The sequence below is a fragment of the Variovorax flavidus genome (assembly GCF_030317145.1).
Lineage (GTDB): Bacteria > Pseudomonadota > Gammaproteobacteria > Burkholderiales > Burkholderiaceae_C > Variovorax > Variovorax flavidus.
In genome coordinates, this window is record NZ_JASZYE010000007.1 from 168,480 (window position 1) to 226,150 (window position 57,671).

The following is a 57,671-nucleotide window of genomic DNA, read 5'->3' on the forward strand; positions in this document are numbered from 1 at the left end:
CGCAGGCCCGAGCGCGAAGTCGCGGAAGCGGTGGTGAGCTTGGCCCTGGAAGCGGCCGGCGACCCGCATTCGCAGGAAAACGAAGAGACGCGATGGTCCCTGGCCGAGCGAACTGCCGGCTACTACCTCTTCGGCGAAGGCCGCCCGGCATTGATCGCCGCGCTGGCGGATGCGGGTGGCGACCGGACCGTTCCGTTTTCGCTGCGGCGGATTTCCCATCGCAACTGGCGTCTGCCCCTTTACGTGCTGACGATCGTCGTCGGCACCGCGCTGATGCTGGCCGCTTCCGTGCACGGCCTGAACCGGGTCGGATGGCCCGATCCGGCCTGGACCGCAGTGGTCGCGCTGGTGCTGTTGGTGTGGCCGGTCTCGGAGTCGGTGATAGCGCTGGTGCATCGCATCGTCGCCGAATCGACCCGTGTGCGTGCGTTGCCGCGCCTGGATTTCGCGGCGGGCATCCCGGAAGCCCATCGCGTCCTGGTGGTCGTCCCGTCGATGCTGAGTTCGCTGCAGGCCAACGCCCAGCTCGCTCACCGCCTCGAACTGCATTGGCTCGCCAACCGCGAGGACCATGCGCAGTTCGCGCTGTTGTCCGACTGGCCGGACGCCCCGCAGGCCTCGATGCCGGACGACGCGGCCCTGCTCGAAGACGCGATGCAGCGCATCGCCGCGCTCAACGAGACGTACCCAGCCCCGGCAGGCGCCCCGCCTCGATTCACCCTGCTGCACCGACCGCGGACCTGGTCCGATACCGAGCAGCGCTGGATGGGCTGGGAACGCAAGCGCGGCAAGCTCGAGATGCTGCTGCGCCTGCTGGCCGTCGGCGACGCGAGCGGCTTCGTGCCCACGGCGCAAGGACTGCAACTCGCCCCGCGCATTCCCTACGTGATGACGCTCGACAGCGACACTGGCCTGCCACCGGGCACCCTGCGCGACCTGGTCGCGGTCGCGGCGCATCCGCTGAACACACCGCAGATCGCCGAAGCTGGCCGGCGCGTGGTCGGGGGCTTCGGCATCTTCCAGCCGCGCATCGTCACGCCCTTTCCGGAGCGCGAGGAACGCTCCCTGTTCCACTGGATGTTCGCGGGCCAGTGCGGGCTCGACCCCTACAGCAACAGTGCCTCCGACCTCTATCAGGACGTCTTCGGCACCGGCTCGTTCACCGGCAAGGGACTGCTCAACGTGCACGCCGTGCATGCCACGCTCGATCGGCGCATGCCCGATGGCGCGGTGCTCAGCCACGATCTGCTCGAAGGCTCGGTGGCACGCTGCGCCGTGGTGAGCGACCTCGTCCTCATCGAGGACCATCCGCACCATGCCGGCGTCGCCGCCTCGCGCTGGCATCGCTGGACGCGCGGCGACTGGCAGTTGCTGCCGCTCATGCTGCGCGCGCGCCGCTTCGGCATCGACGCGCTGGGCCTCTGGAAGATGAGCGACAACCTGCGCCGCGCCATGGTGGTGCCGGCATCCACCGCGCTGCTCGCCTGGGTTGTCTTCACGGATTCGCTTCCATTGAACTGGGCGCTGGCCGCGGTCGTCTCGGCGCTCGTGCTCGGCCCTCTGCTGGGCGCCCTCGCCGGACTGGTGCCGACGCGGCGCTCGATCGAACTCCCCCATTTCTTCGATGTCGGCGCGACCGAACTGCTGCGCGCGCTGGCCAGCGCGGCATGGCAATTCGTGCAGTTGGCGGCGCAGACGCGCCTGCTCCTCGATGCATCGCTTCGTGCCGCATGGCGCCTGGCGGTGAGCCGTCGCCATCTGCTCGAATGGACGACCGCCGCGCAGGCGCAGGCGCAGGCTCGCTATGAGCTGGCGGCATTCGTGCGCGGCGGCGCATTCACCAGTGCCGTGTGCATTGCCCTCGGCGTGGCGTCGTTGTGGGGCCCGCATCCCTGGATGGGACCTTTTCTCTTCGGCTTGTGGGCGCTCGCTCCCTTGGCTGCGTGGTGGAGCAGCCGCACTCCGGCGGAAACCGAAGGCGAACTCACCGCCGAACGGCGCAGCTACCTTGAAGGCCTGGCGCGCGAGACCTGGCACTTCTTCGAGCATGTGGTCGGCCCCGAGGACAACCATCTTCCGCCCGACAACCTCCAGCTCGAACCCGAGCCCACCATCGCGCACCGCACGTCGCCGACCAACATCGGCATGTACCTCCTGGCGTGCTGCTGCGCACGGGAGTTCGGCTGGATCGACACCAGGGCGCTCGCCGCGCGGCTCGCCGCGACGCTCGACACGATCGATCGTCTCGACAAGCACGAGGGCCATCTCTACAACTGGTACGACACGCAATCGCTGCGGATGCTGCCGCCGGCCTATGTGTCCAGTGTCGACAGCGGCAACCTCGCGGGCCATCTGATCGCGGTCGCACAGGCTTGCCGCGCCTTCGCAGCGGAGAACACCGACGCGGCGGATCTGGAATCGCTCGCGCAGCGCTGCGACGCCTTGTGCGCCGGCATGGATTTCCGCGGGCTCTACGACACCAAGCGCCACCTCTTCCACATCGGCCTGCGGGTGGAGGACAACGTGCTCGATGCGAGCTACTACGACCTGCTCGCCTCCGAGTCGCGGCTCCTGAGCTTCCTCGCCATTGCCAAGGGCGACGTTCCCCGGCGTCACTGGCTGGCGCTTGGCCGCCCCTTTCTATCCGTCGGCGTGAAGCCGGGCCTCAAGTCCTGGTCGGGCTCGATGTTCGAGTACCTGATGCCGACGCTCGTCATGACCGAGCCGGTCGGCGGCCTGCTGCAAGTGGCAAACCTCGCCGCCATCGGGGAACAGCAGACCTTCGGTTCGACACAGAACCTGCCGTGGGGCGTCTCCGAGTCGGCCTATTTCGCGCAGGACCATTCGCTCGCCTACCAGTACTCGCCCTTCGGTGTGCCGCGGCTGGCCCTGCGCCGCACGCCGCCCACCGACCGCGTGGTTGCGCCGTACGCCACGGCGATGGCAGCGCTGCTCCGCCCGGCCGATGCCGTGGTCAACCTGCGCCTGCTGGAATCGCTCGGCGCGCGCGGCGAGTTCGGCTTCTTCGACGCGATCGATTTCACCGTCTCGCGCCAGTCGACCGGACAGGCCTACACCGTCGTGCGCAACGTCATGGCGCATCACCACGGCATGTCGCTCGTGGCCCTGTGCAACGCCGTGCGCAACAATGCGCCGCGGCGCTGGTTCGGCAGCGCCGCGCTGGTGGAGGCGCACGCGTCGCTGCTGCACGAGCGCACGCCGCGCCAGATCATCGGCAGCGCCGACCCGCGCACGCCGCCCGAGCCGGCGACAGGAGAGGCGGCGCCGATCTTCCAGCCCCGCATCGTCGACCCGATGGAGCCGGGCTTTCAGCCCACGCACCTGCTCTCGAACGGCCGCTACACCGTGGCGCTGCGCGCCAACGGCGCGGGCGTGAGCCGGTGGCGATCGTTCAACGTGAGCCGGTGGCGGGACGACCCGCTGCGCGACAGCTATGGCACCTTCTTCTACGTACGCGACACGAACAGCCGCACCCTGACCTCGCTGACCGCCCTGCCCGCGCCCGGCGAACACTGGCGCTACAGGGCACGCTTTCTTGCCGACCAGGTGCAGTTCGATGCGACCGGGCCAGGCCTGCAGGCGCGCATCACCGTGCTCATCAGCCCCGAGGACGACACCGAGCTGCGTACCGTCGCGCTGCACAACACCGGCAACGAGACGCGCACGCTGGAACTCATCTCGTACTTCGAGCCCGTGCTGTCCAACCCCAAGGCCGACGAGGCGCATCCGGCCTTCGCGAACCTGTTCGTCGAAAGCCGTTGGGTGCCGGGCTGGCGTGCGCTGCTGATGTCGCGCAAGCCGCGCCTGCACGGCGACCCGGTCGTGGCTGCAGCGCACTTCGTCGCATCGGTGGATGCGCAGGTGCTATCCATCGACTGCATGACGGATCGGCGCGCGTTCATCGGACGCAACCGCACGCTCGCCACGCCGGCGCTCGAGCCGCAGCCGCTGGGCGCAGACGGCACGCCGATCAACGGGCTCGACCCGATCGCCTGCCTGCGCGTGCGGCTGTCGATCGCGCCGGGCGCCACCGCACGCGTGACCTTCGCGACGGCGGCCGATGACGACATCGAAGCCCTGATGCCCGGCATCGACCGCTACCTGCAGCCCATGCACGTGGAGCGTGCGACGCGCATGGCCGCGACGCTGGCGCAAGTGCGCCTGCGCGACCTGAGCATCGACCCCGCCAAGAACCTCGCCTTGCAGGACCTCACCACCATCCTGACCTACACCACGCCCCGCGTGATGCGCGACCGGGGCCTGATCGACCTGCGGCAGATCTGGCGCTTCGGCATCTCCGGCGACAAGCCGATCGTGCTGGTGTACATCCACTCCATGGCGGGCAAGGGACTGGTCGACACGCTGCTGCGCGCACAGCCCTGGTGGGGCTTCGGCGGCGTGGCGTGCGACCTCGTGGTGCTCAACAGCGAACCGCACTCCTACCTGATGCCGCTGCAGAGAGACATCGAGGCGCTGCGCAACCGCGTCGCGCAGCAGACGCAGAACAGCTTTCCGCGCAACGATGCCGCGGGCTTCTACCTGTTGCGCGATGCCGATGTGGCGCCTTCGGAGAAGGCCGCGCTGTCGAGCCTGGCCCGGGTGGTCTTCACCGCCGATGGGCGCGCGCTCGAATCGCAGGTCGCGGCGCTGCGCGATGCCATCGGGCCGGCCGAAGTCGACGCGAGGCCCCGCGTCCCGCTCTCGACGCTTCCGCCCACCGCGCACATCGACGACACCCTGATCGCGCCGCAAGGCGGCTTCGATGCCGGGAGCGGCGAATTCCGCTTCGAGGTCGACGTGAACCGCCGCACCGCGCGGCCCTGGGTCAACGTCATCGCCAACGCCTCGTTCGGCTTCCAGATCTCCGAATCGGGCACGGGCTACACCTGGGCGACCAACAGCCGGCTGCACCAGGTGACGCCGTGGTCCAACGATCCGGTCCAGGACCCTGCCTTCGAACACTACCTGCTGCAGGACCTCGATTCCCGCGAACTGTTCCCGCTCACGCCGGCCGGCCGCGGCGTGGTCGCCGCCAGGCACCGCGTGCGCCATGGCCAGGGCTACACGGTGTTCGAGTGCCTGCACCGGAACGTGGTGCTCGAAACCACCTTCTTCGCCGACCGCGACGAACGGATGAAGCTCGTGCACGTGAGCGTCCGCAACGAGGGCATCGGCGCCCGCCGCCTGCGCGCCGTCGCGATGGTCGAATGGCAACTCGGCGCGGCCCGCGGAGAGCGACGGACTGTGCACACGTGGAAGCCCGAAGACCTGGCCGCGGTGTTCGGCGAACAGCGCGAATCGAGCGCCGGATTCGGCGGCAGCACCGGCTTCCTTCAGCTTGCAGGCCTCAACGGCGCGACGCAATGGACCTGCGAGCGGAGCGAGTTCTTTGCCGGTCGCGGCATGATCGAATTGCCCGAGACCCTCGGCGGTCACGGCGGCAGCGGCCTCGATGCGTGTGCAGCGATCGCCGGCGAGTTCAGCCTTGCGCCCGGCGAAGGCGCCAGCTTCACCTTCATGCTGGGGCACGCGGACGATCCGGAAGCGGCCATGCAACTGGCGCGACGCTGGCAACAGCGCGACGTGCCCGAGGCGCTGGCGCAAGCGCGAGGATTCTGGGACGAGCTGCTGGGCCGGCTGCAGGTCAGGACGCCCGACCCGCTTTTCGATGCGATGGTGAACCGCTGGCTGGTCTATCAGACGCTGGTGTGCCGGCTCTGGTCCAAGGCCGGCTTCTACCAGGCCGGGGGTGCCTTCGGCTTCCGCGACCAGTTGCAGGACGCCATGGCCTTTGCGCTGACCGATCCGGCACGCCTGCGCGAACAGATACTCGTCAATGCGGCGCGGCAGTTCCCCGAAGGCGACGTGCAGCACTGGTGGCACATGCCCGGTGGGGCTGGCGTGCGCACGCATTTCTCCGACGACCTGTTGTGGCTGCCGTACGCGGCATCGCACTATGTCGACGTCACGGCCGACCGATCGGTGCTCGACGAGATCGTGCCTTTCGTGGAGGGCCCGGACATCCCGGCCGGCGCCGAAGACGCCTACTACGCGCCCCAGGTGAGCAGCCGGACGGCCAGCATCTACGAACACAGCGCACGCACCATTGATCGCAGCCTCGCGACCGGCGCACATGGGCTTCCGCTGATGGGTACGGGCGACTGGAACGACGGCATGAACCGCGTGGGCCACGAAGGCCGGGGCGAATCCGTCTGGCTCGCCTGGTTCCTGTGCAGCGTGGTCGAGCGTTTCGCCCCTTTCGCCCATGCGCGTGGCGAACACCAACGCGCCGAACGCTGGCTCGCGGCCCGGAAAGGCTGGATCGCTGCCCTGCACGCCGCCGGCTGGGACGGCGCCTGGTTCCGCCGCGCCTTCTTCGACAACGGCGCCCCGCTGGGCTCGTCGATCAACGATGAATGTCGCATCGACCTGATCGCGCAAGCCTGGTCATTGCTTTCGAATGCTTCGGACGCGCAGCACACCACACCGGCACTCGCATCGATGAAGCAGTATCTGCACGACCAGCCGCATGGCCTGATGCGCTTGCTGCATCCACCGCTGGCCCGATCGACCAACAACCCCGGCTACATCCAGGCGTATCCGCCCGGCGTGCGCGAGAACGGCGGCCAGTATTCGCACGCCGCCGTGTGGGCCATGATGGCGCAGGCGCTGCAGGGCGACACCGAAGCCGCGTGGCAGAGCTTCGAGGGCCTGAGCCCGGCGCATCGCGCGCGCCACGCGCAGCGCGGACCGTTGTATGAACTCGAGCCCTACGTGATGGCCGGCGATGTGTACGGCTCGGCGCCCTATGCGGGTCGCGGCGGCTGGAGCTGGTACACGGGCTCGGCGGCATGGATGCACCGGGCCGCGGTCGAGACCTTGCTGGGCCTGTCCGTGCGCGGGGATCAGCTTTCGCTCACGCCCAGAGTGCCCGGGGATTGGCCGGGATTCGAGATCGCGCTGCGTCTGGCAGGAAAGAAGTTCACGCTGCAGAGTGGCAATCCACCGGAGGGAGCGAAGCCGACGCACCACATTGCGGTCGGCGAATGGATCATCTGGCGAGTGCTGCCGGAAGAGGCTGTGGTGCAGGTGGGTTAGTGTTCAGCGGCATTTGCTGAAAGGTCATTCGCCCAGCAATTCTCCGATCGGCTGCAGATCCTCCACGTGATCGCAAATGGCCTTCGCGACCATCATGATCGGAATGCCCAGGAGCAGCCCCCAGATTCCCCAGAGCCATCCCCAGAAGATCACGCCGACGAACACCGCGACCGGATTCATGCGGCTCGTCCGGCTCGTGAGGAATGGCAGCAGCAGATTGCCCACGAGCGTGTGAATCACCAGTGAGGTGCCTCCGACCAATAGCGCCATCTGGATGCCATTGAACTGCAGGAAGGCGACCAGCCCCGCCGCTGCCATCACGATGACGGACCCGATGTAGGGAATCAGGTTGGTGACCGCCGCCAGAATGCCCCACACCGCCGCGTTATCCAGCCCGATGGCCCAGAACGCGAGCCCGGTCGCAACGCCCACCAGCGCACTGGTGAGGATCTGCACGAGCAGGTAGCGTTCGATGTGCTTGGTGATGTCGTCGAGCACGTGCACGGTGATCTTCTTCTTCTGCAGGCTGGGGCCGGTGATCTTGACCAGCTTGCGGCGGAAGGTGTCGCCCGACCCCAGTGCGAAGAAGGTGAGGAAGGCCACCAGCGTGAGTTGTCCGATGGCGCCGATCAGTCCGATGGTGCCGCTCCACATGTAGTCGCGCACGTTGAAGGAGGGGCGCTCGATGATCACGCGCGCAACGCCCTTGCGCGCAGCGACCTTGGCCGAGTTCTCCTCGGCCGCCTGTTCGAGTTGCGCCGCGGCCTTTTGCACGGTGTCGAGCGCGTTCGCATCGGTGGTTCGGCTGTTCGATCGCATGGCCACGCGCAGTTTCTGCGCCGCGACCGGCAATGCATCGAGCAGTTCGGAGGCGCTGCCGGACAGCGAATAGCCCGTCCACCCGAATGCGCCGCCGATACCGAGCAGGATGACGGCGGCGCCGACCCAGCGCGAGATCTTCCAGCGTTCGAGCTTGTCGACCAACGGCGCCAACGCATAGGTCAGGAGGAGGCTCACCATCAGCGGAATGAACACCGCCGCAGCCCAGTGCAGCGCGAACACGGTGGCCAGCACCGCCAGCACGACCAGCGACGCACTGCGCACGTCCACCGGCATGTGCAACAGCACGCGATCGGGTTGCGGGGCCTCGACAGGCTCCTCGGCCTTCGGGTCGAGCCGTTCGTCCGCTTTCTGGTCGGGCTGGGCGCTCATCGTGGCTCCTTGAGCACTTCGCGCACCGAGGACAACTGCCGGCGCGACACCACGACGGGCTCCGGAATGCCGTCGAGCCGCAGCGCCCACCCTTCGGCATCCTCGCCGTCGTCGTATTTCTCGAGCGCACGAATGGCCGAACGCGCGACCAGCGCATTGCGATGCACGCGCACGAAGCGTGTCGGAAAGCGCTCTTCCAGTTCGGAGAGGGAGCCATCGAAGATGTGGCTGCGCGACGCAGTACGCACCGTGAGGTACTTGAACTCGGACTTGAGATACAGCACCTCGGACACCGGCACCCGCTCGGTGCGGCCGCGGTCCTGGATGATGAGGACGTCCTGGGGCGCCTCCGGCGCCGCTGCGGGCCTCCGGTCCTTCAGGTGGCGCTCGACCTTCTGCAGGGCCTGCTGCAGGCGCTCGGCCCGCACGGGTTTTGTCAGGTAGTCCACGGCCTCCAGTTCGAAGGCCGTGACCGCGTGCGCGGCGAAGGCCGTGACGAACACGACCGCCGGCGCGCCCGGCCGGCTGCGCAGGTTGCGCGCCAGTTCGATGCCGTCGATGCCGGGCATGTGGACGTCCAGCAACACGAGGTCGAAACGCGTGCTCGCCAGATGGTGGAGTGCTCCCTCGCCATGCGCCGCCTCGGCGACGACCTCGGCCGCGGGTGCCCGGCAATCGGCCAGGAGAGCGCGCAGACGCGAACGTGCCAGCGCTTCGTCATCGACGATCAAGGTGCGAAGTGGGGTCATGTTTCTGCAGGAATGGCGATCCGGACGCGATAGCTCTTCTGGTCCATGCCGGCGCTGAACTGCGCCTGCATGTCGTGCAGCAGCCGGAGCCGGTCGCGCACGTTGTCCAGGGCAATGCCGTGTCCGCGCGGCAGGGGCTGGTCGGCCCACCGCAACGGCGGCAGGCTGTTGAGTACTTCGATCAACACCATGCTGCCCCGGCGTTCCGTGCGGATGCGCAGCTTGGCGCCCTCGGGGCTCGGCTCCACGCCGTGCTTGACGGCGTTCTCCACCAGTGGCTGCAGCAGCAGGGGCGGCAGGCGGGCTGCATTGGCCTCGGGATCGATGTCCCAGCGGATGCGCAGCCGCTCGCCGAAGCGCACCTGCTCGATGGCGAGGTAGCGCTGGGCCAGGGCAATCTCGTCCGCCAGGGTGACCGACTCGCCGGGGTCCGCCAGCGCCTGGCGGAACAGTTCGCTCAGGTCTTCCAGCATCGCCTCGGCCTTGGCCGGCTCCTCGCGCACCAGTGCAATCGCACTGTTGAGGGTGTTGAAGAGAAAGTGCGGCCGGATGCGCGACTGCAGTTCCTCGAGCCGTGCCGTGGTGGCGGCCGGCGTCTGCCCGCGCGCCCGCAGTACCAACGCCGCCATCATCAGCCCCGCGAACAGGGCGCCGGCCAGCGCGCTGGCCACCCAGGGCGCACCGCCGACCACGCCGGTCAGGCGAAGCAAGGCACAGCCGTAGAGCCCGGCCACCGCGCCGAGCACCGCGCCCGTCCCGTACTGGACCTGGAGCGGCAGGCGGGCCAGAAGCTTCTTCAGCGCACATGCAACGAGCAGCCAGAGCAAGGTGCCCGGCAAGGCACCGCCCGTCACGGTGGCGGCCAGCAGCAGCCATTCGGACAAGGTGGGCGCCAGGAACAGGGTGGTGACCGCCACCACGACCTCCACGAACAGCACCGCGCGCAGAACGACACCGATCTGGCAAGCATCGAACAGCACCACGCCGCCGCGCGAAGGCACCCGCGTCTTGGCCTGCAAAGGCGCCGACGGGGTCTTCGCGGACGACGACGAAGGGGTGGCCGATAAAATCGACGGGTTGCGCATCACAGAAACAATGGGTGACAAACCCATTATTGCCTCCCGAACGGTTCCCATGACTCAAAACCAACTCGACAAGAAATCCGAAGCCTGGTCCGCCCTGTTCTCCGAACCGATGAGCGACCTGGTCAAGCGCTATACCGCGAGCGTCTTCTTCGACAAGCGTCTGTGGCAGGCTGACATCGAGGGTTCGCTCGCGCATGCCGGTATGTTGGCGGCCCAGGGGATCATCGGCGCGCAGGACCACGCCGATATTCAACGCGGGATGAAGCAGATTCGCGAGGAAATCGAGACCGGCGCCTTCGAATGGAAGCTCGACCTCGAGGACGTGCACCTGAACATCGAGGCCCGGCTCACCCAGCTGGTCGGCGATGCCGGCAAGCGCCTGCACACCGGCCGCAGCCGCAACGACCAGGTCGCCACCGACGTGCGCCTCTGGCTGCGCGGCGAGATCGACCTGATCGGCGGCCTGCTGGTGGACCTGCAGCGGTCGCTGATCGAGATCGCCGACAGGAACGTCGAGGTGATCCTGCCCGGCTTCACCCACCTGCAGGTGGCACAGCCCGTCAGCTTCGGGCATCACATGCTGGCCTACGTCGAGATGTTCGCGCGCGATGCCGAACGCATGGCCGACGTGCGCAAGCGCGTGAACCGCCTGCCCCTCGGCGCCGCTGCGCTGGCCGGCACCAGCTACCCGCTGGACCGCGAAGCAGTGGCCCGCGCGCTCGGCATGGACGAGGTCTGCCAGAACAGCCTGGACGCCGTCAGCGACCGCGACTTCGCCATCGAATTCACGGCAGCCGCATCGCTCGCCATGGTGCACATCAGCCGCCTGAGCGAGGAGCTGGTGCTGTGGATGAGCCAGTCCTTCGGCTTCATCGACATCGCGGACCGCTTCTGCACCGGCAGTTCGATCATGCCGCAGAAGAAGAACCCGGACGTCCCCGAACTCGCCCGCGGCAAGACCGGCCGCGTGGTCGGCCACCTGATGGCGCTGATCACGCTGATGAAGGGCCAGCCGCTGGCCTACAACAAGGACAACCAGGAAGACAAGGAGCCGCTGTTCGACACCGTCGACACGCTCAAGGACACCCTGCGCATCTTCTCGGAGATGGTCGGCGGCATCACCGTGAAGCCGGAGGCCATGGAAAACGCCGCCCTGCGCGGCTACGCGACCGCCACCGACCTGGCCGACTACCTGGTCAAGAAGGGCCTGCCCTTCCGCGACGCGCACGAAACCGTGGCGCACGCGGTCAAGGCGGCGATCTCGCACAAGGTGGATCTGTCGGAGTTGCCGCTGTCGGTGCTGCAGACCTTCAATCCGAAGATCGAGAAGGACGTCTACGGCGTCCTGAGCCTCCGCGGCTCGCTGACGGCCCGGAACATCCTTGGGGGCACGGCGCCGGCGCAGGTGCGCCAGCAGATCGCACGGCACCGCCAGCGGCTGGCCTGAGGCCGCCGCTCGGGTTTACCCGAAACCCATCCAATGCCGCGTCGGCATTGGATTTTCCGCTATCAGAACAGGAGCACCCTGAGGTCATAGGCCGTTGGGAGGAGTACTGCCGGCCATCGGATGTGTTCCAAAACGTAAGAATGTAGTGCTAAAGTTTGGCACGCTTCGCGCTTGGGAAGGTGGTACACCCCACCGGCCGAACCGCATAACGAGCGCCAAACCACATGGAACTGCCCCGCTGCGTTGTTGTCATCCTGACCTTCAATTCCGCTTCGATCATTCGGGAAACCGTGTCGCAGGCAAAGAAGGTGAGCCCCCACATCTACGTGGTCGACTCCCACTCGTCCGACAGTACGCCCGCCATTCTTGAAGAGCTGGGATGCACCGTTGTGCAGCGCCCCTTCTCCAACTACAGCGACCAACGCAACTGGGCGATCGCACAGATCGAGGGCGCCTACGCCTGGCAGCTCCATCTGGACGCCGACGAGGTGCTGGACGACCGGTCGGTCGGCGAAATCAATGCCCTGTTTTCGGGCACGCCCGAATTCGACGCCTATCTCCTACGTCGCCGCGACTACTTCATGGGCAAGATGCTGCGCTTCAGCGGCGTCAATCCGTGGCACTTGAGGCTCTTTCGCTCAGGGTCGGGGCGCTGCGAGTCGCGACTCTACGACCAGCACTTCATCAGCCCCGCGAAGCCGGGGCGACTCAACGGTTTCATGCACGACAAGAACTCGGCCCGACTCAGCGACTGGATCGCAAGCCACAACCGCTGGAGCGATGCCGAGGCCAAGGAGAAGCTCGGCCCGAGCGTCGCCGGCGACAACGTGCTGAAGCCGCGCCTCACGGGCGATGCCCGCGAGCGCACCCGCTACATCAAGGAGATTTACTACAAGCTGCCGACGGGCATTCGCTCGCTCAGCTACTTCGTCTACCGCTACGTCTTCCGGCTCGGCTTCCTGGATGGACGCACGGGCTTCTACTTCGCCTTCTTCCAGGCCTTGTGGTTCCGGATGCTGGTCGACGCGAAGATGTACGAACAGCGGTCCCAGCAACCCTGATCCGATGGATCTTTTTACGGAGTGATCACGCGCATGCGGCAATACAACGCTTCCAAGCGAATGCTCGTCACCGGCGGCGCCGGTTTCCTCGGCAGTCATCTCTGCGACCGGCTCATCGAACAGGGGCACGACGTGCTGTGCGTCGACAACTTCTTCACCGGCACCAAGCGCAACGTCGAGCACCTGCTCGACCACCCGCGCTTCGAGCTCATGCGGCACGACGTGACCTTCCCGCTCTACGTCGAGGTGGACGAGATCTTCAACCTGGCCTGCCCGGCATCGCCCATCCACTACCAGCACGATCCGGTACAGACCACCAAGACCAGCGTGCACGGCGCCATCAACATGCTCGGGCTGGCCAAGCGGGTGCGCGCCAAGATCCTGCAGGCCTCCACCAGCGAGGTCTACGGCGACCCCGAGATCCATCCGCAGGTCGAGGCCTACTGGGGCCGCGTGAACCCCATCGGCATCCGAAGCTGCTACGACGAGGGCAAGCGCTGCGCCGAGACGCTCTTCTTCGACTACCACCGCCAGCACAAGCTGCGCATCAAGGTCGTGCGCATCTTCAACACCTACGGGCCGCGCATGCACCTGAACGACGGCCGGGTGGTGTCGAACTTCATCGTGCAGGCGCTCAAGGGCGAGGACATCACCATCTACGGCGATGGCCAGCAGACCCGCAGCTTCTGCTACGTGGACGACCTGGTCGAGGCGATGCTCCGCATGATGGGCACCGGCGACGAGGTGCCGGGCCCCATCAACATCGGCAACCCGGGCGAGTTCTCGATGCTGGAGCTGGCCAACAAGGTCATCGAACTGACAGGCTCCAAGAGCAAACTCGTGCGCATGCCCCTGCCCGCCGACGACCCCAAGCAGCGCCGCCCCGACATCTCGCTCGCACAGAAGGAACTCGACGGCTGGGCGCCGCGCACCCAGCTCGAGGAAGGGCTGACGAAGACCATCGCGTATTTCGACCAGATCCTCTCGGAACCCAAGGCGGCCTGACTTCATGAACATCTCGATCATCGGCACCGGCTACGTCGGCCTCGTCACCGGGGCCTGCCTGGCGGACATCGGCAACCACGTGTTCTGCCTCGACGTCGATCCGCGCAAGATCGCGACACTCAACGAGGGCGGCATCCCGATCTACGAGCCCGGCCTCGGCGATCTGGTCGAGTCGAACGTCGCGGCAAAGCGACTCTCGTTCTCGACCGACATCGAGGCTTCGGTCGCGCACGGCGACGTGCAGTTCATCGCAGTGGGCACGCCGCCCGACGAGGACGGCAGCGCCGACCTGCAGTACGTGCTGGCAGCGGCCCGCAACATCGGGCGGTACATGGAGGGCTTCAAGGTCGTGGTCGACAAATCGACGGTGCCCGTGGGCACGGCCGACCGCGTCACCGCCGCGATCCAGGAAGAGCTCGACAAGCGCGGGCGTTCCGACCTGCGCTTCTCGGTCGTCAGCAATCCCGAGTTCCTGAAGGAAGGCGCGGCGGTCGAGGACTTCATGCGGCCCGACCGCATCGTCATCGGCTACACCGACGACGAAACGGGCCGCGAGGCGCTCGGCTGGATGCGCCGGCTCTACGCCCCTTTCAACCGCAACCACGAGCGCACGCGCGTGATGGATGTGCGCTCCGCAGAGTTCGCCAAGTACGCGGCCAACGCGATGCTCGCCACCCGCATCAGCTTCATGAACGAGTTGGCCAACCTGGCCGACCGCGTGGGCGCCGACATCGAGGCCGTGCGCCAGGGCATCGGATCCGATCCGCGCATCGGCTATAGCTTCCTGTACGCCGGGACGGGCTACGGCGGCAGCTGCTTTCCCAAGGACATCCAGGCGCTGACGCGCATTGCACGCGACAACGGCCAGGCGCTGCGCGTGCTCGAATCGGTCGAGGCGGTCAACGACGAACAGAAGCGCGTGCTGACCAACAAGGTGCTGGAGCGCTTCGGCCCCGACCTGAGCGACCGCACCTTCGCGCTCTGGGGGCTCGCCTTCAAGCCGAACACCGACGACATGCGCGAGGCGCCCAGCCGCGTGGTGCTCGGGGTGCTGCTGCGCGCGGGCGCACGCGTGGTGGCGCATGACCCCATCGCCGTCGACGAGACGCGGCGCGTGCTGCAGCTCGACTTCGCGGATGCCCCCTCGCTGCTCGAACGCATCAGCTTCACTTCGGCCAAGGACCCGATGGCAGCGCTCGACGGCGCCGACGCATTGATCATCGTGACCGAGTGGAAGGCCTATCGCAGCCCCAACCTCGAACGGCTCAAGACGCTGATGAAATCGCCCGTCATCTTCGACGGCCGCAATCTCTACGAGCCGGCCAACATGAAGGAAGCCGGCGTCATCTACCAGGGCATCGGCCGCAACAGCCTCTGAGCGCGGACCTGAAGCGACTTGTTCTACGCGATCCCGCTCGAAAGCCGGCCGACATGGCGCAATCCGCCATGGATGACCGTGCTGCTCATCCTCGTGAACATGCTGGTGTTCTGGGGACCCCAGCGCGCAGAGCAGAAAGCCGAGCAGCGCGCGGCCGGTTTCTATGTGCAAAGCGAGCTGCCCCGGCTCGAATTGCCGGCCTTCGTCGAATGGCTCGCTGAAACCGGCTCGCCGCGCGCGGCCGCGGCCAAGCGGCTGCTGGCACACGGCGATGTCGTGAACCTGCTCGAAGGCCTGCAGCGCGAGAAGGCCTTTCTCCACAAGCTGCACGTCGATGGGGTCGTGACACCTGCCAACCCGCGCTACGCCGAATGGAAGAACGAACGCCGGGAGTACGAGTCGATGCTGCCCCCGCCCTTCACCGAACGCTGGGCACAGGACCACAACGAGGGCGCCGGGTTCAAGCCCTGGACCTGGGTCACCTCCGCATTCCTGCATGCGAGCACCGGCCACCTGCTGGGCAACATGCTCTTCCTGTTTCTCTTCGGCTTTTCGGTTGAACTGGCGCTGGGGCGCGGCCTCTACCTGGGCTTCTACCTGCTTGGCGCAGTCGGCGCCTCGGCGCTGGCTGCGTGGGCCTATGGAGGCAATGGCGGCTACGGGCTGGGAGCCTCTGGCGCGGTCTCGGCGCTGATGGGCATGTATGCGGTGATGTACCGGCTGCGACGCATCCGCTTCTTCTACCAACTGTTCTTCTATTTCAACTACGTCACCGCGCCGGCGCTGATCCTGTTGCCGGCGTGGATCGCCAACGAGTTGCTGCAGCACTTCGTCGGCGGCCAGGGCATTGCCTACATGGCGCACCTGGGCGGGCTGCTGACCGGCGCGCTGCTCATGGCCGGCACGATGCGGTGGCGGCAGCTTCAGCTGCCTTCGGCTGCAGCCGAAGCGGCGCCAGACCCGTTCGCGCAACACGTCGCGTCGGCGCGTCGTCTCGCGGCCGAGATGAAGTTCGAGCCGGCATGCGCCGAATGGCGAGCGGCGGCGAAGCTGCGGCCCGATGACGCCGACACGCTGCGCGCATGGTTCAACACCGCACGGCTCTGGCCGGCGGGCGAGGACTTCCATCGTGCAGCGCACCGCATCTTCAGGCTCGCGCCGCACGATCCGGTCACGCTCGAACTGCAGTACACGAGCTACAAGACCTACCTCGATCACGCCAAGCCCGGCGCGCGCCTGAAGCCGGACGACATGGCACGGCTCGCCCGGCGATTCACGCGGGCGCGGCAGTTCGCCGATGCCGAGCGGCTGTGCCAGGCGTTGCTGAAAACCGCTCCCGCTCACCCCGAGCTGGCCGACACCCTCTCGCTGTGCGCCAACGGCCTGCTGCAGGCCGGCCGCCGCGACCAGGCCATGGGCTGGCTGCCCGACCTGCTGCGCCTCGCACCGCAGGACATGGTCACGCGCACGCTGCAGAAGGGTTGAACCGAAACCGGGGCTTCAGCCCTGCGGAACCTCGCGCAGCAGCCAGCGGACTTCCGAGGTCTGCTCGCTGTCGGGGTAGCGTGATTCGAGCGTCGTGAGGATCGGCTGCGCCATGTCGCGCCGGTTCAGCCCCTGCACCAGCACGCGCGCCGCCAACTCGTAGGCCTGCGGAATCATCGCGTGCCCGCGGAAGCGCTTGTCGAAGCCGGACAGCAAGGCAAGCGCAGCGCGTGCGTCGCCGTTTCGCCACTCGACGCGGCTGAGCGCCAGCGTGACGGCGGGATCGTCAATGGCGAAAGTTGCGTCCTTCTCGCGGCAATCCTTGTAGACCTTGAGCGCTTCGGAGCCGAGATCGCGGCGCACCAGCATGTCGATCAGCCGGCGCGCATGGTCGAGCAGCGTGGCGGCCTTGTCGGGCGCCAGGAGCAGCACGCGGTGGTAGCGGCGCTGGGCCGCCAGGTCGTCCGGCTGGGTGCGCTGCGCCTCGTAGGCAAGCGCGAGTGCGCCGGCAATGTCGCCATCGGTCACCATCTGCGCAACCAGCGCATCGGTCTGCTGCTGGGCGATCTGCGCCGGCGTGCGGGTGTCGATCTGGCGATCGTCGGCACCGGCCCCCGGCAGCAACTCGATGCCCAGCTCGGCATGGTTCTGGTACATCACGTAGCCCAGCAGGCTGGCCATGACCCACCCGAAATAGATCATCACGAAGTTGATGGCCGGCAGCATGAGCCAGCCGCTCATCAACGGCAACAGCATGACCATCGCGATCTGCGCGCCCGTGTTCAGCAGGAAGAGAAACACGCACAGCAGCGCATAGGGCCAGCCCACCGCACGCATCGTCTCCCACACGAGCGCCGGGTTCAGCGCCTGGAAGAAGCTGCCCGACTGCACCAGCACCATCGTGGTGGCCGGCAAGGTGAACGAGACGACGAAGAGCGCGATCTGCGCCAGCACCGGATTCAGCGCACCCAGCAAACCGGCGGCAAAGCCCTGCACGAGCACCAGCGCGAACAGCTTCCAGGGCAGGTTCGTCCACTCGTCGTCCAGCGTGCGCGGGAAGTCGCTGGCGCGCACGATGCCGCGCGAGCCGAGCGCCATGACCTTGAAGCCATAGCGGGTCGCCGCGAGCACGATGCCGAGCTCGACCAGCAGAACGGCCAGCGCACGCGGCAGGAAGATCAACACATGGGCGAGCAAGGCGCACAGCGCCAGCACCACCGCATAGGCCAGCGGCTCCCATTGGAACGGGAACGCGAAGAAGGTGTTCAGGCGATGCCAGAACGGTCGAGGTGCAGGGCCGCTTTGCTCGTGCATGGACGCTCCAGGGAGGGGGCTCCAGTATATGTTTCCATTTGTTTCCAATTCCTCGCCAAGCCGCCGCGACACCCGTGATCCGGGGTCCGGACAGGTGAGCCGTTACCATTTGGCGACACGTTGGCAGGGAACTTGCCAACGCATTCAGGTCGAAGAACGTTTGGATTTCCATGGTGTCGATGAAAGCTGTTCGCCTTGCCGCTCTATCGCTCGCGTTGCTCACAACGCTGGCATCGCAGGCCCAATCCGTCGCGGGTGCCGACGCCGGACAGTCCCCTTCCAACACCTCCCCCGCCTACCTCGCCGCCCAGAGCCGCTGGCAAGGCGAACTCAACGCCTTCGCGAATGCCGACCGCGCCGGCCTGCCCGCCACTGACGGCGTGTTGTTCGTCGGCAGCTCCACCATCCGGATGTGGCCCAACATCGCGCAGGATTTCCGGCAGCAGCCGGTGGTCATCAATCGCGGGTTCGGCGGTTCGACCATGGCCGACTGCAGCCTCTTCGTGCACGAACTGGTGGTGCGCTACAAGCCGCGGCTGGTGCTCGTCTATGCCGGCGACAACGACCTGGCCGAAGGCCGCACACCGCTGCAGATCCTGGAGAGCTTCGCGCACTTCACCAACACCTTGCGGGCTGAACTGCCGAACACGCGCATCGCCTACATCTCGGTCAAGCCCAGCCCCTCGCGCGAAAAGCTCATGCCGCAGGTCCGTGAGACCAACAACGTGATCGCGGCCTACCTTCGCCGCCTGCCCAACAGCGAATACATCGACGTGTTCACGCCGATGCTGGGCGCCGACGGCCGGCCCCGGGCCGAGTTGTTCCGCGGCGACCAATTGCACATGACCGACGAGGGCTACCGGCTGTGGCAATCCGTCATCGCGGAGCACCTGCCGGACCCCGCGACGCGGGCCGACGCCTCAGTCGCGCAAGGGCTGCGCTAGCGCCGCAGGGGGCTGCCCCCGCTCGTCCCACCACTGGACGGCCCTCGCCACGCCGTAGAGGCCCGAGAACACCACGCCCAGCAGCAGCACGTCGCCCCACCAGGGACGCACCGTCTGGCTGTCGCCGTAGACGGCCAGCACCGTCAACACCGCCACCAGGTGCGCGCAGAAGACCGGCAGCGAGGCGCGGCCCATCGCCTCCAGCCAGTGCAGGCGCGGGATGCGCCGCATCAAGTCCGGACCGAACTGGATCGCCAGGATGCCCAGCACGGCCAGATTCACGATGCGCAGCGGCCCCAGCTGCCACTTGTCGAACAGCAGGTTGAGTTCCACGTCGCCGCCGAAAGGCGCCTGGCCGTTGATGCCGTGGTGGCGCCAGTAGAAGCCGTAGAGCGCGGCCGCACCGGCCACCGCCAGCAGCCACCTGGGAAAGCGGAAGGGCCGCGCATCGGGCGCGTTGCGGCTCGCCCCCATCCACAAGCCCGCGAACCAAAGGAACTGCCACGCGAAGGCATTGAAGGCGCCCAGCTCATGGAAAGGCACCGGCAACCCGACATACCGGACCGCCAGCTCGTAGAGCCATTCGCTGAGCCCGAACTGCGCCAGCCCCCACACGATGGCGCTCGCCACCATCACGCCGGTCCAGCCGTGCCGCATCGCGAAGGCCAGCACCCACGGACTCATCAGCATGAAGAAGATGTACATCGGCAGGATGTCGAGCAGCGCGGGCTCGTAGACCAGCAGCAGCGAGAAGATGAAGCCCTCGCGCGGGTTCGCGAGGTAGAAGGACAACAGGTTCTTCACCGCCGGCTGATCGATGCGCAGGCTCACCGCCGTGATGATCGTGAACAGGAAGAGCAAGGTCGCAGCCTGGCTCAGGTACACCTTGAGCGCGCGCCGCCAGAACGCCTGGCGCATCGAATCGACCCCGCGGTTGTAGCTGATGCGGCTGTACACCAGCCCCGCCACGAAAGCCGACAGCAGCACGAAGCCCTCGGCCGCCGACACGAAACCGAAGGGCTGGCCCAGCGGGTCGGTCAGTCGCGTGGGCAGATGGGTGATGGTCATCAGCACGAGCATGAGCCCGCGCAATGCATCGATTTCCCAGTAGCGTTTCATCAGGCGGCGTGAGGTGAGAGGCGGTCCGCGCGAGACCCGCACGACGACTCCGGAATTGTAAGGATCGGTCCTGCGGCCCCCTTCTGCACAAAGCCAAATCGGCTACGCTCCCCCGGAGGAGGGATACCCGCTTGAGCCGATTGATACCGAGTCTTCTGCTGGCCGCCAGCGCTTTCGTGGCCGGCCAGAGCCACGCGCTGCAGATCACCAGCCTGACCCCGCAGGGCGAAGTGGCGCGCATTCGCCAGGTCGTCGCCAGATTCGACCAGCCGGCCGTCGACTTCGGCGATCCCAAGGCGCCCGCGCCGCTGGCCCTGAGCTGCACCGACGCGCAGGCCGCGAAGGGCACGGGCCGCTGGACCGGCGAGAAGCAGTGGGTCTTCGACTTCGAGAACGACCTCCCGCCCGGCGTGCGCTGCACCGCCACGCGCGTCGCGGGCTTCAAGTCGCCTGCGGGCACGGCCCTCACCGGGCCGGAACGCTACCAGTTCAACAGCGGCGGCCCCTTCATCCGCCATTGGCAGCCGAGCTACGGGAAGATCGACGAGCAGCAGCTCTTCATGCTTGAACTCAACGGTGCGGCCACGCCGGAGAGCGTGCAGCAGAACGTCTGGTGCGCGGCCGGCGACGTCGGCGAGCGCATCCCCGTGAAGCTCGTCGACGGCGAGCAGCGCACGGCCTTGCTCAAGGCCTTCGGCCGCGAGAAGGAGGCCGAGAAAGAGCCGCTGCGCTTCGTCACCCTGCAATGCAACCGCACGCTGACGCCGGGCAGCCGCGTGCAACTGGTCTACGGCAAGGGTGTCGCCACGCCCTCGGGAGTCGCCAACAACGTCGAACGGCGTCTCAACTTCGAGGTGCGCGAGCCCTTTGCCGTGTCTTTCAGCTGCGAGCGCGAAAACGCACAGGCGGCCTGCCTGCCGCTGCGGCCGATGGTGCTGCAGTTCAACGCGCCGGTCGCACGCAGGCTCGCCGCGGAGATCACGCTCAAGGGCGGCGGCAAGACCATCAAGCCCCGTTTCGACGAGAACATCGCGAAGGACGCCGATGCGATCGTCGAATCGGTGAGCTTCCCGCCGCCCTTCGCCGAGCAGACGCAGTTCACCATCGAGCTGCCGCCGAAGTTCGAGGACGCCTCCGGCCGCGCGCTGGCCTCGCCCGACAGTTTTCCGATGAAGGTCGCGACCGGCGCAATGCCGCCGCTCGCGAAATTCGCTGCCTCGCCTTTCGGCGTGGTCGAACGGCTGGCCGAGCCGGGCGGCGTGGCGCTGATGCCGGTGACGGTGAGAAGAGTCGAGCCCGCGCTGCAAGTGCAGACGCTGACGCCGGGCAAGGTCAGCGACATGAACCCGAAGACCGACGCGGAAATCATCGCGTGGTTCCGCAAGGTGCGCCGCTACGACAGCAACTACACCGTCACGCGCCAATCGGCCGCACGCGACGTGAAGGGCTCCCTGCCGAAGGTCATCGACAAGGACGACCGCGACTCGATCCAGACGCGCATGGTGTCGCTGCTCAACGGCCAGACCGGCGTCAGGACGCTGGACATGCCAAAGTCCGACGGCGCGGACCCACGCCCCTTCGAGGTGATCGGCATTCCGCTCACGCCGGGCTTCCACGTGCTCGAGATCGCATCGCAGAAGCTCGGCGACGCGTTGCTCGACGAGCGCTACGGCAGCGGCCGCACGATGTACGTGCGCACCACCGCGCTCGCCACCAACCTGGCCGTGCACTTCAAGCTGGGCCGCGAGAATTCGATCGCCTGGGTGACCACGCTGGACAAGGGCAAGGTGGTCGCGAATGCCACCGTGCGCGTGTCCGGCTGCGATGGCAAGGAAGTCGCCTCCGGCACGACCGACGCACGCGGCCTGGTGCAGTTGCCGGGCCTTTCGCCCAACGCGCCGAGCTGCAACAGCGAAGACGACTACAACGCCGACGCGTGGTTCGTCAGCGCCCGCGCGAAGGACGACGCGGGTGTCGAGGACCTGGCCTTCACCTGGAGCGACTGGCAACGCGGCATCGAGCCCTGGCGCTTCAACGTGCCGACCAGCCTGGACCCGCAGCCCGATCAGATCGCCCACACCGTGTTCGACCGCACCTTGCTGCGTGCCGGCGAAACGGTGTCGATGAAGCACCTGATCCGCACCCAGACGAGCAAGGGATTCGGCCTGCCCGGGGCCTCGCCGGACACGCTGGTCGTGACCCACGTCGGCAGCGGCCAGCAGTTCACGCAGCCGGTTGCATGGCGCAGGACCGCGACCGGCGGCCGCAGCGGCGAGAACACCTTCCAGATCCCGCCCGGCGCCAAGCTCGGCGTCTACCAGGTCGAGCTGCGCAGCGGCAAGGACAGTGATCAGCGCAGCTTCAGCACCGGCCAGTTCCGTGTCGAGGAGTTCCGCCTGCCGGTGCTCGAAGGCCGAATTGCGCCCAGCGACAAGAGACCGCTGGTGGCGGTGAGCTCGCTGCCGGTCGACGTGCAGATCAACTACGTGTCCGGTGGCGGCGCAGCCCAGTTGCCGGTGCACGTGTCGGCCATGTTGCGCGGCAAGCGGCTTTCGTTTGCCGACTTCGACGCCTTCAGCTTCTCGCCGCCCGGCAAGGACGGCGCGAGCGACAGCGGAGACGCATCCGCCGACGACGCCAGGGTGATCGCCGACAAGCTGCCGCTCACGCTCGACAAGAACGGCGCGGGCAGGCTCACGATCGACAAGATCCCTCCGACCAGGTCCACGCCGCGCGAGTTGCTGCTCGAAGCCACCTACGCCGATCCCAACGGCGAGGTGCAGACCCTGCGCAGCACCCACACGCTGTGGCCCGCCGCCGTCATCGCCGGCATCAAGACCGAAGGCTGGGTCTCGACCAGCCAGAAGCTCCGCTTCCAGGCGCTCGCGCTCGACCTGGCAGGCAAGCCGCAGGAAGGCGTGACGCTCAACGTGCGAGCCATCGCACGCATCACCACCACCAGCCGCAAGCGCATGGTGGGCGGCTTCTACACCTACGACAACAAGACCGACGTCAAGGAGATCGGCACCGTGTGCACCGGCAAGAGCGACGTGCGCGGCCTGCTGCTGTGCGAGGTCGAGCTGAAGGAGCCGGGTCAGGTCGAACTCATCGCCAGCGCCACCGACAAGGACGGCCGCGACAGCCGCGCCGCCAGTTCGGTCTACGTCACGCGCCAGGGCGAGCTCTGGTTCGGCGGCGAGGACCATGACCGCATCGACGTACTGCCCGAGAAGAAGAGCTACCTGCCCGGCGAAGTCGCCAAGTTCCAGGTGCGCAGCCCCTTCCGCTTCGCGACCGCGCTGGTGTCGGTGGAACGCGAAGGCGTGATGGAGACGCACGTGGTGCAGCTCAACGGACAGGACCCGACCGTGAGCCTGGTCGTCAAGCCCGACTGGGGCCCGAACGCCTACGTCAGCGTCCTCGCACTGCGCGGACGCCTGCGCGAGGTGCCGTGGTACAGCTTCTTCACCTGGGGCTTCAGGGCGCCGCGCGAATGGTGGACCGCCTTCTGGTACGAGGGCAAGGAGTACGTTGCGCCCACCGCGCTGGTCGACCTCAGCAAGCCGGCCTACCGCCTCGGCCTGGCCGAGATCCGTGTCGGCACGCAGGCGCACAGCATCGACGTGAAGGTGGCGAGCGACAAGCCCAGCTACCCGGTGCGCGCCCAGGCGCAGGTCACCATCACCGGCAGGCTGCCGGACGGCAAGCCCGCAGCGGGCGCCGAAGTGGCGGTGGCTGCGGTCGACCAGGCCCTGCTGGAGCTGATGCCCAACGACAGCTGGAACCTGCTCGAAGCCATGATGCAGCGGCGCAGCTGGGGCGTGAGCACCTCCACCGCGCAGATGGAGATCGTCGGCCGCCGGCACTACGGCCGCAAGGCTGTGCCCGCGGGCGGTGGCGGCGGCAAGAGCCAGACCCGTGAACTGCTCGACACCCTCCTGCTGTGGAAGCCCGCCGTCGTGCTCGACGCCAACGGACAGGCCACGGTGACGGTGCCGCTCAACGACGCCCTCACCACCTTCCGGATCGTGGCCGTGGCCGACGCGGGCACTGGCCTGTTCGGCACCGGGCAGACCTCGATCCAGGCGACGCAGGACCTGCAGATCATCAGCGGCCTGCCGCCGCTGGTGCGTGAGGACGACCAGTTCCGCGCCCAGATCACGCTGCGCAACACGACGCAGCAAGCGATGAAGGTCGAGGCCACGCCGCGCGCCACGTTGCTGACGCTCGAACCGCAGACGGTCGAGATCCCGGCCGGCGAAGCCCGCGAACTCGCATGGACCGTGAGCGCGCCCGCGCAACTCGCGCAGACGCGTGCCGAAGCCTTGTTGTGGGAAATCGAAGCGAAGGACACGCTGTCGGGCGCACGCGATGCGCTGAAGGTGCGGCAGCGCATCGTGCCCGCCGTGCCGCTGACGGTGCAGCAGGCGACGCTGGTGCAGCTCGACGGGCCTTTCACCATCGACGTGGCCCTGCCCGCCGACGCCCTCCCCGGCCGCGGCGGCCTGCGGCTGTCGCTGCAGCCCCGGCTTGCCGAGGGCCTGACCGGCGTGCGCGACTGGTTCGCGGCCTACCCCTACATCTGCCTGGAGCAGAAGGCCAGCAAGTCCATCGGCCTTCGCGATGGCAAGGCATGGCAGGCAGTGGTCGCGCAGCTGCCGACCTATCTGGATGGAGACGGCCTCGCCAACTACTTCCCGCCGCGGGACGGCGAAGCCAACCGCGGCAGCGACATCCTCACGGCCTACGTGCTCGCCGCCACGCACGAAGCCGCTGCGCTCGACCCGGCCTTCGCGTTGCCCGAAGCGGCTGTCGCACCGATGGCGCAAGGGCTGGCCGCTTTCGTCGAAGGCAGGATCCAGCGCGAGTTCTGGAGCCCGCGCAAGGACCTGGACGTGCGCAAGCTCGCCGCGCTCGAAGCGCTGTCGCGCTACGGCAAGGCCCAGGGCCGCATGCTTGGCAGCATCACCATCGCGCCGAACCAGTGGCCGACCAGCGCCGTGATCGACTGGCTCAACATCCTCAAGCGCGTGCAGGACGTGCCGCAGCGCCAGCAGCGCATCGACGAAGCCAACAATGTGCTCAAGGCAAGGCTGAGCTTCCAGGGCACCAAGGTGGTCTTCAGCACCGAACAGGACGACTACTGGTGGTGGCTCATGACCAACGGCGACGTCAACACGGCGCGCCTGCTGCTCGCGGTCATGGACGATCCGGCGTGGAAGGACGAAACGGCCAGGCTCGCCAACGGCTTCATCGGCCGGCAGCAGAACGGCGCGTGGCACACGACCACCGCCAATCTGTGGGGCGGGCTGGCACTGGAGAAATTCTCGAAGCGCTTCGAGAGCGCGCCCGTCACCGGCATCACTGCCGCGAACCTGGGCACGCTCAAGGCGCAGGTGGACTGGAGCAAGGTCGAGCGCATCAAGGCCACCGACGCTTCCGGTGCGCCCAACCAGACGACCGCCTTCGGTGCACCGGCATCGCCGGGCAACCTGCGCAACAACAGCCTGTTCATTCCGTGGCCGGAGCCGCCCTCGGCGCACGACACCTTGCTCGTCACGCAGACCGGCACGGGCAAGCCATGGCTGACGCTGCAGTCGGTCGCCGCGGTGCAGCTCAAGGCGCCCTTCGCTGCCGGCTATGCGATCACCAAGACCATCACGCCCGTCGAGCAGGCCGTGAAGGGCATCTACACGCGCGGCGACATCCTGCGCGTGAGCCTGGAGGTGAACGCAAGCGCCGACATGACGTGGGTGGCCATCACCGACCCGATTCCCGGCGGCGCGACCATCCTCGGCGGCGGACTGGGCCGCGACTCGCAGATCGCGACCCAGGGCGAGAAGCGATCAGGCCGCGGCTGGCCCGCGTTCGAGGAGCGCAGCTTCGAGGCCTTCCGCAGCTACTACGAACACCTGCCCAAGGGCGTGGTGAAGATGGAATACACGGTTCGCCTGAACAACGTCGGCGATTTCTCGCTGCCGCCGAGCCGGGTGGAGGCGTTGTACGCGCCGGAGATGTTCGGGGAAGCACCGAATGCCAGAATGAAGGTCGAGACCTTGAAATAGCGCGTTGATCCACGACACACCTCCCAGGAGCCGACGAAATGTGTAGGAGTATCAAGACCCTGTTCAACTTCGATCCGCCCGCCACGGAAGAGGAAATGCGCGCCGCGGCGCTGCAGTTCGTCCGCAAGCTCAGCGGGTTCAATCATCCGTCCAAGGCCAACGAGGCGGCCTTCGATCGTGCAGTCGAGGACGTGACAGGCGCTGCTCGGGCGCTGATCGAATCGCTGGTGACCACCGCAGATCCGCGTGATCGCGAGATCGAGGCGGCACGGGCACGGGCCAGGACGGCGGCCCGTTTCGGCACGCAGCACTGAATCCCACCACCGCAAGGAAGCCCCCATGCCAACGATCGAGCAGATCCAGCAGATGCTGGACCCCGTGTTCCCCGGGCTGATGGGCCTGCGCCTCGTCACGGTCGAGCCGGAACGCGTCGTCGCCGAACTCAAGGTGCGGCCGGACCTCTGCACCATCGGCGGTATCCTGCATGGCGGGGCGTCCATGGCGTTTGCCGACACGCTCGGCGCAGTGGGCACGGTCGTCAACCTGCCGCAAGGCAAGCGCACGACCACGACCGACTCCAGCACCAAGTTCATCGGCGGCGCCCGCGTCGACACGACCGTCACCGGCGAATGCGTGGCACTCCATCGCGGGCGAACCACGATGGTGTGGCAGACGACGATCCGGTCCGCCGAAGGCAAGCTGTGCGCCGTCGTGACGCAAACCCAGCTCGTGCTGGACACCTGACGAAAACAGTTCGTCCGAAAGGAGCAAACCGTGCCAGATGAATCCCTGGAAGGCGGCTGCCAATGCGGCTCCGTTCGCTACCGGATCACCGGCAGTCCGGTGATGGCGGCCTTGTGCCACTGCTCGATGTGCCGGCGCGCGAATGCGGCGCCGGCGGTCGCCTGGGCGATGTACGAGCAATCGCAGGTCGAGTTTCCTGCCGGCGAACCTTCGCGCTACGAGTCGTCGCCCGGCGCGGTGCGCGGTTTCTGCGCGCGCTGCGGCACGCAGATCAGTTTCACTGCGGACTACATTCCCGGTCTCATCGACATCACCATCGGCAGCCTTGATGACCCTGAGCAGGTCGCGCCCACGTTTCACTACTGGGAGTCGCGGCGCCTGCGGTGGGTGCAGTTTGCAGACGCGCTGCCTCGCCACGCGGAGTTCCCGCCGACCGAGTGAGCCTCACTGCGGCGGCGTGCGCTCCCCTGCTCCCAGATAGGCTCGCGCCAGCGCGTCGTCGCTCGCAATCTGTGCGGCCGTGCCCTGCGCCACGATGCGTCCGCCTTCGATCACGTAGGCCCTGTCGGCCAAGGCCAGCGCGAGGCTTGCCATCTGATCGACCAGCAGGATCGTCATGCCCTCTTCGCGCAACGCATCGAGCGCCGCAAACAGTTCGGCGATGACCTTCGGCGCCAGGCCGAGCGAGGGCTCGTCAAGCAGCAGGATGCGCGGCCGCGCCATCAGCCCGCGCGCGATCGCCAGCATCTGCTGCTCGCCGCCCGACAGCAGGCCCGCACGCTGGTGCTGTCGTTCGCGCAGGCGCGGAAAGCGCTGGAACATCTCTTCGACCCGTGCCTCGCGATCGACCGGTTGCCGGAATGCACCGAGCCGGATGTTGTCCACCACGCTCAGTTCCGGAAACACCTGCCGGCCCTCGGGCACCAGAACGAGGCCGCGCTGCACGATCAATTCCGCCGCCAGGTGGGATAGCTCATGGCCCTGCAGATGGATGCCGCCCTGCACCGGCCGATGCAGGCCCGCGAGCGATCGCATCAGGGTCGATTTGCCCGAGCCGTTGGCACCGAGCAGCGCGACGACTTCGCCGCTGCGGACCTGAAGGTCGATGCCGTGCAGCACGGGTTCGGCGCCGTAGCCGGCGATCAGCGAACCGACACCCAGCATTTCGCCGCTGGAGGCATCGGCCGGGAATGCAGGCCTGCGCCGGATCGCGTGTTCCGCCAGATCCTCCCCCAGATAGGCCTGCCGCACGCGCGGATCGGACTGCACCTCGCCCGGCGTGCCGGCGGCCAGATGCTGGCCGGCATCGAGCACGACGACCTGGTGCGAGATGCCCATGACCAGTTCCATGTCGTGCTCGACCAGCAACACGCCAACGCCAGCCTCCGCGATCTGCCGAAGCAGGCCGGCGAGGCGCTCCTTGTCGGCGCGCGAAAGACCCGCCGCGGGTTCGTCCAGCAGCAGCACTTGGGGGTCGGTTGCCAGTGCGCGGGCGATTTCCACGAGTCGCTTGTCCACGTGCGGAAGATCGGCGGCAGGCGTGTCCGGATGGCCCCGGTAGCCGCAGAAGTCCAGCAATGCGCGCGCCTGCGCTCGGGCATCGGGCGCGCTGAAACGGCTGGCGCCGAACAGGAGGCCGAGCGAGCCCCGGCTGACGGCCAGCACGACGTTGTCCTCCACGCCCAGGCTGCCGAACAGCTGGGAGGTCTGATAGGTGCGTGCGATGCCGAGCCGCGCGATCGCATGCGAGGACAGGCCGCAGAGCGAATCGCCGCCGAGCGTGAAGTCGCCGTCCGTGGGCCGGTAGAAGCCGCTCAGCATGTTGAGAACCGTGGACTTGCCGGCGCCGTTCGGTCCGATCAGGCTGGTGATGCGGGCCGGCTTCGTCGCGAAGCCCAGTTCGCTCACGGCGCGCACGCCGCCAAACTGCATCGAGAGCCGGTCGGCCACCAGCGCGCTGCGCGACCATTCACGCAGCGGCATCGCCATGGCAGGCCACGCCGGCACCGGCCGCGCAGTTGCGCCGACAACGCGCAGGCGGAGCTTCTCCCACAGCCCCATCGCACCGTCGGGCGCAACCCACAGCACGACCAGCAGCATCGCGCCGAAGAACAGCAGGCGGTATTCCTCCAGGCTGGACAGGACCTCCGGCAGCAGCGCCACCAGGATGGCGCCCACCAGCGGCCCCGCAATCGACCCCGACCCGCCGATGACCACCACCAGCACGAACAGGATCGACTGGCCGAAGCCGAAGGTGCTCGGCGTGACGAAGCCCGACAGCGGCGCAAACAAGCCGCCGGCCACGCCGGCCGCCACGGCGGAGATCGCGAACGCGACCGTCTTGACGACGAGCGGGTCGATGCCGACCGACTCGGCCGCCGTTTCGCTGTCGCGCACCGCGCGCATCGCTGCGCCCCAGGTCCCGCGCGACAGCCAGGTGAACAGCGCCAGCGCGACGCCGGCGGTGACGATGGCCAGCATCGCCATGGCCTTCTCACCGCCGACACCGAACAACGCGGGCGCGGCGATGCCCATGATGCCGTTCTGCCCGCCCGTGAGATCACGCATCTCGACCACGCTGTGCTCCACGATGAAGCCGAAGGCGATGGTGATCATCGCGAGGTACGGCCCCTTGACCCGCAGCGCCGGCAAGGCGAGCAAGGCCCCCATCGCACCGGCGAGCACGGCCGCTACAGGCCACGCCGCCCAGAAGCTCCAGCCGGCCTTGGTGGTGAGGATGCCCACCGTATAGGCCCCGATGGCGTAGAAGCCCACGTGCCCGAACGAGACCTGCCCCGTGAGCCCCTGCAGCACGTTGAGCCCGATGCCGACGATCGCCAGCAGCGCGACGTTGGCCAGCACGAAGACGTAGTAGCCATTGACACCCGCTGCGGCCGCCAGCCCTGCGGCCAGCAGAACGAGCACGGCGGCGATCTGGCCCCGGGAGCCCAGGCCCAGCCAGCGGACGCCGGCTGTCGGAGGCCGCAAGGGCGATGCGAGCACGGCACTCATACCTTCTTCACCTCCGCCCGGCCGAAGAGCCCGTTGGGCCGCAACGCCAGCGCCACGATCACCAGCCCGAAGCTGATGATCTGCGTGTAGCTCGAACCCAGCGTCGACGTGATCAACGATTCGAGGATGCCGAACAGCAGCCCCGCGAGCATCACGCCCCACGGGCTGCCGATGCCGCCCAGGATCGCGACCGCGAAGGCCTTCAGGCCGAACAGCGTGCCCATGTCGGCGTTGACGTTCAGCAGCGGCGCGATCAGCACGCCGGCGACGCCCGCGAACACCGCCGACATCGCAAATGCCAGCGCGACCACGCGCCGGATCGGAATGCCCATCAGCCGCGCCGCATCGCGGTTCTGCACCACCGCGAGCATCGCGACGCCCCAGCGCGTGCGGCGGGACACCGCATGCAGCAGCGCGGCCAGCAGCAGCCCCACGATGGGAATGACGATCTGCAAGGGATACACACCGAGGCCGACACCTCCCACCGTCAGGGGCGACACCGCCAGTGGCGACGGCAGGCTGCGCGGCTCCTTGCCGAAAGTGAACAGCACCAGGTTGTCGAGCACGATACCGAGGGCCACCGTGGCGATCAGCCACGCGTTCGAGCCCCGGCTCGCAAAAGGCCGCACCGCGAGGAACTCGACCACCAGCCCATAGAGCGCGCACCCGCACAGCGCCAGCACCACGGCCGGCAGCAGCGGCCAGCCGAGCGTCTGCGCGAAGGTGAAGGTCAGCACCGCGCCGAGCATCATCGAGCTGCCCTGCGCGAAGTTGACCGTGCCCGACACGGCATAGGTCACGTAGAACCCCAGGGCCATCAGGCCATACATGCTCCCCAGGCCGAAACCACTGAGCAGCGCGGACAACATCGACATCGTGCGTGGACCTTCTTCAGACGCGGCGCGTGCGCCTTCAGTTGACCGTCACGCCGACCGGCAGGATGCGGTCGTCGATGAACTGCGCCCACACGTAGTCGTCGACACCGAGCGCATCGTGGTTGGCGGCGCTGAAGGGCGTCGCGTACTTCTTGATGAGCCCGTCGTAGCTGGCGATCTTGTAGAAGCCCTGGCGCACGGCGTCGCCGTCGGTCGAGCCGGCCTGCGCGATGGCAAGCGCCGCGAGGTGCATGCCGTCGTACGCATTCGCGACGCCCACGGCCGGCGTGATGTCGCCCGGGCCCTTGATGGCCGGGTACTTGGCCATCAGCGACTTGATCACGCGCTCGCCCACCGGCGACTGTTTGCCGAAGAAGCTGTAGGTCTGCACGAAGTGCACGTCCTTGGCGTTCGGGCCGGCCAGCTCGGTGAAGCGACCGCCCGCCGGGCCCCAGTGCGAGACCACCGGCACCTTCCAGCCCATGCGGTCGAGCGACTTCACGACCTGCGCCGACGGGCCCACGTTGGCAACGAGGAACAGCGAATCGGCGCCCGCCGCCTTGAGGCGCGTGAGCTGCGGGACCATGTCGAGATCGTTGGCTTCGAACTTCTCGACACCCGCGACCGCCACGCCCTTCTCGGCCAGCGCAGCCTTCAGGCCCTTCTCGTTCGATTCGCCCCACGGGTTGTTCACGAGGATCATCCCCGGCTTGGCGGACTTGAAGGTCTTCTGCGCGTACTGCAGCATGGCCTTGTCGACCACTTCATCGACGGCCGAGACACGGAAGGCGTAGTTGGGATTGGCGCCGTTCTTCGTGATCGGCGTGCCCGCGGCCCACGGCCCCATGAACGGCACCTTCTCCTGATTGACGAGCGGCACGATGGCCATCGAGACGGGCGTGTCCAGGCCCCCGAAGAGCACGGCGACCTTCTCCTTGAAGATGAGCTCGCGCGCCGCGGTCACGCCCTTGGCCGGATTCGCCTCGTCGTCGCGACGCACCAGTTCCAGCTTGCGGCCGCCGAGCAGACCGCCCTTGGCGTTGACCTCGTCGATCGCGAGCTGCAGGCCGCGCGTGATCGCCTCGCCCGACAAGGCCGACTGGCCCGACAGGGCCGTGACCAGGCCGATCTTGATCGGATCCGCGGCGAGCGCGGTGCCGGTCAGGGTGGCGAAGGCCAGCGCGAATGCACTGGAAAGGACGGTGCGGCGTGCAAAAAGGGACATGGCAGTTCTCTCCGTGAATGGAAGCACTGCGTGATGCAAGCGCCGTGCCAATGTCGCCAATGTCGACAACTTCATGCACACACATTGCTGATCAAATTGTCAACAATTGGTCCGGATCTTGCAGACAAAAAGGGCACGTGCCCCATCTGGAGATCCCCGCATGCCCGACGCCCGCTATCTCGGCCCCCTGCCCGCCCACGAACGCTTCGACTACCTGCCCATCACCCGCCGCGAGGATCACGCCTGGCCGAACGGGGCCCGCCTGGCCGTCTACATCGGTCTGAATCTCGAGCACTTCGCATTCGGCGAAGGCATGGGCGCATGCATCGGCCCCGCCGCGCCGCACCCCGACGTGCTGAACCACTCCTGGCGCGAATACGGCAACCGGGTGGGCGCGTGGCGCATGCTCGAGCTGTTCGACGGCCTGGGCCTGCCTTCGGGCGTGCTGCTGAACACCGCGCTCTACGACCACTGCCCCGAACTGGTCGCGGCCTGCGTCGCACGGGGCGACGAACTGATCGGGCATGGCCACAGCAATTCCGAGCGCCAGGCAGACATGGACGAGAAGAACGAGGGCGCACTGCTGATCCGCTGCCGCGCCCGCATGCTGGAGGAAAGCGGCGAGGCGCCCTCGGGCTGGCTCTCGCCCTGGATCTCCGAGAGCCGCCGCACGCCCGACCTGCTGGCCGAGGCCGGCTACAGCTACACCCTCAACTGGTGCCATGACGACCAGCCCGTGCCCATGCGCACCCGCAGTGGCCGCACGCTGTGGTCGGTGCCCTACCCGCAGGAGCTCAACGACATCCCGATGATCATTGCGCGGCAGATGGACGCAAAAGACTTCGCTCAGATGATCATCGACAACGCCGACGAGATGCTCGAGCAGTCGCGCCGGCAGCCACTGGTGATGGGCGTGGCGCTGCACCCGTACATCGTCGGACAGCCCTACCGCCTGCGGCATCTGCGCCGGGCGCTGCACCACCTCGCGGCCCTGCGCGACCGCGGAGAGGTCTGGTTCACCACGCCGGGCGCCATCTGCAGGCATGTGGCCGCGCCTGTGGCAAGCTAGCGGGGCCCCGCTGCCCGCGATCCCCGTTCCCATGCCACGTTCCAGAACCGCCCGTCTTCCCGCCGCCGATGCGCCCTTGCGTCCTGGCGGTGCGCTCTCGTCGGTGGACGAAGGCGACGACGTCGAATCACGCATCTACCGCGCCGTGTTCGACAGCGTCATGAACCAGCGGCTCACGCCCGGCACCAAGCTGCCGGAGAGTTCGCTGTGCGAGCTGTTCGGCGTGAGCCGTTCGGTGGTGCGCAAGGTGCTGCAGCGGCTGGCACACGACCACATCGTGCAGTTGCGGCCCAATCGCGGCGCGATCATCGCGGTGCCTTCGCCCGAGGAGACGCGGCAGATCTTCGAGGCGCGGCGGGGACTCGAGGCGATCATCGTCAACCTCGCCACGCAGAACGCCACCGCACGCGACGTGGCGGAACTGCGCAAGCAGCTCAGGCAGGAACACGATGCCATGAACCGATTCGACCAGCCGGCCTGGGCGCGGCTGGCGAGTTCCTTCCACCTGGGTTTGGCGGCGCTGGCGCGCAACCCCATCCTGGAGCGCTACCTGGTGGAGATGGTGTCGCGCTGCTCCCTCGTCGTGGCGCTGTACGAGCCGCCGGGCAATGCCGCCTGCGAGCACGAGGAACACGAGCGCATCGTGGACTGCGTGGCGCGCGGTGACGCCGAAGGCGCGGTGCAGCTCATGGACGAGCACCTGCGCGAGCTGGAGCGCAACGTCTCGGTGCAGCGCGCCGCACCCGATCGCACGCTGGCCCATCTGCTCGGCATGGCCTGATCCGCACGCGGGGAACATCGCCGTGCCCAGCCGTCGCCTGACAGCCATCGCATCGGTCGCGCTGGCCGCGCTGCTCGCGGGTTCCGCGTGGGCGCTCCCGACCTTCAACGAGATGCGGCGCGACTTCCGCCCTTCCGACACCCTCGTCCTCGACCGCGATGGCGAGCCCCTGCAACGCGTGCGTACCGACGCCACCGTGCGCCGCGGCCAATGGGTCGCGCTCGCGGACATCTCCCCCGCCCTGCGCACTGCAATGGTGCTGAGCGAAGACAAGCGCTTCTATGAACACAGCGGCGTGGACTGGCGTGCCGTCTCGGCCGCAGCCTGGGGCAACGTGTGGAACACGCGCACACGCGGCGCATCGACCATCACGATGCAGCTTGCCGGCCTGCTCGACGACGACTTGCGGCGCGGCGGCGGTGGACGCAGCCTGACGCAGAAGCTCGGCCAGACGGTGACCGCGCAGCAGTTGGAGCGCAACTGGCGAAAGGACCAGATCCTGGAGGCGTATCTCAACACCGTGCCCTTCCGCGGCGAGATCGTCGGCATCGATGCGCTCTCGCGCACCCTGTTCGGCAAGGCCCCGCATGGGCTCGATGCGCGTGAGTCCGCGCTGGCCGCCGCGCTGGTACGCGCACCCAACGCCAGGCCGGCGCTCGTCGCGCAACGCAGCTGCGAGCTGATGCGCGCGATGGCGCCGGAGAGCAAGCCGGATTGCGAGGCCCTCGACATGTTCGCGAGCGCGGCACTGCAGCGCCGCAGTTTCGATGCCAGCGAAGGCATCGCGCCGCATCTTGCGAGGCGAGCTCTGAAGGAAGCGGGCCCCGACGCCCAGAGCGTCCGCACCACGCTGCGGGCGCCGCTGCAGCGCTTTGCGCTGGGCACGCTGCAGCGCCACCTGCGTGAACTGCGCGGGCGCAACGTGGAAGACGGCGCGCTGGTGGTGCTGGACAACGCCACCGGCGAGGTGCTTGCCTGGGTCGGCTCTTCCGGCGACATGAGCCGAGCCGCCGAGGTCGACGGCGTACTCGCACAGCGCCAGCCGGGCTCCACCCTCAAGCCCTTCCTCTATGCGGAGGCCATCGCCGAACGGCGGCTCACGGCGGCGTCGCTGCTCGACGACTCGTCGGCCCAGATCAACACGGCCGGCGGCCTGTACATCCCGCAGAACTACGACCGGCAGTTCAAGGGCTACGTGTCGGTCCGCACCGCACTTGCGGCCTCGCTCAACGTGCCGGCGGTTCGCACCCTGGTGATGGTGTCGCCGGAAGCCTTCGCGCGCCAGCTCCGTTCGGCTGGCATGCCACTCGCCCAAGGCGGGGACTACTACGGCTACAGCCTCGCGCTGGGCAGCGCCGAGGTGTCGCTGCTGGCCTTGACGAACGGCTATCGGACGCTGGCGAACGGGGGCCGCTTCGGCGAGACGAGATTCATGCCTTCGCCGCGTGCAGCCACGCGCGCCGTCCAGGCCGTCGAGCCGCGCGCCGCATTCATCGTGGGCGACATCCTGAGCGACACCAACGCCCGCGCGCGCACCTTCGGCCTCGACAGTGTGCTCGGCACCCGCTTCTGGACGGCCGTGAAGACCGGCACCAGCAAGGACATGCGCGACAACTGGGCCGTCGGCTGGTCGCAGCGCTACACGGTCGGCGTGTGGGTCGGCAATGCGAGCGGCGCACCGATGTGGGACGTCAGCGGCACCAGCGGCGCGGCGCCGGTCTGGGCCGAGGTGATGGGCTATCTGCACCGCGGCGAGACCAGCCGCGCACCCGCGCCGCCCGCCGGCCTGGTGCAGGCGCGTGTGCGCTTCGGCGACGACCTCGAAGCCGCGCGCAGCGAGTGGTTCATCGCCGGCACCGAACAGGCGGTCTTCGCGCTGTCGCCCGACGCACCGGCAACGGAGGCGGCGCCGCGCATCACGGCACCATCGAACGGCACCATCATCGCGCTCGACCCGGACATCCCGCCCACCCGCCAGCGCGTGCGCTTCGAGGCCGAGGGACGCGGCCTGCAGTGGCGCATCGACGGCAAGCCCTTCGCACGCGGCAGCAGCGCGCAATGGCTGCCCTGGCCGGGACGGCATCGAATCGAGCTGGTGGATGCTCGCGGCCAGGTCGTCGACGAAATCAGGCTCGAGGTACGTGGGGCGGGCGTGGTGGCGGGCGCGAAGCGTTGAGGGCGGTGAGTTCGCGTCCGACGCCTGTCAGCGCGTGACGACACCCGGAAACAGGCGGTTGGCGTACGTCAAGGCCGCCGCGTAGCCCACGGCGTCACGCGCTGCGGGCTGCTGGGCTGCAGGCCGCGCATCACATACAACTACGTCATGGAAGCTGCTTTATGGAGGCCCATGATGTTGATCAAGATGACAACCGTGCCGCAGGCGCAGGACCCTCATGTGGTGGTCGCGTGGATCCGCGCATGCATCTGGGCCGGCGTCGAAGGCTGGCCGTTCTGCAGGCTGAAGTAGGTCCCTCCGGGGAGGTCCCAGAAAGAGATTGAGGAGATTTCGGATGCCGCTGGATTTGCTTCGCCAGATCGCCAGACAGGAGTTGCCCTACAGGGTCTACGTACCCGCCTACATCGACCAGCTCAGGGTGTTGCAGGCCGCGGGCATGATCACCGCGGTGATTCCGCCGGTCGAGGAAATGCCGGGCGGCGGGAAGATCCACCGGCCGGCGCAGGTGCTCGCCATCACCGACAGGGGCGAAGAAGCACTACGGGATGGGCAACCCGACGACGGGCCTCTGCGCGCCGCCGGCGCCGATCAGGACGCCGGGCGCGACTCCCTCGCACGCCGCGACTCGTAGGCCTTGAGGTGCGCGTAGGCGACGCGCAACAGCGACGGCGTCTTGCCACCCTCGCCGCGTCGCAGCAGATCCCCGACGATGTGATCGGCCTCGATCGGCGCACCGCGCTCGATGTCCTTGAACATCGACGCCGTCATCATCGAATCGGCCGCGGTAAGAATTTCGCGGGCGCGTTCGATGGCCATCGCCCGCGGCGCGAAGCCGTTGTGCCTTGCAATGGCGGCGCACTCGTCCACCATGCCGTTGGCGATGTCCGTGCCGCCGCTGCGCACGATGTCCCCGACGGTGGCGCGCATCAGGCAGGTCATGCTCGCCGCCGATGCGATGAGCACCCACTTTTCCCACATGTCCTGAAGAATGTTGTCCGAGGCCACGCCGTCGAAGCGGGCCTTGGCCAGCGCGGCCTCCAGCGCGTACATGCGCGGCGACCGCGAACCGTCCAGCTCGCCATAGGTCAGGCCATGCACATCGCTGAGATGGCGCACGGCGCCCGCATCGTCGAGCACCGCCGAGATCATGCCCAGGCCGCCCAGCACGTGTTCCCGGCCGAAGCGCCTGGCGAGCTCCTCGAGGTGACGCATGCCGTTGAGCAGGGGAAGGATCGCCGTGTCCGGCCCGACCGCTGGCGCGAACGATTTCATCGTGTCGGCGAGGTCATAGGCCTTGCAGCCGACGATCACCACGTCGTAGGGGCCGCCGATCTGTTCCGCCTGAACCGAGGGCGGCGATGGCAGCGCGAGGTCGCCGCGCGGGCTCCTGATCACCAGCCCCGTCGTCGCGAGCTGGGCCGCACGACGGGGCCGCAGCAGAAAGGTCACGTCCTCGCCCGCCTCCAGCAGGCGCCCGCCGAAGTAGCCGCCGAGCGCACCAGCGCCTACAACCAGGAATCGCATGTGACTTTCTCTCCGGATGATGGACCGGCGATTCTGCGCCGATGCGGCGAGTCGTGCAGGCGCTTGCCGCCCGCCAGGCCACGCGGCGCCGGCCGGACTATTCCATCTTGACGACGAAGACCGTCAGCAAGGTCACGAGGGTGATGTGCAGAAGGTATTCGATGCGCTTCTCGGGCGGCGCCATGGCGAGCGTGATGCCCGCCATCACCAGCGTCAGCGAGCCGAACATCCATTGAAAAGAAATCTCCACTGCGGCGTAGTCCTTTCGGCGAGCGGGTGCAGCCAGCTCGCGCTCCGGTTGCCAAAGGTTTTTCGTTGGGACGAAACGTCCCGCTGGGGCCTCTTTCGACCGCCCCCCGGACGCTACCGGCCACCGGCTGCACGGACATCCGCAGTTCATGGGGTGTCCCCTGTGCATAAGTCACGATCGATCGTGCGAACATCCGGGGGCGTATCTCTGGAGTTGCCGTTTGTCGAATCCGAACCCTCAAGACCCTGTCAGCGTTGCCCTCGTCGAAGACGATCCGGGCATGCGCGAGCGCTTCGAGCGGGTCATCGCGGCGGAGCCGAGCCTGCGGCTGGCCTTCGGCGCATCGACGGCGGCTGAACTGCTGGAATGGTTTGCCAGCAACCCCGTCGACGTTCTGCTGGTCGACCTGGGATTGCCGGATTGCTCGGGCCTGGAGGTGATCCGGCGCTGCCGCGACCTGCAGCCCGCCTGCGCAATGATGGTGCTGACCATCTTCGGCGACGAGGTGAACATGCTCCGCGCCTTCGAGGCCGGGGCCGGCGGCTACCTGCTGAAGGACGGGACCGAAGCTGATCTGGCCGCCCACGTGCTGAGCCTGCATGCAGGCGGATCGCCCATGTCGCCGATCATCGCGCGGCAGTTGCTCGTGCAGTGGCAGGCGCGTCCCGAGTCTCCGGCGGCGCAAGTCGCGCCCGGTCGGGAGGCCCTGTCGCCACGCGAATCCGAGGTGCTCGGCCTGGTCGCCCGCGGCTTCACCTACGCGGAAACCGCGCAACGCATGGGCATCCTGCTTTCCACCGTTCAAAGCCACGTACGCAACATCTACGGAAAGCTCGACGTCCACAACAAGACCGAAGCCGTGTTCGAGGCGCGGCAGCTCGGGTTGCTGCGTTAGTGCGAGCGGGCAGGTTCATGGGCGGCGCAGTTCGGCGGAGCACGCGCGTGCGGTGGCTGGCCACGCTGCTGTGGGCCATCGCCGCACTCTTCTGCCTCGCGCCGGCTCTTGCCGCCGGCGGGCCCGGGATCCTCACGATCGACCGCGCCGACGCGTTGCTGGAGCCCGATGGCGGGACACCAAGGCAAGGCGAGATCGACCTCGCTCGCCGCTGGGACCGCGAGTTTCCGGGCCTGGGCGGTCGCGCGACCTATCGCATCACGCTGCCGCCGCGGGTCGACGAGGAACCGATGGCGCTCCTGTTCTCGCGGGTCGGCAACCAGGTGCACGTGCTGGTCAACGACATCACGGTGCAGCGCTGGGGCACGCTGGGCAACCCGCTGTTCGACGCCACCAAGACCGTGCGCATGGTGACGCTGCCGGCAACCCTGCTGCATGCCGACCGGCCCAATGAACTTCGTGTCGAAGTCACGATCCAGGGGCAGCGACTGGGAGGCCTCTCCGTGGTTCGATACGGACCGGTGCCGCTGATCGAGAAGCTGTATGCCGACCAGATCCGCTGGCGCGACCTCGCGATGCTGGTCTTCGCTGCCGGCCTGGTCGGCATGGGTGCGCTGACTGCCGTCCTGTGGTGGCGGCAGCGCGATCCCTTCTACGGGTGGTTCAGCATCGCCGCGCTGCTGGGTGTGGTGCGCGTCGTCGATCGGGCCTGGCCTGATGTTCCCGTGTCGTGGCCGCTCTGGGGTGCCATTGCCGCGATCTGCTACACGGCCCACGTGGCGTTGATGTGCCGGTTCGCGTTGATCGCCGTCGGGGCCATTTCGCGCCGCATGAGCCGCGCCATCGATGGCGTGATCGTGGCAGTCTCGGTGCTCGACGCCCTGGCGTTCGCACTGGGCATGCCGATGCTCATGACGATCGGGTTCACCTTCATTCCGGTGCTCGGCTTCGCAACGCTGGCACTGGTCACGCGTGAGGCTTTCGTGAGCCGCAGCGCGAAGGCATGGGTGCTGGCCGTGGCAATTGCCGGCGCACTGGCGGCGGGCACGCACGACGTCGTCATGATCCGCATCGCTGGCGCGAGCGGTCTCTACAACACCTACATCCAGCACGGGATGTTCGTGTTCGTGCTCGTCATGACGTGGTTCGTTGCCGATCGCTACAGCCGCTCGGTCGCGAGCTTCCGGGAGCTCAATGCGGACCTCTCGCGCCGCGTGGAGGAACGCGAGCGCCAACTGCATCGAGCCTTCGACTCGCTGAGGGAGCAGCAGCACCACCAATCGGTCTCGATCGAGCGGCAGCGGATCATGCGGGAGATCCACGACGGCGTGGGCTCGCAACTCGTGGGCTTGCTGAACATGGTGACGCGCAAGGGCGCGGACCCTGCGGCGCTGAAGGAGCAGGTCCTGATGGCGCTCGACGAAATGCGTATGGCCGTCGACTCGCTGCAGCCGGCGCACGACGACCTCACCACCTTGCTGGCGACGCTGCGCTACCGCTTGCAGCCGCGGCTGCAGGCGGCGGGCATCGAGGTCATCTGGGATGTCGCCGAATTGCCGGAGCTCAGGCAGCTGTCACCCCCCGTCGTTCTGCACGTGCAGCGGATCCTGCTGGAAGCCTTCACCAACGTGATGAAGCATGCCCGTGCGTCGCAGGTGGAGGTGCAGGTTCGCTGGCGCGATGAATCCGCCCCGCGCGTGATGCTGCGCATCACGGACAACGGCATCGGGTTTCCCGCAGGCGCGGGCGCACAGGAGGCACAGGCGCATGGCCGCGGGCTGGACAACATGCGCGCCCGGGCGACGGCCATCGGCGCCAGCTTCGATGTGCGGCACTCGCCGGGCCGCGGGGTGAGCATCTCGCTGGAATGGCAGGTCGAGCGTGCGGCGCCCTCCTCCGGCTTCCATGACAATCCGGTGCATGGCTGAATCGTTCGACACTCGCCCCGTGCTGATCGCCGGGGGCGGCATTGGGGGCATCACCCTCGCACTCACCTTGCACCAGATCGGCGTGCCCTGCGTCGTCTACGAAGCGGTGCCCGACCTGCAACCGCTCGGCGTGGGCATCAACCTGCAGCCCAACGCCGTGCGCGAGCTGTATGACCTCGGCTTCGATGACCAGGTTCTCGGCACCATCGGCATCCAGGCTCGGGAGTGGGCGCTGGTCGGCCGCAACGGCAACGACATCTACGCCGAGCCACGCGGCCTGCTCGCGGGCTACCGCTGGCCGCAGTACTCGGTGCACCGCGGCCAGTTGCAGATGCTGCTGTACCGGGCGGCGCTCGAGCGCCTCGGCCCCGATGCCATCCGCCTGGGCCACCGGGTCACGGGCTATCGCAATGGCCCCGACGGCGTCACCGCGCTCGTCGAGACGCGCGACGGCCGGCGCACCGAGGTCGAAGGCCGGTTGCTGGTGGCGGCGGACGGCCTGCATTCGGCCGTGCGGGCGCAGATGTACCCGGCCCAGCCGCCCATCCAGTGGGGCGGCGCCATCATGTGGCGCGGCACCACGCCGGGCGTGCCCATTCGCAGCGGCGCATCCTTCGTCGGCGTCGGGTCCTTGCGGCACCGGGTGGTGCTCTACCCGATCTCGCCGCCCGATCCGGCCACCGGCCTGGCGACGATCAACTGGATCGCCGAGATCACCGTCGACAACGCCAAGGGCTGGACCCAGGGCGACTGGAACCGCCGCGTGGGCCTCGACGACTTCATCCACCACTTCGAGGGCTGGGACTACGGCTGGCTCGACGTGCCCGCGATGCTGCGCGGCGCCAAGGAGATATTCGAGTACCCGATGATCGACCGCGACCCCGTGCCCAGCTGGGTGGACGGCGACGTGGCGCTGCTCGGCGATGCAGCGCACGTGATGTACCCGGTGGGCTCCAATGGCGCGAGCCAGGCCATCGTCGATGCGCGGGTGCTGGGCGCGGCCATGCTGGAGCACGGCGTGGGCCGTGCGGCGCTGCAGGCGTACAACGACAAGCTGTGCGCCGACATCTCGGCGCTGGTGCTCCGCAACCGGGGATCGGGCCCCTTCGGCATCCTGGGCCTGGTCGACGAACGCTGCGGGGGCGTGTTCGACGACATCGATCAGGTCATTCCCGCTGCCGAACGCGAAGCGTTCATGGCACGCTACAAGGCGGCCGCAGGCTTCGCCATCGAGACGCTCAATGCGGCGCCTCCGACGATCGCACCCGGGGCGCGGGTGCGCAGCGCTTGATCCGTTTCCGCTCGTTCAAATCTCCAGGAGTCCATTCATGTCATCCAGTCCGATCGCCGCCTGGCATCAGCTCGTCACGGAACGCAATGTGCGCGGGCTCGACACGCTGCTAGCGGAGGATGCCGTCTTCCTTTCGCCGGTGGTGCATACGCCGCAAGTCGGCAAGGCCGTCACCAGGGCGTACCTTGCGGCTGCGTTCCAGGTCTTCTTCAACCCGACGTTTCGCTATGTCCGGGAACTCACCGGCGATCGGGACGCCGTGCTGGAGTTCGAGGTCGAGATGGAAGGCATCAAGGTCAACGGCGTCGACATGATCAAGTGGAACGACGAAGGCCGGATCACCGAGTTCAAGGTGATGCTGCGTCCGCTGAAAGCAGTCAATCTGATCCACCAGAAGATGGCCGCGATGCTGCAGGCGAACCAGTAGGCTGGCAGGCCTGGTCACGGCCTGCGGACTGCGCCACCTTCCAGGCGCAGTTCGTGGCAGCATGGGGGTCTTGCGATCCCACCGAGGAGCAGCACCATGACCCAACACCCCATGCATGCCGCGATCTTCTGCGCCGCCCTGGTGCCGGGCGCTGCGGTGTTCGCCCAGCAGGATCTCGCTGCAGCGCAGCAACGCTACCAGCGCGCGCTGGCCTATTGCAACAACGGCACCTTGCCGCGCCCGGAGCGCGATGCGTGTGTGCGCGATGCGGGAAACGCATGGGACCGGGCCCGCGGCGGGATTTCCACCGACGACGAGGACGTGACCTCGCCCGGTGGCCGCGCAACGGTCGTCGTGCCGGACGGCTCGCCGCCGCCCTTGAGCGACTCCACGACCGTCACTTCGCCCGACGGCCGTTCGACGATCGTGCTGCCAGCCGGCGGCTCCAGGCCCTTGCCCAATCAATAGGTCTTGTAGGGCAGGAACTTGCCCGAGAGCACCACGTTCACGCGGTCGCCCTTCGGATCGGCCTGTCGCTGGATGTCCATGCTGAAGTCGATCGCGCTCATGATGCCGTCGCCGAATTCCTCGTGGATCAGTTCCTTGATCGTGGTGCCGTACACGCTCACCACTTCGTACCAGCGGTAGATCAGCGGATCGGTCGGCACCGCGGTGGGCAGCGAGCCCTTGTACGGCACGACCTGCAGCCACTTCTGCTCCTCGGCGCTGAGGCCAAAGATCTTGCCGATGACCTTGGCCTGCGCGGCGTCGAGCGTCATCTGCCCGAGGCAGGCCGCGGTGGTCCACTCCTTCGAGAGCCCCACCTTCCTGGCCACGTCGGACCACTGGATGCCCTTGGCCACCTTGACGGTGATGATCTTCTCGGTGACGTCGTTGCGATTCATGCGGATGCTCCTGTTCGCTTTGGTTGTGCAAGGATGGAAATTGAATGCGTCACGTGGCCTTGGCCCGCGTGACGAGGAAATCGACGATGTGGTTGCGCAGCGGGTAGTAGCCGTCGAGGTGATGCAGCCCCGCGCGCGTGCGCTCCTTCGGCAGCGGGTTGACCACGGTCTCGGCGATGCGTCCCGCGCGGTAGCCGGCTTCGGTCTCGGTGCCGTTGCTCATCAGCAGGATGCGGTCGGCCAGCAGGATGGCCTCGTCCACGTCGTGCGTGATCATGAAGACGGTCTGGTGCGTCTGCCGCACGATGCCCATCAACTCGTCCTGGATGGTGCCGCGCGTGAGCGCATCGAGCGCGCCGAAGGGCTCGTCGAGCAGCAGCATCTTGGGCTGGATCGAGAAGGCGCGTGCGATGCCCACGCGCTGCTTCATGCCGCCGGAGAGCTGCGAGGGCTTCTTGTCGATCGCGCCTTCGAGCCCGACCAGCGCCACGAACCGGCGCACCTGTTCGTCGACCTGCGCGGCCGGCCAGTCTGGCCAGCGCGATTGCACCGCGAAGGCGATGTTGCGGCGCACCGTGAGCCAGGGCATCAGCGCATGGCTCTGGAAGACCACGCCGCGCTCCAGGCTCGGACCGCCGATCTCGCGCCCATCCATGATGACGTGGCCTTCGGACGCGGTGTCGAGGCCCGCCAGCACATTCAGGATCGTCGTCTTGCCGCAGCCCGAGTGGCCGATGATGCAGACGAATTCGCCGCGATCGAGCGTGAAGCTCACGTCGGCGAACACCGGCTTTCCGGGCACGAAGGACTTGGACAGGCGTTCGACGCTCAGAAAGCCGGCGCTGCCGGCAGCGCTGCGCGCATTCGATGCGGGGTTGGCGACAGGCTTCATGGCAATGCCTTGGTCACTCCACATAGGTCACCTTTCGCTGGAGCCCGGCGAAGGCCATGTCCAGCAGCATGCCGACGACGCCGATCACCACGATCGCGAAGATCACATTGGTGAGCGAGAGGTTGTTCCACTCGTTCCACACGAAGTAGCCGATGCCGGTGCCGCCCACCAGCATCTCCGCCGCGACGATCACCAGCCACGCGATGCCCATGCTGATGCGCATGCCGGTGAGGATGGTCGGCGCCGCCGCCGGCAGGATCACGCGGAAGGCGCGGCGCAGCGGCTTCACCTCCAGCGTGCTCGCGACGTTGAGCCATTCGCGCTTCACCGAGGCCACGCCGAAGGCCGTGTTGAGCAGCATCGGCCACACCGAGCAGATGAAGATCACGAAGATCCCGCTCGTCGACGAGTCCTTGATGGTGTAGAGCGCCAGGGGCATCCAGGCCAGCGGCGAGATCGGCTTCAGCACCTGGATGAAGGGATCGAAAGCCTTCTGCAGCAGCGGAGACATGCCGATGACGAAGCCCAGCGGCACCGCCACCAGGCAGGCCAGCAGGAAGCCGAGCGCGACGCGGCCGAGCGACCAGGCGAGCTGGATCGCAATGCCCTTGTCGTTGGGGCCGTTGTCGTAGAACGGGTTCGACAGGTGCTTCCATGCCGTCGCGCCCATCTCCGCCGGCGTCGGAAAGCCGGCGGACTTCACCTGGCCGGGGTCCTTGCCGAGCATCTTCTGGTATTCGATCTGCTCGGCAGACATCCCGACCTGCGAGGCCGCTCCGCCCGTCGGCATGGTCGCGACCTGCCAAAGCGCCAGGAACACGAGAAAGAGCAGCACCGACAGCAATGCCGCCTTGAGGTTGAGTGCCTTGCGCACGACGTGGCTCCGCTCAGGCGGCCAGCTTGCTGATCGCGAAGCTCCGGACGTAGTCGTCCGGCTTCGTCGGATCGAACACGCGGCCCATGATGGTGAACTTCGGGAACGCGCCTTCGGGCGGCGTCTGGCCGATCTCCTTCATGTGTTTCCTGGCATCGGTGATCAGGAAGACCTTTTCGGCGAGTTGCCTGTAGTCGACCTCGCCCTTGACGTAGCCCCAACGCTTCATCTGCGTGAGCATCCACACGGCCATCGACTGCCAGGGAATGGGGTCGAAATCCACGCGGTCGGGCACGGTTCGGATGTTGCCGAGGCCATCGGCAAAGCGGCCGGTGAGCACTTGCGTCAGCACCGTCTCGGGCTGGTTGAGGTACTGCGCGGGCGCGATCACCTTGGCGATCAGCTCGCGGTTCTTCGGGTCGCGCGCCATCGCCGACGCGCTGAGCACGGCACGGTACAGCGCTGCAAAGGTGTTGGGGTTCTGCTGGATGAAGGCGCTCGACGTGCCGAAGGCGCAACAGGGATGGCCGTTCCAGATTTCCTTGGTGAGGATGTGGATGAAGCCGACCTCCTCGAACACCGCGCGCTGGTTGAAAGGGTCGGGGCCCAGGTAGCCGTCGATGTTGCCGGCGCGCAGGTTGGCGACCATCTCCGCCGGCGGCACCACACGGATCTGGATATCGGTGTCGGGGTTGAGCCCTGCTTCCGCAACGTAGTAGCGCAGCAGGAAGTTGTGCATGCTGTACTCGAAGGGCACGGCGAACTTGAAGCCCTTCCACAGCTTCGGATCGCGCTTGTCCTTGTGCTTGTTGGCGAGCGTGATGGCCTGGCCGTTGGTGTTCTGGATGGCCGCGACATTCATCGGGGTCGCGTTGGAGCCGGCGCCCATCGAGATCGCAAGCGGCATCGGCGACAGGAAATGCGTGGCGTCGTATTCCTTGTTGAGCATCTTGTCGCGGATCAGCGCCCAGCCGGCCGTCTTGACGATCTCGACGTTGAGCCCCTGCTTCTGATAGAAGCCCAGGGGGTGGGCCATGATCAGCGGCGTAGCGCAGGTGATCGGGATGAAGCCGACCTTCAGGTCCTTCTTCTCGATGGTGCCCTTCTCCTGCGCCATGGCCTGCAGCGCACCGAGCGGAAGCACCGACAGGATTGCGGCCCGCGCCGTGTGGGCACCCACTGCGCGCAGGAAGTTGCGGCGCACGCTGTCCACCGGAAACAGCGCCTTCATCAGGCTGGCTTCGAGCTTGGCGTTGGAGTCCTCGATCGCTCCGACGTGCTCGCCCGGCGCATGGTTCTGGCCGCAGGCGCAGCGCATCACCAGGGGCCGGTCGGCGTCGTAGGGATCGCAGGCTTTGGTTTCGGGCAGTCGGGACATGGTGCACCTCGTTGAAAAGATGCAGCGGCGATGCAAGGGCCGGGCCGGTTGCGCGCCTGCGCGGCCCTCGCAGGCGAAATCGTTGTGCGCCGGTCGATGCCGTGTAGGGGCAGCACTACACGACGGTCGAAGCGGCGTGGATTTCAGGTGGCCGGCGAGGCCTTGCCGCTTCGCTCGGCATACAGCGCGAGCTCGACATCGTTCTTGGTGCCGGTCTTTTCGAGGATGCGGGCGCGATACGTGCTGACCGTGTTGGGCGCAAGGCCCAGTTGCGCACCGATTTCGCTCACGGTCTGCCCCGCGGTGAGCAGCCTGAAGACCTGGTGCTCGCGGTGCGAGAGCGCCTCGGCGCCTTGCGAGGACGATTTTCCGACGGCCGCCGCCAGGGCTTCGGCCGTGGCCGCCGACACGTAGACGCCGCCGGCCGCCACCTTGCGCACCGCGCCGACCATGTCGTCCGGATCGGCGCTCTTGTTCAGATAGCCCGCAGCACCGAGCTTGATGCAGCGCACTGCGTATTGCTTCTCCGGGTAGGTGCTGAGCATCAGCACCGGCAGCGTCGGCCATTGCTTGCGCAGGGCCTGGAGCACGTCGAGGCCGTCGCGGCCGGGCAGCGCGATATCGAGCAGCACCACGTCGAGGCCCTGCGGTCCGCCGAACGCAGCGACGCATTCGACCACCTCGGGACCGGTCTGTGCCTCGGCTTGCACCACCATCTCGGGCGCGCCGTTCGAGAGGTCGCCGAGAACCTGCTTCAAGCCTTCCCGAACGATGCGATGGTCGTCGCCGATCAGCACGCGGATGACTGCGGAGGCGGTCATGGCAGCGGCAGCTCCAGACTGAAGCGGCTCCCGGCACCGGGCGTGCTCTCGATGTCGATGCGTCCGCCGAAATGCCGTGCGCGCTCGCGCATGCCCAGCACACCGTAGGCGGTACTGGCCTCGAAGGCCCGCGCCGGCGCGCCGACGCCGTCGTCGCGCACGCTGATGTGCAGCCGCGAGTCGGCGGCGTCGATGCGGATCTCGAGCCGCGCCGCCCTCGCATGGCGGCCCACGTTGCTCAGCATCTCCTGGAAGATGCGGAACACCGCGATCGCCGCCGCCTCCGGCAGTTCGACACCGGGCTCCACCTCCATGTGCCAGTCCAGCGCCAGCTCGGCCGATTGCACGAACTCGTTGGCTTGCCATTCGAGCGCGGCCCAGAGGCCCTGGTGGTCGAGGATGCTCGGCCGCAGGTCCGTGATGATGCGGCCGACGTTGTCGACCGCGCGTTCGATCAGTCCGCTCATGTTCTGGCACTTGCAGCGCATGAGCGTGCGCATGTTCTCCGCGGCCTCGGGCGTGCGTTCCTGCTGTTCGCCGAGGCGCTTGCCGATCCAGTTGACGTCCATCTTGAGCGCGACCAGCAGGCTGCCCAGTTCGTCATGCACCTCGCGCGCGATGCGCGTGCGCTCGTCCTCGCGCACCTTGTCGAGCCACGCCGAAAGCTCCCGCAATTGCGAGAGCGCGTCGCTCAGCTCACGCGTGCGTTCCTCGACGCGCAGCCCCAACTGTTCCTTGGCTTGATGCAGCGCGAGCGCCGAACGGCGGCGCTCGGTGATGTCGACAAAGGTGATGACGGCTCCGCGCACCTGGGCGCCGTCCATGATCGGATGGCTCGAATACTCGACCGCGAACGCGCTGCCATCGCGCCGCCAGAACACTTCGGTGTCGATGCGGCAAGGCAGTCCGCGGCGGAACGCATTGAAGATGGGGCAGTCGGTGTCGGCGTAGTGCGAGCCATCCGGATGCGAGTGGTGCGTGAGCTCGTGCATGTTGCGGCCCAGCACCGCGGAACGCTCATGCCCCAGCATCTCCGCGCCGGCCCGGTTGATGAACATGCAGTGGCCATCGAGGTCGATGCCGAAGATGCCTTCGCCCGTCGACTCCAGCAACAGGCCGAGCTGGTGCTGCCAGAGCGGGTGGCTGGCCGGTTTCGGCAGGACGGGTGTCTCCATGCACCCCGTGCAAGCAACACCCGTGCCGCCGCTGCGGCGCTGTACGCCCTACCCTACTTCACGACCATCAGCGTGAACGGCCACACGTAGGCCTGCAGCGTCACGAAGATGCCCACCAGGCTGGCCAGCGCGATCGAGTGGAAGAACACGTACCGCAGGATGTCGCCCTCGTGGTTGAACCAGCGCGTGGCGGTCGACGCGACCACGATCGACTGCGCGTCGATCATCTTGCCCATCACGCCGCCCGAGCTGTTGGCCGCGCCCATGAGGTTGGGCGACAGTCCGAGCTGGTCGGCCGCCACCTTCTGCATGCCGCCGAAGAGCACGTTCGATGCGGTGTCGGAACCGGTCAACGCCACGCCCAGCCAGCCCATCAGCGTGCCGAAGAAGGGGTAGAGCACACCCGTGTTGGCAAAGGCAAGGCCGAGCGTGCTGTCGAGCCCCGAGTAGCGCGTGAGCGTGCCCAGCGCGAGCATCAACGCGATGGTGAGCAGCGAGTACTTCACGAGATTGAGCGTGCGGCCATACGCAACCACCAATTGGGCGACGCTGTACTTCGCGACAAGCCCGCCGACGATGGCCGACAGCAGGATGCCGGTGCCCGTCGCCGACAGCAGCGTGAAGGCGTAGATCGCGCCCTCCTTGGTCGGCTGCGGCACCACGGGCGGCACCTTCTCGACGAGGTTGTGCAGTCCCGTGATCGGGAAGTTGGGCGCGAACAAGCCGTTGAGCCAGGCCTTCACCGGCGGCAGGCCCCAGATGAAGACGAACACGGTCATGATGGCCCATGGCGTCCAGGCGCGGATCAGTTCCTCGCGCGAATGCTGCTTCGGCTTGGCGGTCGATGCGAACGACGACGCACCGCTGTCCTGCTCGTGCCCCTTGAGCGATACCGAGCGCCAGATGGTTTTCGGGCGCCATACGCGCAGGAAGAGAATCAGCGACACCATCGAGACGATGGCCGCGATGATGTCCACCAGTTCGGGGCCGATGAAATTGGAGACGAGGTACTGGGGTACCGCAAACGACACACCGGTCACGAGGATGGCCGGCCAGATTTCCAGCATGGCCTTGCGGCCTGCGAAGGCCCAGATGAGCCAGAAGGGCACCAGCAGCGAGAAGAATGGCAACTGGCGACCGATCATCGCCGTGACTTCCATCAGGTCGTAGCCATGCACCTTGGCCAGCGTGATGACCGGCGTGCCGAGCGCGCCGAAGGCAACCGGCGCGGTGTTGGCGATCAGCGAGAGCCCCGATGCGGCAAGCGGCGAGAAGCCGAGGCCGATCAGGATCGCGGCGGTCACGGCCACCGGCGTGCCGAACCCGGCAGCGCCCTCGAAGAACGCGCCGAATGCGAACGCGATCAGCAGCAGCTGCAACCGCCTGTCTTCGGTGATGCCCGAGAGCGAATCCTGAAGCACCTTGAAGCTGCCGTTCTGCTCGGCGAGCTGCTGGAGGAAGATGATGTTCAGCACGATCCAGCCAATGGGCAGAACGCCCGTCAGGCCGCCGAGGAATGCGGCGCGTCCCGCGAGACCCACCGGCATGCCGAACGCAACGACGGCGATCAGCAGCGCACTGAGCAGGCCCAGCCCCGCTGCGAGATGTGCCTTCATATGCAGGAAGCCAAGGCACACCAGCATGACAACGACGGGAATCGCAGCCAGCGCCGTCGAGACCACCATGCTGCCGAATGGGTCGTAGACCTGTTGCCAACTCATGGATATCACCTCTTTTTCTGTATGAAGTTGTAGGAGGAAGAGCCTGCGGATAATAGGCACCACGCAACGAACAGACAACCAAGGAGCCTCTCCCCGTGCCAGACCTCTCCAAGATCACGAGCATCGAAGACCTGCGAGTCATCGCCAAGCGACGCGTGCCGCGCATGTTCTACGACTATGCGGACTCAGGGGCCTGGACCGAAGGGACCTATCGCGCCAATGAAAGCGACTTCCAGAAGATCAAGCTGCGCCAGCGCGTCGCCGTCAACATGGAAGGCCGCTCGACCCGCACGACCATGATCGGCCAGGAGGTGGCGATGCCCGTGGCCATCGCGCCCACCGGCATGACCGGCATGCAGCACGCGGATGGCGAGATCCTCGGGGCGCGCGCGGCCAAGGCCTTCGGCATCCCGTTCACGCTCTCGACCATGAGCATCTGCTCGCTGGAGGACATTGCCGAGGCCACGGGCCGCCACCCCTTCTGGTTCCAGCTCTACGTGATGCGCGACCGTGATTTCATCGAACGGCTGATCGAACGCGCGCGCGCCGCCAACGTATCCGCGCTGCAGCTCACGCTGGACCTTCAGATCCTCGGCCAGCGGCACAAGGACATCAAGAACGGCCTGACGGCCCCGCCCAAGCCGACGATCAAGAACCTGATCGACCTCGCGACCAAGCCGCGCTGGTGCATGGGCATGCTCGGCACCAAGCGCCGCACCTTCGGCAACATCGCGGGCCATGCCAAGGATGTGAAAGACCTGTCCTCGCTCTCGTCATGGACCGCCGAGCAGTTCGACCCGACGCTGAGCTGGGCCGACGTCGAATGGATCAAGAAGCTCTGGGGCGGCAAGCTGATCCTCAAGGGCATCATGGACGTCGAGGACGCACGCCTCGCGGCGGCCAGCGGCGCCGATGCGCTGATCGTCTCCAACCATGGCGGCCGCCAGCTCGACGGCGCGCCCTCTTCCATCGCCGCGCTGCCGGCCATTGCCGAGGCGGTGGGCACAGAGATCGAAGTCTGGATGGACGGCGGCATCCGCAGCGGCCAGGACGTGCTCAAGGCCCGCGCGCTGGGCGCACACGGCACGATGATCGGCCGCAGCTTCCTCTATGCGCTGGGTGCCTTCGGCGAGGCTGGCGTGACGCGCGCCTTGCAGATCATCCACAAGGAACTCGACATCACGATGGCCTTCTGCGGCCGCACGAACATCGACGAGGTCGATTCGAGCATCCTGCTGCCCGGCACGTTCTGAGCCCTTCCGAGCGTTTTTTTCGCGCATATCGCGGCGCCGGCTGACAACGCCGGCGCCTGCGGCGCGGCAGTATATTCGGCGCCCCTACAACACTTAGACAGCCAGAGAGGCGCCTTTTCAATGAGCACAGTCACGTCCGCCGCGGGGTCGATACCCGGCGATTCCGCCCCATCCCATCGGCCCTACACCAGCGAAGAGAAGCGGCATCGCATCTTCGCGATCATGGCGGCTTCCTCGGGCAACCTGGTCGAGTGGTTCGACTTCTACGTCTACGCCTTCAGCGCGCTGTACTTCGCGCCCTCGTTCTTTCCCAAGTCCGACCCGACCGCGCAATTGCTCAACACGGCGGGCGTGTTCGCCGCCGGCTTCCTGATGCGGCCCATCGGCGGCTGGCTCTTCGGGCGCGTGGCCGACAGGTACGGGCGCAGGACGTCGATGCTGATCTCGGTCACGATGATGTGCGCCGGCTCGCTCGCCATTGCCTGCCTTCCCACCTACGCGGCCATCGGCGCGTGGGCGCCCTTCCTGCTGCTGGTGTGCCGCCTGTTCCAGGGCCTCTCGGTGGGCGGCGAATACGGCACCACGGCCACCTACATGAGCGAGGTGGCCTTGCGCGGGCAGCGCGGCTTCTTCTCGTCGTTCCAGTACGTGACGCTGATCGGCGGCCAACTGCTGGCGGTGCTGGTGATCGTGATCCTCGAGCAATTGCTGAGCGAAGCCGAGCTCAAGGCCTGGGGCTGGCGCATTCCCTTCGTGATCGGCGCCATCGCGGCCGTGGTCGCGCTCTTCCTGCGCCGCACGCTGCACGAGACACAGACCGCGGAGTCGCGCGCCAACAAGGAGGCCGGCAGCCTCGCCGGTCTCTTCCGGCATCACAAGGCCGCGTTCTTCACGGTGCTGGGCTACACGGCCGGCGGCTCGCTGATCTTCTACACCTTCACGACCTACATGCAGAAGTACCTGGTCAACACGGTGGGCTTGCCGATCAAGACCACGAGCTACGTGATGACCTGCGCGCTGTTCGTCTACATGTGCATGCAGCCGGTGTTCGGCGCGCTGTCCGACCGCATCGGGCGGCGCAACAACATGCTGCTGTTCGGTGGCCTGGGGGCCCTGATGACGGTGCCGATCCTCACGTTGCTCCAGGGCGTCACGAGCCCCGTGGTCGCTTTCCTGCTGATCATCCTGGCGCTCGCGATCGTGAGCTTCTACACCTCCATCAGCGGCATCGTGAAGGCCGAGATGTTCCCGCCCGAGGTGCGCGCGCTCGGCGTGGGCCTTGCCTATGCGGTGGCCAATGCGATCTTCGGCGGCTCTGCCGAGTACGTGGCGCTGGGCCTCAAGTCTCTGGGCCACGAGTCGGCGTTCTACTGGTACGTGACCGGCATGATGGTGCTGGCCTTCCTCGTGGCCTTGCGCCTGCCGCGCCAGGCGAGCTACCTGCACCACGATCACTGAGCCCCTGGCTCATGGAGATTTGTGATCGCCCTGCTTGAGCAAGTCGTGGTGGATCGCAAATGCGGCCGCCTCCGTGCGGTTCGCCGATCGCGTCTTGCTCAGGATGCTGCGTACATGGTTCGCGACCGTGTTGGGGCTGACGAAGAGTTCCCTCGCGATCTGCCGGTTGCCCTTGCCGACGGCCACGAGGCGCAGCACCTGGGCTTCGCGACCGCTCAAGCCGGCCGGGTAGTGCGCGACGGCCGTGGCGTCGAGGACCGCGCGACAGGCATCGATGCGCGCTGACAGCGCGCGCATGTCGAGCGCGGCGGCTTCGGCCGCGGCCTCTTCGAGCTGTGCGATGGCTGTTTCGCGGTCGCCGGCGGCATCGCGGGCCAGCAGCATCTGCGCGTAGCCGTAACGCGCCTGCACCAGGGCCGGCCGTGCGTTCTGCCTTTCGTTCAATTCCAGTGCGACCCGGAAGTGCGCCTCGGCTTCGCTCCACTGCCGCATCGTGGCGGCCAGCATGCCTAGGAAGGCATCGGCGGCGCCGAAGGATGCGATGGAGGTGCCCACCAGAAGATTGCGGCCACGCCAGGGCTCGAGCAACCCGTACAGCTCCACCGCACGCGCCGCATCGCCCAAGGCCGCGCAGACCTGCGCAAGGTAGGCCAGGCTCGCCAGCCAGACGCCGTCGCGCGGGAATGACTGGAAGCGGTCGTTCGCCAGCACCTCGAATTCGGCCCGTGCGTCGTCGAGCTGCCCCAGCTCGACATAGATCAACGCGAGCCCCGGCCGCCACACGTTGGACTGCGCGTTCTGCTGCACGAAGTGGCGCACCAGCGGCGCGACCTCCTGCAGGCGGCCCTGTTCGCGACGCAGCGTGAACATCTGCACACCGTAGACGCCAGCGGCGTCCAGACCAGGCATGCGGTCGCCGATCTCGAAGGTGCGCTTCGCGAAACGCTCGGCGTCGTCAAAGCGGCCTTCGAACAAGGCGTGCAAGGTGCGCGACGACGATGCGACATACAGGAAGAAGGGTTGCCGCAACTCGTCGGCGCCTCGCAAATAGGCGTCGAGGTGCTCGTGCCAGGTGGCCATGTCGCCCAGTTCGAAGGCGTCGAACATGCGCCAGGCGAGCGCCGAGAACAACAGGAAACGGTCGCCCTGCTGCCTCGCGATCTGGATGGCCTCATCGGCGCTCGCCATCCGGTCGGTGATGCGATCGGGCTGCCAGCGGGCCGAGAGCGTGGCGAGCAGGGTCGTCGCGAGCGTGCCGGCGTCGCCGGCGCGGCGGGCCACGGTGACGGCCTCCTCGTGCACCTTCATCGCCTGCGTCTCCTCGCCGCTGAAGATCAGTGCGCGCGCCAGGGCACTGAGCAACTGCGCTTTCATCACCCGGTCTTCCGCGCCGAGCGCATTGAGCGCATCGCGAAGCATCCTTGCCGCCGAGAAGCCAGGCAGACCCGGGCACCAGCTCGCCATCTCGAAGCCGAGGGCGGCACGTGCCAGCTCGTGCGACGAGTCGAGCTGCATGCTCGTCCGCGCGGCCTGGTCGAATACCTCGCGCGCCTGGAGGTATTCGCCGGCGCGCGTGTGGGCTTCCCCGAGCGAATTCAGCACCCGGCAGCGCGCGAGCGCGTCACCACCGCGGCCAACGTCCATCGCCTGCAGCGCGAGCCGGTAGTAACGCGCCGCTTCCTCATGCGCCAGCAGGGCGTCGGAACTCTCGGCGGCCTGCTGGGCGTAGTGGCTCGCGCGCGCCGCGTCGCCGCCCGGGAGCGCTGCCCAGTAGTGGTAGGCCAGTGCAGGCAGATGGAGTTCGGAATCTTCGCCATGGATGTCCTCGATCGCACGGCCGACCTTCAGGTGCAGGCGGCTGCGGCGCGGCGGTGGGATCTCGTCGTACAGGGTCTCGCGGAACAGCGCGTGGCCGAAGTGATAGCGGCCCGGCCCATCGATGGCTTCGATGACCCGGGATTGCATTGCCTCTTCGAGTGCATCGATGCAGGCGTCTTCCTCCACGTCCTCGACGATGCGGACCAACAGGCCGATGTCGAACGCCCGGCCGATCACCGACGCGCAGGCCAGCACCTGGTTGGCCATCGGCGACAGGCGGTTCAACCGCCGCCCGATCACCTCGCGCACCCCTTCCGGGATGCGCCGCAGACCGCCGACGGCCAGCAAGGCGGCACCGCCACGCGGGCCTTCGCCAAGCACCTGTTCCTGGATGAGCAGGCGCGTCATCTCGGCCACGAAGAGCGGGTTGCCTTCGGTCTGCCGGTGGACGGCGTCGGCGAGCGCGGGGGGCACGGCACCGCCACCGGCCAGCATCATCATGCGCACCGTCTCGTCGCGGGCGAGGCCGGTCAATCGCAAGCGCTCGAAGCCCTGGTGCCGTGCGAGTTCCCCCAGCGTGCTCGACAGCGGATGTTGTCGCGACAACTCGATGTCGCGATAGGTGATCACGAGCAGGATGTGGCTGGCCTGCAGATCCGGTGCGATGAATTCGAGCAGGCGCAAGGACGATGCGTCGGCCCAATGGACGTTGTCGAGCACCAGCAGCAGGGGCTGCTCCGCGGCGGCGCGCTTCCAGAAGCCGGCCACTGCGTCGAACAGGCGAAAGCGCGTCTGCGCGGGATCGATCGCCGGCAATGCCAGGGCGCCCGCTGGCATCCGCTGGGCGAGGTTGGGCAGGATCTCGGCCAAGGCCGACTCGTCATGGCCCAGGACGCGCCGCACGGCCTCGTCGTCGTGCGTTTCGATCCAGCCTCGCAGCAGTTGCAGCCAGGGCCAGTACGGCGGAGCGCCGGGCTCTTCATTGCAGCGCCCCCAGAGGATCTGCATGCCGAGTGCGGCAGCGCGCTGCGCGAGGACCTGCGCGGTGTGCGACTTGCCGATGCCAGGCTCGCCGGCGAGCGCCGCCGTGCCGCCCGTGCCGCTCAGGGCGCGCGCCAGTCCTCTTTCGAGTGCGGCAAGTTCGCGCTCGCGGCCGACGAATCGTTCGGTCGAAGTCCGCGGGGTGTCGTCGTTGGCCGCCACGGCGGGGGCCACCGCCTGGAGCGCCGAGCCGCAGCCATCGCAGAAAGCGGCATCGGCCCGGTTCTCGCGGCCGCATCGGGCACATTGCACGGCGGGTCCTCCGGTTCCCCTGCGCGCAACGCCGCTACACGACGGCTTCGGGACGGATCTGGCTGACTTCGATCACCACGTCCGCAGGCAGCCGTGCCAGGCGTGCAGCTGTGCGAATTTCTTCGGGGCTGGGCGCCTCGTAGAGGCAGTAGGTCTTCTTGCGATCCGCGGAAAGAAAGGAGAACAACCAGTTCACGCCGACATCGGCGTTGATGCGCTGGATGTTCGCGACGTCTGCCGCCGCGATCTCCAGCTCTTCCGCGTATTGGCGCTCGATAAGGAACAGTGCCATGGCCCTCTCCTGTCCAGCAGGGCAGCGATGGGCCCCGGGCAGAAGATTGGGCGACAAATCCGCCGCACGGTCAACGTGCGCGGCAGCATAGTCAATTCTGACCATTCGACGGCGTGCGCCACACCTCGAAAAATGATCAGTCCGGTGGATCGTCAAGACGTCGGTGGCTTCCTAGACTTTGCTCACTTCCAAGGAGTGGTCATGTTCAACGAAGCCCATCTCGATGCCTACAAGGCGCAATTGCGCGGCACTTTGATCCAGCCGGACGACGCCGCCTACGACGAGGCCCGCAAGGTCTACAACGCCATGATCGACAAGCGCCCGCGCCTGATCGCGCGCTGCGCCGACGTGGCGGACGTGATCGCGTCGGTCAACTTCGCCCGCGACAACCAGTTGCTGCTGGCCGTGCGCGGTGGCGGACACAACGGCGGCGGCCTCGGCACCTGCGACGACGGCCTGGTGATCGACCTCTCCGGATTGCGCGGCCTGCGTGTCGACCCGAAGGCCCACACCGTGCGGGCCGAGGGCGGCTGCACCTGGGGGGACGTCGACCATGCGACGCATGCCTTCGGCATGGCGACGCCGGCCGGCATCATCTCCACCACGGGTGTGGGGGGCCTCACGCTGGGCGGCGGCATCGGGCACCTGTCGCGGCGCTTCGGATTGACGATCGACAACCTACTGGGCGTCGACATGGTGCTCGCCGACGGGAGCTTCGTCACCGCCAACGCCAAGGACAACCCTGACCTGTTCTGGGCCGTGCGCGGCGGCGGCGGCAACTTCGGCGTGGTGACTTCCTTCGAGTACCGCCTGCACCCTCTCAGCACCGTGGTGGCCGGTCCGACCTTGTGGCCGATGGAGCGCTCTGCCGAAGTGTTCAAGTGGTATCGCGATTTCATCGGCAAGGCGCCCACCGAGCTGAACGGCTTCTTCGCCTTCCTCACGGTGCCGCCTGGCCCGCCTTTCCCGGAGGAGTTGCACCTGAAGAAGATGTGCGGGGTGGTCTGGTGCTACAGCGGAGATCCGGCGCAGGCCGAGGAGGCGCTCGCGCCAGTGCGGGCGATGAACCCTGCGCTGTACGGCGTCGGGCCGATGCCGTATCCGATGCTGCAGAGCGCCTTCGATGCCCTGTACCCACCCGGACACCAGTGGTACTGGCGCGCGGATTTCGTGAACGAGTTGCCCGACGAAGCGATCGGGCTGCACGTGGAGTACGGCGCGCAGCTGCCGACGATGCAATCGTCGATGCACCTGTACCCGATCGACGGCGCCGTTCAGCGTGTCGGACGCAAGGACACGCCGTTCAGCTACCGCGATGCGCGGTGGGCTTCGGTGATCGTCGGTGTGGACCCCGACCCCGCGAACCGCGACCGCATCACCGACTGGTGCAAGAACTACTGGGACGCGCTGCATCCCTACTCGGCTGGCGGCGCGTACATCAACTTCATGATGGACGAGGGGGAGGACCGCGTGAAGGCCACCTACCGCGAGCACTACGACAGGCTGGCGGCGATCAAGCGGCAGTACGACCCGGGCAATCTGTTCCGCGTGAACCAGAACATCCGGCCGACGGCAGCCGCCTGAGCCGCACGCAGCGCGGCGTCAGGCCTC

At 67.4% G+C, this 57,671-nt stretch carries 43 protein-coding genes (2 of these 43 cut by a window edge); 23 read left to right on the plus strand and 20 right to left on the minus strand.

Annotated elements, in window-relative coordinates; translation table 11 throughout:
- Positions 1–7,119: the 3' portion of a GH36-type glycosyl hydrolase domain-containing protein gene (locus QTH90_RS25785; protein ID WP_286667405.1), read on the plus strand. 1,044 nt of this gene lie to the left of the window's left edge; the window shows 7,119 of its 8,163 coding nt (coding positions 1,045–8,163); its start codon lies beyond the left edge, outside the window; it ends in the stop codon at positions 7,117–7,119.
- Positions 7,120–7,143: 24 nt separating this feature from the next.
- Here the strand turns inward: QTH90_RS25785 and QTH90_RS25790 are convergent, their stop codons facing one another.
- From QTH90_RS25790 to QTH90_RS25800, 3 genes are read right to left on the minus strand one after another with little or no spacing between them, the layout of a single operon-like run.
- A complete protein-coding gene (locus QTH90_RS25790; protein WP_286667406.1) occupies positions 7,144–8,331 on the minus strand; it encodes an AI-2E family transporter in 1,188 nt (395 codons plus the stop codon).
- Positions 8,328–9,080 (minus strand): LytR/AlgR family response regulator transcription factor, encoded by a 753-nt coding sequence (locus QTH90_RS25795; protein WP_286667407.1) that lies wholly within the window; start codon positions 9,078–9,080, stop codon positions 8,328–8,330. The genes QTH90_RS25790 and QTH90_RS25795 overlap by 4 nt, the downstream gene beginning before the upstream one ends.
- Complete coding sequence (locus QTH90_RS25800) at positions 9,077–10,165, minus strand: sensor histidine kinase (protein WP_286667408.1); 1,089 nt, start codon at positions 10,163–10,165, stop codon at positions 9,077–9,079. The genes QTH90_RS25795 and QTH90_RS25800 overlap by 4 nt, the downstream gene beginning before the upstream one ends.
- Before the next feature lie 49 nt (positions 10,166–10,214).
- On the opposite strand from QTH90_RS25800, the gene argH reads away from it, so the two are divergent.
- From argH to QTH90_RS25825, 5 genes are all read left to right on the plus strand, one after another.
- Positions 10,215–11,612, plus strand: a complete 1,398-nt coding sequence (argH, locus tag QTH90_RS25805; protein WP_286667409.1) for an argininosuccinate lyase — start codon at positions 10,215–10,217, stop codon at positions 11,610–11,612.
- A gap of 224 nt (positions 11,613–11,836) precedes the next feature.
- Entirely contained in the window at positions 11,837–12,673 is an 837-nt protein-coding gene (locus tag QTH90_RS25810) for a glycosyltransferase family 2 protein (RefSeq protein WP_286667410.1), read from the plus strand.
- A 33-nt stretch (positions 12,674–12,706) separates the two neighbouring features.
- Positions 12,707–13,678, plus strand: coding sequence for a UDP-glucuronic acid decarboxylase family protein (locus QTH90_RS25815; RefSeq protein WP_286667411.1), 972 nt, complete (start codon positions 12,707–12,709; stop codon positions 13,676–13,678).
- Between the two features lie 4 nt (positions 13,679–13,682).
- Positions 13,683–15,056 carry a UDP-glucose dehydrogenase family protein gene (locus tag QTH90_RS25820; RefSeq protein ID WP_286667412.1) on the plus strand — a complete coding sequence of 458 codons (1,374 nt, stop codon included), beginning with the start codon at positions 13,683–13,685 and terminating at the stop codon, positions 15,054–15,056.
- Between the two features lie 18 nt (positions 15,057–15,074).
- Positions 15,075–16,541, plus strand: coding sequence for a rhomboid family intramembrane serine protease (locus QTH90_RS25825; protein WP_286667413.1), 1,467 nt, complete (start codon positions 15,075–15,077; stop codon positions 16,539–16,541).
- Between the two features lie 15 nt (positions 16,542–16,556).
- Here the strand turns inward: QTH90_RS25825 and QTH90_RS25830 are convergent, their stop codons facing one another.
- Positions 16,557–17,855: a DUF4013 domain-containing protein gene (locus tag QTH90_RS25830; RefSeq protein WP_286667414.1), complete on the minus strand. Its 1,299-nt coding sequence runs from the start codon at positions 17,853–17,855 to the stop codon at positions 16,557–16,559.
- 170 nt (positions 17,856–18,025) lie between these two features.
- Here QTH90_RS25830 and QTH90_RS25835 point away from each other — a divergent pair, with 170 nt between their 5' ends.
- Positions 18,026–18,799 (plus strand): SGNH/GDSL hydrolase family protein, encoded by a 774-nt coding sequence (locus tag QTH90_RS25835; RefSeq protein ID WP_444814760.1) that lies wholly within the window; start codon positions 18,026–18,028, stop codon positions 18,797–18,799.
- Here the strand turns inward: QTH90_RS25835 and opgC are convergent.
- Positions 18,776–19,918 (minus strand): OpgC domain-containing protein, encoded by a 1,143-nt coding sequence (gene opgC, locus QTH90_RS25840; RefSeq protein WP_286667416.1) that lies wholly within the window; start codon positions 19,916–19,918, stop codon positions 18,776–18,778. The genes QTH90_RS25835 and opgC overlap by 24 nt on opposite strands.
- A 131-nt stretch (positions 19,919–20,049) precedes the next feature.
- Between opgC and QTH90_RS25845 the strand changes: the two genes are divergently transcribed.
- The 4 genes from QTH90_RS25845 to QTH90_RS25860 are packed head-to-tail and all read left to right on the plus strand — an operon-like array spanning position 20,050 to position 27,168.
- Positions 20,050–25,983, plus strand: coding sequence for an alpha-2-macroglobulin family protein (locus QTH90_RS25845; RefSeq protein ID WP_286667417.1), 5,934 nt, complete (start codon positions 20,050–20,052; stop codon positions 25,981–25,983).
- A gap of 38 nt (positions 25,984–26,021) precedes the next feature.
- On the plus strand, positions 26,022–26,297 hold the full coding sequence (locus tag QTH90_RS25850) for a DUF2277 domain-containing protein (RefSeq protein WP_286667418.1): 276 nt from the start codon (positions 26,022–26,024) through the stop codon (positions 26,295–26,297).
- 25 nt (positions 26,298–26,322) lie between these two features.
- Positions 26,323–26,727, plus strand: a complete 405-nt coding sequence (locus QTH90_RS25855) for a PaaI family thioesterase (protein WP_286667419.1) — start codon at positions 26,323–26,325, stop codon at positions 26,725–26,727.
- Between the two features lie 30 nt (positions 26,728–26,757).
- Positions 26,758–27,168: a GFA family protein gene (locus tag QTH90_RS25860; protein ID WP_286667420.1), complete on the plus strand. Its 411-nt coding sequence runs from the start codon at positions 26,758–26,760 to the stop codon at positions 27,166–27,168.
- 3 nt (positions 27,169–27,171) lie between these two features.
- Here the strand turns inward: QTH90_RS25860 and QTH90_RS25865 are convergent, their stop codons facing one another.
- From QTH90_RS25865 to QTH90_RS25875, 3 genes are read right to left on the minus strand one after another with little or no spacing between them, the layout of a single operon-like run.
- The gene (locus QTH90_RS25865; protein WP_286667421.1) at positions 27,172–29,739 is read right to left on the minus strand and encodes a branched-chain amino acid ABC transporter ATP-binding protein/permease; all 2,568 of its coding nucleotides are present in this window, start codon (positions 29,737–29,739) and stop codon (positions 27,172–27,174) included.
- Positions 29,736–30,614, minus strand: a complete 879-nt coding sequence (locus QTH90_RS25870; protein ID WP_286667422.1) for a branched-chain amino acid ABC transporter permease — start codon at positions 30,612–30,614, stop codon at positions 29,736–29,738. Before QTH90_RS25870 ends, QTH90_RS25865 begins: the two co-directional genes overlap by 4 nt.
- Positions 30,615–30,651: 37 nt before the next feature.
- Entirely contained in the window at positions 30,652–31,839 is a 1,188-nt protein-coding gene (locus QTH90_RS25875; RefSeq protein ID WP_286667423.1) for an ABC transporter substrate-binding protein, read from the minus strand.
- A 160-nt stretch (positions 31,840–31,999) separates the two neighbouring features.
- Between QTH90_RS25875 and QTH90_RS25880 the strand changes: the two genes are divergently transcribed.
- From QTH90_RS25880 to QTH90_RS25895, 4 genes are all read left to right on the plus strand, one after another.
- Positions 32,000–32,908 (plus strand): polysaccharide deacetylase family protein, encoded by a 909-nt coding sequence (locus tag QTH90_RS25880; RefSeq protein ID WP_286667424.1) that lies wholly within the window; start codon positions 32,000–32,002, stop codon positions 32,906–32,908.
- Positions 32,909–32,939: 31 nt separating this feature from the next.
- Positions 32,940–33,689, plus strand: coding sequence for a GntR family transcriptional regulator (locus tag QTH90_RS25885; protein WP_286667425.1), 750 nt, complete (start codon positions 32,940–32,942; stop codon positions 33,687–33,689).
- Positions 33,690–33,711: 22 nt separating this feature from the next.
- Complete coding sequence (pbpC, locus tag QTH90_RS25890; protein WP_444814761.1) at positions 33,712–35,865, plus strand: penicillin-binding protein 1C; 2,154 nt, start codon at positions 33,712–33,714, stop codon at positions 35,863–35,865.
- 334 nt (positions 35,866–36,199) lie between these two features.
- Positions 36,200–36,496 carry a hypothetical protein gene (locus QTH90_RS25895; RefSeq protein ID WP_286667426.1) on the plus strand — a complete coding sequence of 99 codons (297 nt, stop codon included), beginning with the start codon at positions 36,200–36,202 and terminating at the stop codon, positions 36,494–36,496.
- Here QTH90_RS25895 and panE read toward each other — a convergent pair.
- On the minus strand, positions 36,454–37,389 hold the full coding sequence (gene panE / locus QTH90_RS25900; RefSeq protein ID WP_286667427.1) for a 2-dehydropantoate 2-reductase: 936 nt from the start codon (positions 37,387–37,389) through the stop codon (positions 36,454–36,456). The genes QTH90_RS25895 and panE overlap by 43 nt on opposite strands.
- A 97-nt stretch (positions 37,390–37,486) precedes the next feature.
- Positions 37,487–37,639: a hypothetical protein gene (locus tag QTH90_RS25905; RefSeq protein WP_286667428.1), complete on the minus strand. Its 153-nt coding sequence runs from the start codon at positions 37,637–37,639 to the stop codon at positions 37,487–37,489.
- 220 nt (positions 37,640–37,859) lie between these two features.
- On the opposite strand from QTH90_RS25905, the gene QTH90_RS25910 reads away from it, so the two are divergent.
- The 5 genes from QTH90_RS25910 to QTH90_RS25930 all read left to right on the plus strand — a co-directional run bounded on the left by QTH90_RS25910 (position 37,860) and on the right by QTH90_RS25930 (position 42,648).
- A complete protein-coding gene (locus QTH90_RS25910) occupies positions 37,860–38,534 on the plus strand; it encodes a response regulator transcription factor (protein WP_286667429.1) in 675 nt (224 codons plus the stop codon).
- A 47-nt stretch (positions 38,535–38,581) separates the two neighbouring features.
- Positions 38,582–40,462 (plus strand): sensor histidine kinase, encoded by a 1,881-nt coding sequence (locus QTH90_RS25915; protein ID WP_286667430.1) that lies wholly within the window; start codon positions 38,582–38,584, stop codon positions 40,460–40,462.
- Entirely contained in the window at positions 40,455–41,753 is a 1,299-nt protein-coding gene (locus QTH90_RS25920; RefSeq protein ID WP_286667431.1) for a flavin-dependent oxidoreductase, read from the plus strand. The genes QTH90_RS25915 and QTH90_RS25920 overlap by 8 nt, the downstream gene beginning before the upstream one ends.
- A 37-nt stretch (positions 41,754–41,790) precedes the next feature.
- Positions 41,791–42,180 carry a nuclear transport factor 2 family protein gene (locus QTH90_RS25925; RefSeq protein WP_286667432.1) on the plus strand — a complete coding sequence of 130 codons (390 nt, stop codon included), beginning with the start codon at positions 41,791–41,793 and terminating at the stop codon, positions 42,178–42,180.
- Between the two features lie 96 nt (positions 42,181–42,276).
- On the plus strand, positions 42,277–42,648 hold the full coding sequence (locus QTH90_RS25930) for a hypothetical protein (RefSeq protein ID WP_286667433.1): 372 nt from the start codon (positions 42,277–42,279) through the stop codon (positions 42,646–42,648).
- Here QTH90_RS25930 and cynS read toward each other — a convergent pair.
- From cynS to QTH90_RS25965, 7 genes are all read right to left on the minus strand, one after another.
- The gene (cynS, locus tag QTH90_RS25935) at positions 42,642–43,085 is read right to left on the minus strand and encodes a cyanase (RefSeq protein ID WP_286667434.1); all 444 of its coding nucleotides are present in this window, start codon (positions 43,083–43,085) and stop codon (positions 42,642–42,644) included. The two genes, QTH90_RS25930 and cynS, sit on opposite strands and share 7 nt — an antisense overlap.
- A gap of 49 nt (positions 43,086–43,134) precedes the next feature.
- Positions 43,135–44,001, minus strand: a complete 867-nt coding sequence (locus QTH90_RS25940) for an ABC transporter ATP-binding protein (protein ID WP_444814762.1) — start codon at positions 43,999–44,001, stop codon at positions 43,135–43,137.
- Positions 43,991–44,851, minus strand: coding sequence for a nitrate ABC transporter permease (gene ntrB, locus QTH90_RS25945; RefSeq protein WP_286667436.1), 861 nt, complete (start codon positions 44,849–44,851; stop codon positions 43,991–43,993). The genes QTH90_RS25940 and ntrB overlap by 11 nt, the downstream gene beginning before the upstream one ends.
- 13 nt (positions 44,852–44,864) lie before the next feature.
- Positions 44,865–46,229, minus strand: coding sequence for a CmpA/NrtA family ABC transporter substrate-binding protein (locus QTH90_RS25950; RefSeq protein WP_286667437.1), 1,365 nt, complete (start codon positions 46,227–46,229; stop codon positions 44,865–44,867).
- 143 nt (positions 46,230–46,372) lie between these two features.
- Positions 46,373–47,050 (minus strand): response regulator, encoded by a 678-nt coding sequence (locus tag QTH90_RS25955; protein ID WP_286667438.1) that lies wholly within the window; start codon positions 47,048–47,050, stop codon positions 46,373–46,375.
- On the minus strand, positions 47,047–48,225 hold the full coding sequence (locus QTH90_RS25960) for a sensor histidine kinase (RefSeq protein WP_286667439.1): 1,179 nt from the start codon (positions 48,223–48,225) through the stop codon (positions 47,047–47,049). The genes QTH90_RS25955 and QTH90_RS25960 overlap by 4 nt, the downstream gene beginning before the upstream one ends.
- A 53-nt stretch (positions 48,226–48,278) precedes the next feature.
- A complete protein-coding gene (locus QTH90_RS25965; protein WP_286667440.1) occupies positions 48,279–49,946 on the minus strand; it encodes an L-lactate permease in 1,668 nt (555 codons plus the stop codon).
- A 95-nt stretch (positions 49,947–50,041) separates the two neighbouring features.
- Here QTH90_RS25965 and QTH90_RS25970 point away from each other — a divergent pair, with 95 nt between their 5' ends.
- Positions 50,042–51,199 carry an alpha-hydroxy acid oxidase gene (locus tag QTH90_RS25970; RefSeq protein ID WP_286667441.1) on the plus strand — a complete coding sequence of 386 codons (1,158 nt, stop codon included), beginning with the start codon at positions 50,042–50,044 and terminating at the stop codon, positions 51,197–51,199.
- A 120-nt stretch (positions 51,200–51,319) separates the two neighbouring features.
- Positions 51,320–52,657: an MFS family transporter gene (locus QTH90_RS25975; RefSeq protein ID WP_286667442.1), complete on the plus strand. Its 1,338-nt coding sequence runs from the start codon at positions 51,320–51,322 to the stop codon at positions 52,655–52,657.
- A gap of 9 nt (positions 52,658–52,666) precedes the next feature.
- On the opposite strand, the gene QTH90_RS25980 is transcribed toward QTH90_RS25975, so the two are convergent.
- Positions 52,667–55,768, minus strand: coding sequence for a helix-turn-helix transcriptional regulator (locus tag QTH90_RS25980; protein WP_286667443.1), 3,102 nt, complete (start codon positions 55,766–55,768; stop codon positions 52,667–52,669).
- A 34-nt stretch (positions 55,769–55,802) separates the two neighbouring features.
- Positions 55,803–56,060: a DUF4242 domain-containing protein gene (locus QTH90_RS25985; RefSeq protein ID WP_286667444.1), complete on the minus strand. Its 258-nt coding sequence runs from the start codon at positions 56,058–56,060 to the stop codon at positions 55,803–55,805.
- A gap of 201 nt (positions 56,061–56,261) precedes the next feature.
- On the opposite strand from QTH90_RS25985, the gene QTH90_RS25990 reads away from it, so the two are divergent.
- Positions 56,262–57,644: an FAD-binding oxidoreductase gene (locus tag QTH90_RS25990; RefSeq protein WP_286667445.1), complete on the plus strand. Its 1,383-nt coding sequence runs from the start codon at positions 56,262–56,264 to the stop codon at positions 57,642–57,644.
- An 18-nt stretch (positions 57,645–57,662) separates the two neighbouring features.
- Here QTH90_RS25990 and QTH90_RS25995 read toward each other — a convergent pair whose 3' ends face one another.
- Positions 57,663–57,671: the final stretch of a putative glycolipid-binding domain-containing protein gene (locus tag QTH90_RS25995; RefSeq protein ID WP_286667446.1), read on the minus strand. Its footprint extends 777 nt past the window's final position; the window shows 9 of its 786 coding nt (coding positions 778–786); its start codon lies beyond the right edge, outside the window; it ends in the stop codon at positions 57,663–57,665.

Bases quoted from the DNA above. Each gene is read 5' to 3' on its own strand.
- QTH90_RS25885 (WP_286667425.1), top strand. From the start codon at position 32,940: ATGCCACGTTCCAGAACCGCCCGTCTTCCCGCCGCCGATGCGCCCTTG.
- QTH90_RS25800 (WP_286667408.1), bottom strand. From the start codon at position 10,165: ATGCGCAACCCGTCGATTTTATCGGCCACCCCTTCGTCGTCGTCCGCG.
- QTH90_RS25895 (WP_286667426.1), top strand. From the start codon at position 36,200: ATGCCGCTGGATTTGCTTCGCCAGATCGCCAGACAGGAGTTGCCCTAC.
- QTH90_RS25950 (WP_286667437.1), bottom strand. From the start codon at position 46,229: ATGTCCCGACTGCCCGAAACCAAAGCCTGCGATCCCTACGACGCCGAC.
- QTH90_RS25955 (WP_286667438.1), bottom strand. From the start codon at position 47,050: ATGACCGCCTCCGCAGTCATCCGCGTGCTGATCGGCGACGACCATCGC.
- QTH90_RS25880 (WP_286667424.1), top strand. From the start codon at position 32,000: ATGCCCGACGCCCGCTATCTCGGCCCCCTGCCCGCCCACGAACGCTTC.
- QTH90_RS25835 (WP_444814760.1), top strand. From the start codon at position 18,026: ATGGTGTCGATGAAAGCTGTTCGCCTTGCCGCTCTATCGCTCGCGTTG.
- QTH90_RS25930 (WP_286667433.1), top strand. From the start codon at position 42,277: ATGACCCAACACCCCATGCATGCCGCGATCTTCTGCGCCGCCCTGGTG.
- QTH90_RS25865 (WP_286667421.1), bottom strand. From the start codon at position 29,739: ATGAGTGCCGTGCTCGCATCGCCCTTGCGGCCTCCGACAGCCGGCGTC.
- argH (WP_286667409.1), top strand. From the start codon at position 10,215: ATGACTCAAAACCAACTCGACAAGAAATCCGAAGCCTGGTCCGCCCTG.
- QTH90_RS25850 (WP_286667418.1), top strand. From the start codon at position 26,022: ATGTGTAGGAGTATCAAGACCCTGTTCAACTTCGATCCGCCCGCCACG.
- opgC (WP_286667416.1), bottom strand. From the start codon at position 19,918: ATGAAACGCTACTGGGAAATCGATGCATTGCGCGGGCTCATGCTCGTG.
- QTH90_RS25940 (WP_444814762.1), bottom strand. From the start codon at position 44,001: ATGTGGAGTGACCAAGGCATTGCCATGAAGCCTGTCGCCAACCCCGCA.
- QTH90_RS25985 (WP_286667444.1), bottom strand. From the start codon at position 56,060: ATGGCACTGTTCCTTATCGAGCGCCAATACGCGGAAGAGCTGGAGATC.
- QTH90_RS25830 (WP_286667414.1), bottom strand. From the start codon at position 17,855: ATGCACGAGCAAAGCGGCCCTGCACCTCGACCGTTCTGGCATCGCCTG.
- QTH90_RS25920 (WP_286667431.1), top strand. From the start codon at position 40,455: ATGGCTGAATCGTTCGACACTCGCCCCGTGCTGATCGCCGGGGGCGGC.
- QTH90_RS25815 (WP_286667411.1), top strand. From the start codon at position 12,707: ATGCGGCAATACAACGCTTCCAAGCGAATGCTCGTCACCGGCGGCGCC.
- QTH90_RS25870 (WP_286667422.1), bottom strand. From the start codon at position 30,614: ATGTCGATGTTGTCCGCGCTGCTCAGTGGTTTCGGCCTGGGGAGCATG.
- QTH90_RS25965 (WP_286667440.1), bottom strand. From the start codon at position 49,946: ATGAGTTGGCAACAGGTCTACGACCCATTCGGCAGCATGGTGGTCTCG.
- QTH90_RS25855 (WP_286667419.1), top strand. From the start codon at position 26,323: ATGCCAACGATCGAGCAGATCCAGCAGATGCTGGACCCCGTGTTCCCC.
- QTH90_RS25790 (WP_286667406.1), bottom strand. From the start codon at position 8,331: ATGAGCGCCCAGCCCGACCAGAAAGCGGACGAACGGCTCGACCCGAAG.
- QTH90_RS25820 (WP_286667412.1), top strand. From the start codon at position 13,683: ATGAACATCTCGATCATCGGCACCGGCTACGTCGGCCTCGTCACCGGG.
- QTH90_RS25960 (WP_286667439.1), bottom strand. From the start codon at position 48,225: ATGGAGACACCCGTCCTGCCGAAACCGGCCAGCCACCCGCTCTGGCAG.
- panE (WP_286667427.1), bottom strand. From the start codon at position 37,389: ATGCGATTCCTGGTTGTAGGCGCTGGTGCGCTCGGCGGCTACTTCGGC.
- QTH90_RS25795 (WP_286667407.1), bottom strand. From the start codon at position 9,080: ATGACCCCACTTCGCACCTTGATCGTCGATGACGAAGCGCTGGCACGT.
- QTH90_RS25975 (WP_286667442.1), top strand. From the start codon at position 51,320: ATGAGCACAGTCACGTCCGCCGCGGGGTCGATACCCGGCGATTCCGCC.
- QTH90_RS25925 (WP_286667432.1), top strand. From the start codon at position 41,791: ATGTCATCCAGTCCGATCGCCGCCTGGCATCAGCTCGTCACGGAACGC.
- cynS (WP_286667434.1), bottom strand. From the start codon at position 43,085: ATGAATCGCAACGACGTCACCGAGAAGATCATCACCGTCAAGGTGGCC.
- QTH90_RS25810 (WP_286667410.1), top strand. From the start codon at position 11,837: ATGGAACTGCCCCGCTGCGTTGTTGTCATCCTGACCTTCAATTCCGCT.
- QTH90_RS25875 (WP_286667423.1), bottom strand. From the start codon at position 31,839: ATGTCCCTTTTTGCACGCCGCACCGTCCTTTCCAGTGCATTCGCGCTG.
- QTH90_RS25990 (WP_286667445.1), top strand. From the start codon at position 56,262: ATGTTCAACGAAGCCCATCTCGATGCCTACAAGGCGCAATTGCGCGGC.